The sequence below is a fragment of the Bacillus sp. FG16 genome, from assembly GCF_057809515.1.
This window is the reverse complement of the sequence record NZ_JBMDKC010000051.1, coordinates 1-41414: the sequence shown is the minus strand read 5'-3', so window position 1 is coordinate 41414 and position 41414 is coordinate 1. Positions and strand designations below refer to the sequence as shown.

At 35.5% G+C, this 41414-nt stretch carries 48 protein-coding genes; 36 read left to right on the top strand and 12 right to left on the bottom strand.

Going from position 1 to position 41414, the window contains the following annotated elements:
* The 7 genes from ACODS7_RS18760 to ACODS7_RS18730 form a co-directional block, all read left to right on the top strand.
* A partial coding sequence (locus ACODS7_RS18760) for a DUF871 domain-containing protein (RefSeq protein WP_488827284.1) occupies positions 1 to 756 on the top strand: 756 nt, incomplete at its 5' end.
* Between the two features lie 76 nt (positions 757 to 832).
* Positions 833 to 2773, top strand: coding sequence for a BglG family transcription antiterminator (locus ACODS7_RS18755; protein ID WP_029441685.1), 1941 nt, complete (start codon positions 833 to 835; stop codon positions 2771 to 2773).
* A 110-nt stretch (positions 2774 to 2883) separates the two neighbouring features.
* On the top strand, positions 2884 to 3204 hold the full coding sequence (locus ACODS7_RS18750) for a PTS lactose/cellobiose transporter subunit IIA (RefSeq protein WP_000774623.1): 321 nt from the start codon (positions 2884 to 2886) through the stop codon (positions 3202 to 3204).
* Position 3205: 1 nt separating this feature from the next.
* The gene (locus tag ACODS7_RS18745; RefSeq protein ID WP_243168750.1) at positions 3206 to 3511 is read left to right on the top strand and encodes a PTS sugar transporter subunit IIB; all 306 of its coding nucleotides are present in this window, start codon (positions 3206 to 3208) and stop codon (positions 3509 to 3511) included.
* An 83-nt stretch (positions 3512 to 3594) separates the two neighbouring features.
* Entirely contained in the window at positions 3595 to 4905 is a 1311-nt protein-coding gene (locus ACODS7_RS18740; RefSeq protein WP_001013060.1) for a PTS sugar transporter subunit IIC, read from the top strand.
* Positions 4881 to 5159: a hypothetical protein gene (locus tag ACODS7_RS18735; RefSeq protein ID WP_000900046.1), complete on the top strand. Its 279-nt coding sequence runs from the start codon at positions 4881 to 4883 to the stop codon at positions 5157 to 5159. Before ACODS7_RS18740 ends, ACODS7_RS18735 begins: the two co-directional genes overlap by 25 nt.
* Positions 5149 to 6234 (top strand): DUF871 domain-containing protein, encoded by a 1086-nt coding sequence (locus ACODS7_RS18730; protein WP_243168749.1) that lies wholly within the window; start codon positions 5149 to 5151, stop codon positions 6232 to 6234. Before ACODS7_RS18735 ends, ACODS7_RS18730 begins: the two co-directional genes overlap by 11 nt.
* A gap of 264 nt (positions 6235 to 6498) precedes the next feature.
* Here ACODS7_RS18730 and entC read toward each other — a convergent pair whose 3' ends face one another.
* The 4 genes from entC to ACODS7_RS18710 all read right to left on the bottom strand — a co-directional run bounded on the left by entC (position 6499) and on the right by ACODS7_RS18710 (position 11264).
* Complete coding sequence (gene entC / locus ACODS7_RS18725) at positions 6499 to 7854, bottom strand: cell wall-binding protein EntC (protein WP_488827280.1); 1356 nt, start codon at positions 7852 to 7854, stop codon at positions 6499 to 6501.
* Between the two features lie 457 nt (positions 7855 to 8311).
* On the bottom strand, positions 8312 to 9463 hold the full coding sequence (locus ACODS7_RS18720) for an ABC transporter permease (RefSeq protein ID WP_411326796.1): 1152 nt from the start codon (positions 9461 to 9463) through the stop codon (positions 8312 to 8314).
* A gap of 26 nt (positions 9464 to 9489) precedes the next feature.
* Complete coding sequence (locus ACODS7_RS18715) at positions 9490 to 10164, bottom strand: ABC transporter ATP-binding protein (RefSeq protein ID WP_000609100.1); 675 nt, start codon at positions 10162 to 10164, stop codon at positions 9490 to 9492.
* The gene (locus ACODS7_RS18710) at positions 10161 to 11264 is read right to left on the bottom strand and encodes an efflux RND transporter periplasmic adaptor subunit (protein ID WP_029441687.1); all 1104 of its coding nucleotides are present in this window, start codon (positions 11262 to 11264) and stop codon (positions 10161 to 10163) included. Before ACODS7_RS18710 ends, ACODS7_RS18715 begins: the two co-directional genes overlap by 4 nt.
* A 211-nt stretch (positions 11265 to 11475) precedes the next feature.
* Between ACODS7_RS18710 and ACODS7_RS18705 the strand changes: the two genes are divergently transcribed.
* The 4 genes from ACODS7_RS18705 to ACODS7_RS18690 all read left to right on the top strand — a co-directional run bounded on the left by ACODS7_RS18705 (position 11476) and on the right by ACODS7_RS18690 (position 16200).
* The gene (locus ACODS7_RS18705; protein ID WP_098138000.1) at positions 11476 to 12210 is read left to right on the top strand and encodes a YwaF family protein; all 735 of its coding nucleotides are present in this window, start codon (positions 11476 to 11478) and stop codon (positions 12208 to 12210) included.
* Positions 12211 to 12298: 88 nt separating this feature from the next.
* A complete protein-coding gene (locus ACODS7_RS18700) occupies positions 12299 to 13165 on the top strand; it encodes an ABC transporter permease subunit (protein WP_243168746.1) in 867 nt (288 codons plus the stop codon).
* A 1-nt stretch (position 13166) separates the two neighbouring features.
* Positions 13167 to 14171 (top strand): ABC transporter permease, encoded by a 1005-nt coding sequence (locus ACODS7_RS18695; RefSeq protein WP_243168745.1) that lies wholly within the window; start codon positions 13167 to 13169, stop codon positions 14169 to 14171.
* 106 nt (positions 14172 to 14277) lie between these two features.
* Positions 14278 to 16200, top strand: coding sequence for an FtsX-like permease family protein (locus ACODS7_RS18690; RefSeq protein WP_243168744.1), 1923 nt, complete (start codon positions 14278 to 14280; stop codon positions 16198 to 16200).
* A gap of 38 nt (positions 16201 to 16238) precedes the next feature.
* Here the strand turns inward: ACODS7_RS18690 and brnQ2 are convergent, their stop codons facing one another.
* The 4 genes from brnQ2 to ACODS7_RS18670 all read right to left on the bottom strand — a co-directional run bounded on the left by brnQ2 (position 16239) and on the right by ACODS7_RS18670 (position 18841).
* Complete coding sequence (brnQ2, locus tag ACODS7_RS18685) at positions 16239 to 17555, bottom strand: branched-chain amino acid transport system II carrier protein BrnQ2 (RefSeq protein WP_243168743.1); 1317 nt, start codon at positions 17553 to 17555, stop codon at positions 16239 to 16241.
* 217 nt (positions 17556 to 17772) lie between these two features.
* Positions 17773 to 18342, bottom strand: coding sequence for a spore coat protein CotJC (gene cotJC / locus ACODS7_RS18680; RefSeq protein ID WP_002170510.1), 570 nt, complete (start codon positions 18340 to 18342; stop codon positions 17773 to 17775).
* Positions 18343 to 18354: 12 nt separating this feature from the next.
* Positions 18355 to 18618, bottom strand: a complete 264-nt coding sequence (locus ACODS7_RS18675) for a spore coat protein CotJB (protein WP_016082743.1) — start codon at positions 18616 to 18618, stop codon at positions 18355 to 18357.
* Positions 18619 to 18622: 4 nt separating this feature from the next.
* A complete protein-coding gene (locus ACODS7_RS18670; RefSeq protein WP_029441692.1) occupies positions 18623 to 18841 on the bottom strand; it encodes a spore coat associated protein CotJA in 219 nt (72 codons plus the stop codon).
* A gap of 108 nt (positions 18842 to 18949) precedes the next feature.
* Here ACODS7_RS18670 and ACODS7_RS18665 point away from each other — a divergent pair, with 108 nt between their 5' ends.
* The 5 genes from ACODS7_RS18665 to ACODS7_RS18645 all read left to right on the top strand — a co-directional run bounded on the left by ACODS7_RS18665 (position 18950) and on the right by ACODS7_RS18645 (position 21332).
* Positions 18950 to 19324: a VOC family protein gene (locus ACODS7_RS18665; RefSeq protein ID WP_029441693.1), complete on the top strand. Its 375-nt coding sequence runs from the start codon at positions 18950 to 18952 to the stop codon at positions 19322 to 19324.
* Positions 19325 to 19601: 277 nt separating this feature from the next.
* On the top strand, positions 19602 to 19883 hold the full coding sequence (locus ACODS7_RS18660; RefSeq protein WP_000733844.1) for a YkvA family protein: 282 nt from the start codon (positions 19602 to 19604) through the stop codon (positions 19881 to 19883).
* Positions 19884 to 19894: 11 nt separating this feature from the next.
* Positions 19895 to 20500, top strand: a complete 606-nt coding sequence (locus ACODS7_RS18655; RefSeq protein ID WP_016082740.1) for a DedA family protein — start codon at positions 19895 to 19897, stop codon at positions 20498 to 20500.
* A gap of 98 nt (positions 20501 to 20598) precedes the next feature.
* Positions 20599 to 20967, top strand: a complete 369-nt coding sequence (locus tag ACODS7_RS18650) for a DUF3992 domain-containing protein (protein WP_001277542.1) — start codon at positions 20599 to 20601, stop codon at positions 20965 to 20967.
* Between the two features lie 20 nt (positions 20968 to 20987).
* Positions 20988 to 21332 (top strand): DUF3992 domain-containing protein, encoded by a 345-nt coding sequence (locus tag ACODS7_RS18645; RefSeq protein WP_000525819.1) that lies wholly within the window; start codon positions 20988 to 20990, stop codon positions 21330 to 21332.
* 55 nt (positions 21333 to 21387) lie between these two features.
* On the opposite strand, the gene ACODS7_RS18640 is transcribed toward ACODS7_RS18645, so the two are convergent.
* A complete protein-coding gene (locus tag ACODS7_RS18640; RefSeq protein WP_231577690.1) occupies positions 21388 to 21768 on the bottom strand; it encodes an S-Ena type endospore appendage in 381 nt (126 codons plus the stop codon).
* Here ACODS7_RS18640 and ACODS7_RS18635 point away from each other — a divergent pair.
* The 4 genes from ACODS7_RS18635 to ACODS7_RS18620 all read left to right on the top strand — a co-directional run bounded on the left by ACODS7_RS18635 (position 21656) and on the right by ACODS7_RS18620 (position 25091).
* Entirely contained in the window at positions 21656 to 21904 is a 249-nt protein-coding gene (locus ACODS7_RS18635; protein WP_003269593.1) for a hypothetical protein, read from the top strand. The genes ACODS7_RS18640 and ACODS7_RS18635 overlap by 113 nt on opposite strands.
* A gap of 261 nt (positions 21905 to 22165) precedes the next feature.
* Entirely contained in the window at positions 22166 to 24625 is a 2460-nt protein-coding gene (locus ACODS7_RS18630) for a LamG-like jellyroll fold domain-containing protein (protein WP_243168742.1), read from the top strand.
* 79 nt (positions 24626 to 24704) lie between these two features.
* Positions 24705 to 24908 (top strand): hypothetical protein, encoded by a 204-nt coding sequence (locus tag ACODS7_RS18625; RefSeq protein ID WP_000435797.1) that lies wholly within the window; start codon positions 24705 to 24707, stop codon positions 24906 to 24908.
* A gap of 12 nt (positions 24909 to 24920) precedes the next feature.
* Complete coding sequence (locus ACODS7_RS18620) at positions 24921 to 25091, top strand: hypothetical protein (protein WP_016082737.1); 171 nt, start codon at positions 24921 to 24923, stop codon at positions 25089 to 25091.
* Positions 25092 to 25119: 28 nt separating this feature from the next.
* Here ACODS7_RS18620 and bcaP read toward each other — a convergent pair whose 3' ends face one another.
* Positions 25120 to 26580, bottom strand: coding sequence for a branched-chain amino acid transporter BcaP (gene bcaP / locus ACODS7_RS18615; protein WP_172452147.1), 1461 nt, complete (start codon positions 26578 to 26580; stop codon positions 25120 to 25122).
* Positions 26581 to 26685: 105 nt separating this feature from the next.
* Between bcaP and ACODS7_RS18610 the strand changes: the two genes are divergently transcribed.
* From ACODS7_RS18610 to ACODS7_RS18570, 9 genes are all read left to right on the top strand, one after another.
* Entirely contained in the window at positions 26686 to 27909 is a 1224-nt protein-coding gene (locus tag ACODS7_RS18610; protein ID WP_050427771.1) for a cation:proton antiporter, read from the top strand.
* A gap of 124 nt (positions 27910 to 28033) precedes the next feature.
* Positions 28034 to 28348 (top strand): hypothetical protein, encoded by a 315-nt coding sequence (locus ACODS7_RS18605; RefSeq protein ID WP_000704960.1) that lies wholly within the window; start codon positions 28034 to 28036, stop codon positions 28346 to 28348.
* Positions 28349 to 28378: 30 nt separating this feature from the next.
* The gene (locus ACODS7_RS18600; protein WP_000648168.1) at positions 28379 to 29242 is read left to right on the top strand and encodes a MurR/RpiR family transcriptional regulator; all 864 of its coding nucleotides are present in this window, start codon (positions 28379 to 28381) and stop codon (positions 29240 to 29242) included.
* A 311-nt stretch (positions 29243 to 29553) separates the two neighbouring features.
* A complete protein-coding gene (murQ, locus tag ACODS7_RS18595; protein ID WP_000892345.1) occupies positions 29554 to 30438 on the top strand; it encodes an N-acetylmuramic acid 6-phosphate etherase in 885 nt (294 codons plus the stop codon).
* A gap of 24 nt (positions 30439 to 30462) precedes the next feature.
* The gene (locus ACODS7_RS18590; protein WP_000711299.1) at positions 30463 to 31827 is read left to right on the top strand and encodes a PTS transporter subunit EIIC; all 1365 of its coding nucleotides are present in this window, start codon (positions 30463 to 30465) and stop codon (positions 31825 to 31827) included.
* A 48-nt stretch (positions 31828 to 31875) separates the two neighbouring features.
* On the top strand, positions 31876 to 32949 hold the full coding sequence (locus ACODS7_RS18585; RefSeq protein ID WP_098137992.1) for a DUF871 domain-containing protein: 1074 nt from the start codon (positions 31876 to 31878) through the stop codon (positions 32947 to 32949).
* A gap of 152 nt (positions 32950 to 33101) precedes the next feature.
* Entirely contained in the window at positions 33102 to 33506 is a 405-nt protein-coding gene (locus ACODS7_RS18580) for a DoxX family protein (protein WP_029443244.1), read from the top strand.
* A gap of 154 nt (positions 33507 to 33660) precedes the next feature.
* Positions 33661 to 34062, top strand: coding sequence for a nuclear transport factor 2 family protein (locus tag ACODS7_RS18575; RefSeq protein ID WP_016082734.1), 402 nt, complete (start codon positions 33661 to 33663; stop codon positions 34060 to 34062).
* A complete protein-coding gene (locus ACODS7_RS18570; RefSeq protein WP_029443245.1) occupies positions 34062 to 34547 on the top strand; it encodes a PRK06770 family protein in 486 nt (161 codons plus the stop codon). Before ACODS7_RS18575 ends, ACODS7_RS18570 begins: the two co-directional genes overlap by 1 nt.
* 34 nt (positions 34548 to 34581) lie before the next feature.
* On the opposite strand, the gene ACODS7_RS18565 is transcribed toward ACODS7_RS18570, so the two are convergent.
* Positions 34582 to 35493 (bottom strand): DMT family transporter, encoded by a 912-nt coding sequence (locus tag ACODS7_RS18565; RefSeq protein WP_001146242.1) that lies wholly within the window; start codon positions 35491 to 35493, stop codon positions 34582 to 34584.
* 205 nt (positions 35494 to 35698) lie between these two features.
* On the opposite strand from ACODS7_RS18565, the gene ACODS7_RS18560 reads away from it, so the two are divergent.
* Complete coding sequence (locus ACODS7_RS18560; protein WP_000446097.1) at positions 35699 to 36193, top strand: Lrp/AsnC family transcriptional regulator; 495 nt, start codon at positions 35699 to 35701, stop codon at positions 36191 to 36193.
* 128 nt (positions 36194 to 36321) lie between these two features.
* Entirely contained in the window at positions 36322 to 36777 is a 456-nt protein-coding gene (locus ACODS7_RS18555; protein ID WP_050842641.1) for an N-acetyltransferase, read from the top strand.
* Between the two features lie 80 nt (positions 36778 to 36857).
* Here the strand turns inward: ACODS7_RS18555 and ACODS7_RS18550 are convergent, their stop codons facing one another.
* Complete coding sequence (locus ACODS7_RS18550) at positions 36858 to 37628, bottom strand: SDR family NAD(P)-dependent oxidoreductase (protein WP_243168741.1); 771 nt, start codon at positions 37626 to 37628, stop codon at positions 36858 to 36860.
* Positions 37629 to 37762: 134 nt separating this feature from the next.
* Between ACODS7_RS18550 and ACODS7_RS18545 the strand changes: the two genes are divergently transcribed.
* The 5 genes from ACODS7_RS18545 (at position 37763) to ACODS7_RS18525 (ending at position 41342) form a co-directional block, all read left to right on the top strand.
* Complete coding sequence (locus tag ACODS7_RS18545) at positions 37763 to 38122, top strand: MerR family transcriptional regulator (protein ID WP_043936790.1); 360 nt, start codon at positions 37763 to 37765, stop codon at positions 38120 to 38122.
* A gap of 413 nt (positions 38123 to 38535) precedes the next feature.
* Complete coding sequence (locus ACODS7_RS18540; protein ID WP_000796022.1) at positions 38536 to 38880, top strand: DMT family transporter; 345 nt, start codon at positions 38536 to 38538, stop codon at positions 38878 to 38880.
* A 2-nt stretch (positions 38881 to 38882) separates the two neighbouring features.
* Complete coding sequence (locus tag ACODS7_RS18535) at positions 38883 to 39197, top strand: DMT family transporter (protein WP_000539671.1); 315 nt, start codon at positions 38883 to 38885, stop codon at positions 39195 to 39197.
* Positions 39198 to 39348: 151 nt separating this feature from the next.
* Positions 39349 to 39927 (top strand): TetR/AcrR family transcriptional regulator, encoded by a 579-nt coding sequence (locus ACODS7_RS18530; protein ID WP_003269603.1) that lies wholly within the window; start codon positions 39349 to 39351, stop codon positions 39925 to 39927.
* Between the two features lie 212 nt (positions 39928 to 40139).
* A complete protein-coding gene (locus tag ACODS7_RS18525) occupies positions 40140 to 41342 on the top strand; it encodes an MFS transporter (RefSeq protein ID WP_243168740.1) in 1203 nt (400 codons plus the stop codon).
* The last annotated feature ends 72 nt before the right edge of the window (positions 41343 to 41414 follow it).

Genomic DNA, 41414 nt, shown 5'->3' with positions numbered 1-41414 from the left:
ATAAGCAGTATAGACACTTTTATCGATGTTAAAACATTAAACGGAACTTATATAGATAACATTATGAGTCATAGACCAAATCGTGAAAATTTAATTGGTTGTCATAATTTTTATCCGCATCGTTATTCAGGGTTATCATACGATCATTTCATTAAATGCTCGAAACAATTTAAAGATTACGGTATGAGAACGGCTGCTTTTATTTCATCATTTGATGCAACATACGGACCTTGGCCAGTAACAGAAGGGTTATGTACATTAGAGCAGCATCGTGAATTACCGATGACAACACAGGCGAAGCATTTATTTGCGACGGAATTAATTGATGATGTTATTATTGCAAACGCATATGCGTCAGAAGAAGAATTACAAGCACTAGGTGCATTAAATAAAGAGAAACAAACATTTGATATAGAACTATATGATACAACGACAGAATTAGAAAGAATTATCGTATTAGACGAACCACATTTTTATCGCGGAGATGTATCTGAATATATGATTCGTTCTACACAAAGTCGTGTGAAATATAAAAAAGAAGAGTTTAAACCTCATAATACGCGTGAAATTAAGCGTGGAGATCTATTAATTGATAATGAACAATATGGCCAGTATAAGGGCGAATTACAACTTGCATTAAAAGATATGGTGAATACAGGAAAAACAAATGTAGTTGGTCGAATTGTAGAAGAAGAGATTTTCTTACTAGACTATTTACAAGCATGGGATAAATTCGGATTCACATTAAAGAAATAGAGAGAATATAAAGGGGAAAAACTACTGATTTCAGCAGCTTTTCCCCCTTTATATATAAAGAGCGAGAGGAAGAGCTATGACAAAGGTGCATCAGCGATTAATTTCTATTTTAGAGGAGTTTTTAGAAGAGAAATCGATGTTAAATCGAGCTTTTTTAGCGGGCCGTTTACATGTATCGACGAAGACGATTCAAAAGGATATAAAATTATTAAATGATATATTGGAAGAAAACGGAGCGAAAATCGAATCGCAAAGAGGGACTGGGTACGAATTAGAAATTATACAAACGAAGAAATTTGAAGACTTTTGTGTGAGTCTATTTCAAAAACAGACGGAAAAGATTCCAACTTCTTATGAAGAAAGAATAGCGTACATTTTGCAGCGTGTTTTAACGACAGAGGGATATGTGAAGCTTTCAGAATTAGCGGAAGAGATTTATGTGAGCAAATCAACGGTCAATTTAATTATGAAAGATGTTACAGATATATGTAGTCGCTATAAATTACAAATTGAGAAGAGACCGTATTATGGTATACGTATTGTTGGAGAGGAATTTAATATTCGTTCTTGTTTATCACAATATGGTTTACCGCGTTATGACCATACTCCGTTTCATGAGCAATTTGAGCAGACGGAGACGTATTTATCGCTACCTCATATATCACTTATTCGTTCAATTATATTAAAGTATATTGAGGGTGGAACAATATATTTATCTGATATAGAAATTGATAATTTAGTCATTCATATTGCAATCGCATTAAAGCGTTGTCAAAGTCAACATTATATGAAAGGACTGCATGCGGAGCAATCAGAACTTATAATAAAGAAAGAATATACAATTGCGAAGCAGATTTTAGGAGATTTAGAGAAAGAGTTAAAATTTTTATTTCCAGAAGAAGAAGTATTATATGTGACGATGCATTTATTAAGTACTGCTGTTACAACGAGAGATCGCTATGAAAATGTAGAAGAGCTATTAGGAAAAGATATATATGCATTTATGCAACATATTCTTTTTAAAGTAGCGGAAGAACGGAATCTTATTTTTTATTATGATGAAGAATTATTATTTGGATTTGGTATTCATTTAAAAACGTTATTAAATCGTTTGAAGTATAAGTTAAATACGAGAAATCCTCTTTTGGCAGAAGTGAAAAAGAATTATCCGTATGCTTTTGAAATTGCGATTCTCGTTGGAGATATCATTGGTGAATATACGGGTGAATCGATCCCTGAAAGTGAAATTGGTTATATTGCAATTCACTTAGGCGGAGCGATGAGCCGTTTGCAGGAGCAGAATCAAAAGAAAAGATGCTTATTAGTTTGTGCGACTGGTCAAGGAAGTGCACAACTATTAAAATATAAAATTTTATCACAGTTTCGAGATAAATTAGAGATTGTAGGTATTACAGGCTATTATCAATTGAAAGTAGAAGATCTTTATAAAGAAAAAATAGATTGTATTATTAGTACGATTCATATACCGAGTGGCTTGCCTGTTCCAGTTATAAAAGTGAATTCAATATTTGATGATAAAGAGATTAAATCGATTGGTCAGCGGTTGTTTACGCATGTGAATAATAGTGTGCAGCAATATATTAAGGAAGATTTAATCTTTTTAAATCATAGTGCTTCTACGAAAGAGGATGTTATTCAGTTTTTATGTGAGAAAGCTGCTGAGAAACGCTATGTACCAGAAAACTTTTATGCTTCTGTTATGGAAAGAGAAAATACGTCTCCGACAGCGGTTGGGAATTCAGTTGCAATCCCACATCCGATGCAGTTATTAAGTGAGGAAACTTTTTTGATGTTTTGCACACTTGAAAAGGCTGTTGATTGGGGAGACAAAAAAGTACAAGTAATTATTTTATTTAGTGTAAAGCGCAATAATAATGAAGATTTGCAAAGGCTTTATGATTTTTTATATGATATTATGTCTAGTCAAAGTGCGATAGAGAAACTTACTCAGACCGAGGTAATTGAAGATTTTCAAGAGATTTTATTATCATTTTGAAAAAGTATATAAAAACTTCCGTTACATAACGGAAGTTTTTTATGTTTAATTGTATGCGTTTTCATAATAAGATAAAAATATAGAAAACATATAGCTTGGGGGAATTTAAAATGGCTGATATGCAAACTCCATTTGCATTAATTTTACATGGTGGCAATGCGAGAAGTGCGGCGCTTGAAGCAATCGCTTTTGCAAGACAAGGAGATTTCGAGAATGCGGGTGAAAAGATGAAACTTGCTAGTGAGGAAATTTCAGCAGCTCATCGTATTCAAACGGATTTAATTCAAGAAGAGGCAAGAGGAAATCATGCAGAAATCAGTTTACTGTTAGTGCACGCACAAGACCATTTAATGAATGCAATTACAGTGAAAGAACTAGCTGAAGAATTTATTACTCTTCATAAACGAGTGGAAGAGAAAGTGACAGTATAAGATGTATATTTTATTATGTTGTGCAGCAGGTATGTCAACGAGTATGTTCGTAAGAAAAATGCAAGAAGAGGCAAAGAAACAGGGGAAGAATTATAAAATTAAGGCGGTTGATTCAGAACTTGTGAAACTTGAAATAAAAGAAGCCGATGTCGTTTTAATCGGTCCACAAGTGAAATATTTATTTCCAGCTGTAGAGGTTCTTGCAAATTCATACAACATACCAGTTGCAATTATAGACCAACGAGATTATGGCATGTGTGATGGTTTGAAAGTGCTTAGGCAAGCAGAACAATTAGTTTTAGCATAATTATATCTTTTTAAATATAAACATTATAATGTTATAAAGTTTATTTCATTCTTTTATAGTAGAGAGAAAGAGGGGGGCTATTGATGAATGGGTTTATGAGTTTTATGGAACAAAAGATTATGCCAACAACGCAAAAGATTGCAGGACAACGACATTTATTAGCAATTCGAAACGGGGTTATTTCTACATTACCGTTAACGATCGTCGGGTCATTTTTCGTAATCTTTTTAAATTTACCAATTGATGCATATATGGAATGGATTGCACCGTTTCGCCATATTTTAGATATTCCATTCCGATTTACAGTAGGACTAATGGCATTATACGCAGCGTTTGGTGTAGGGGCTTCGCTCGCGAACTTTTATCAGCTCAATCAATTAAGTGCAGGGCTACTATCTGTACTCGCCTTTTTACTAGCATCAGTTGAACCAATTCAAATTACGAAAGCTGTACCAGGTGTTATTGATGCAGGTCGATATATTTCAGTAGGAACATTAAGTGCAACGTCTTTATTTGGTGCAATTGTTACAGCATTAATTGCAGTAGAAATTTATCACTTTATGATTAAGCATAATATCTCAATTAAATTACCAGACAGTGTACCACCAGCAGTTTCAAATTCGTTTGCAGCATTAATTCCAACATTAGTAGTTATTCTTTTATTCTGGGGCATTCGCTACGGTTTGAAATTTGATGTAAATACAACAATTACATACTTAATCGCACCATTAAAATCAGTACTAGTAGGAAATAACTTATTCGGTGGTTTATTAACAGTATTCTTAATCGTGTTCTTCTGGTCATTTGGTATACATGGACCAGCGATTTTAGGACCAATCATTCGTCCGATGTGGGATTCAGCAATTCTTGAAAATATGGAAGTGTTCACGGCTACAGGAAATGCACATCAATTACCAAACTTATTTACAGAGCAATTCATTCAATGGTTCGTATGGATTGGCGGATCAGGCTCAACGTTAGCTTTAGTAATTATGTTTATGTTCTCTAAATCTAAGTTCCTAAAAGAGTTAGGTAGATTATCATTCGTACCAGGTTTATTCAATATTAACGAGCCAATTATTTTCGGGGCTCCGATTGTAATGAACCCAATCTTAATTATTCCGTTCGTTATTACACCGTTAGTGACAACGACAGTATCATATTTCGCAGTTGTTTCAGGTATGATTCCACTCATGATGGCGAAACTGCCATTTACGATGTTAGCACCAATTGCAGCGGTGATTAGTACGGACTGGACAATTATGGCTGGTGTACTTGTACTTGTTAACTTTGTTATCTCATTCGTTATTTACTATCCATTCTTCAAGATGTATGAGAAACAACAATTAGCAGGAGAGGAGAAAACAGAATGCTCGGAGCAATTATCATCTTAATTACATTCGTGGTCGGACAGTGTATTGCCCATTATTCGAAATGGGTACAAAGTAAATCTTTATTAGTGTTACTACTAGTATCAGTTTTATTTATCGGTTGTTCAATGGGTGCATATGTAATGTTAGGTCTACACTCACCGTACGTAATTATTGTACCGACAATTTTATGTGCAACATGTTTATCTGCAAAATATAGATTTACGAGCATGGCATTAATACAACGTGTGAAGGAGATGCAAAAGCATGGAGCGTAAATTAGGAATTTCACTTTATCCAGAACATTCAACGAAAGAAAAAGATATGGCTTATATTTCCGCAGCGGCACGACACGGTTTTTCAAGAATATTTACTTGTTTGTTATCTGTGAATCGTCCGAAAGAAGAAATTGTAGCTGAATTTAAAGAGATTATTAATCATGCAAAAGATAACAATATGGAAGTTATTCTAGATGTAGCTCCAGCTGTGTTTGATCAGCTTGGTATTAGCTATAGTGATCTATCATTTTTCGCAGAGTTAGGTGCAGATGGTATTCGATTAGATGTAGGCTTTGACGGATTAACGGAAGCGAAAATGACGAATAATCCGTACGGTTTAAAAATTGAGTTAAATGTAAGTAACGATATTGCGTACTTAGAAAATATTCTTTCGCATCAAGCGAATAAATCAGCTTTAATTGGTTGTCATAATTTTTATCCGCAAAAATTCACTGGTCTTCCGTACGATTATTTCATTCGCTGTAGTGAACGCTTTAAAAAGCATGGTATTCGCAGTGCAGCATTTATTACGTCACATGCAGCTAACATCGGTCCATGGGATATTAATGACGGATTATGTACGCTAGAACAACATCGTAACCTACCGATAGAAGTACAAGCGAAACATTTATGGGCAACAGGGCTTATTGATGATGTGATTATCGGAAATGCTTATGCGAGTGAAGAAGAGTTAGAGAAACTAGGAAACTTAAATCGTTACATGTTACAGCTGAAAGTACAATTTGTAGACGAAGCGACTGAAGTAGAGAAGAGAGCCTCGCTGCAAGAATTACATGTAAGACGCGGCGACATAACAGAGTATATGGTACGTTCTACAGAAGTACGTAAAAAGTACAAAGAGTATGACTTCCCAGTGCGCGAAAGTGTACTACAGGAAAGAGGGCAAGTTGTAATTGGTAACAATTCATTTGGTAAGTATAAAGGTGAACTGCAAATCATTCTAAAAGAAATGCCGATAGATGAACGGAAAAATATTGTCGGTACAATTGCGGAAGAGGAGTTATTCTTACTAGATTATGTAGGAGCTTGGACGCAGTTTACTTGTGTGGAATAGAGAAGATAGGGGGCGTTCCAAATTTTGGACCGCCTTTTTAATATTAAAGTACTTTTAACGTCAAAATTTGTCGGTAAATCGATATCTCTTGTCGAATCGTTGATATATTATAAGTTACGATAGATATATTCGAAAAATCGTTGATATATTGTAGGTTACGATAGATATATTTGAAAAATCGTTGATATAATTTCATTTTTTTCAGTAGTTTAATAGAGTAAAAAAAGAGCCAGCCTCAACGATGAGACTGACTCTTTTTTATAACTAGTTTAATACTTTAACTGTAACTGTTTTACGTCCCCAGCTACTTGATGTGCCTTTATCTGGCATTAAAACGTCGATTTTATTTCCTTTAATAGCTCCACCAGTATCACCAGCGATTGCTACTCCGTAACCTTCAACCCATACTTTTGAACCTAATGGAATGACACTTGGATCAACTGCAATTAGTTTCATGTTTGGATTAGCTGTTAAGTTGTGACCCATAGCTGATTTTACTTGGTCGCCTGCTTTATAACCATTTTCAAGTGGATCTGCTGTGTAAGCTGTTGCTACAACACGTAACTCACGAGAAGATGATGGTGCACTTGTTTCAGTTTCTTTTGCAGCAGGTTGTTGTGTAGCTGGTTTTTGAGCTTTAGCTGCTTCTTTAGCTTTAGCCGCTTCACGAGCTTCAGCTGCTTCTTGAGCCTTAGCTGCTTCTTGAGCCTTAGCTGCTTCTTGAGCCTTAGCCGCTGCTTGAGCTTCAGCATCTGCTTGAGCTTTAGCTGCTTCACGAGCTTTCGCCGCTTCTTGAGCTTTAGCATCTGCTTGAGCTTCAGCATCTGCCTGAGCTTTAGCTGCTTCTTGAGCCTTAGCTGCTTCACGAGCTTTCGCCGCTTCTTGAGCTTTAACTTCTGCTTGAGCTTCAGCTGCTTCGCGAGCTTTAGTTGCTTCCACTGCTTTAGCTTTTGCTTGAGTTTCAGCTACTTCCTGAGCTTTAACTGCTTCACGAACTTTAGCTGTATCTTGAACTGTAGTTGTTTTTTCAGCTTTAACTACTGGTTGAACTTTAACTGGTGCTTTACCTGTTAAGTAAGGAACATGAACATAAGCTGTTTTTCCGTTATATTCAAATTGAATCCAATCATTTTGTACTTGGTGTGTTGTTTCGATTACATCATCTTTTTTCAACTTACCAAGAATCTCTGAATCTGTGTTTGCACTAGCACGTACGTTTAATACGTTTGCTGTTACGTAGTAAGTGTCTTTTGTATAGTCAGCGCTTATGAAAGCTTCTTTACCGCTATTCAATTGAACTTTTGACCAACCATTTTCTGTATGTAAAACATTTACTTTATATCCATCTAATAATTTTCCTACAACTTTTGATTCAGTAGTTGGGTTTTCTCGTACGTTTAGTACGTCAGTCGTTACGATAGTTTCTGCTTTAGCAGATGTTGTGAAAATCCCAAGACCAAAAACCGCTGCTGTTGCTATACCCATAAATTTTTTCATAATAGCCTCCATTGCATTTGTTTTCGTTGACCTCATTATAGCAACCATTATTTTCTTATTTGTGAAAAACATAAAATTACAAAGCTTTCGTAACGGGGCATTAATATTCTGTAACAATTCCATAAATATCCTGATAGCGCTTCCTTGTTGTTTTTTGGCGTATTAGGGCATATAAAACACAAAATGAGTAGTATTTCAATTACTATAACGTTAATAATATTACGGTAATTTTTCTTAAGTGTATCTATAGTGTTACAAAAGTAGTGTGTTTTACTGTTTAAATGAAAAAATAGTTATAGAATAATAATCTTTTTAGACGTGAAAAGATATAAATGAGGTGAAATTTAGTGAAATATCGATATAATTGTTACAAAATCAGTCGAAGCATGGAAAAAATTACGCCTTGATTTTCGTCTGTTACATAGTATTTTTGCAATAATAGGATTAGATAATAGCCTTAGTAGCTATAAATAATGAAGAGTATTAGAATGATTGTTGTAACGTGAAACATATATAATAGAAGAAACTCAATTTAATAGGTAAACAAAAAACGCAGGAGTGTAAACTCCTACGTTTTTGTTTATTCATATCGTAAACATTCAATTGGATCAAGTTTTGCAGCTTTGTTAGCTGGTAGTAGTCCGAATGCAATACCGATTAGCATTGAAATACCTACTGCAAGAAGTCCAAGTTCTTTTGAGACAACGAGTGGCCATCCAGCAAAGATTGAGACGATCCAAGCGAAGAAAATACCGAGCATGAATCCGATGAAACCACCAAGTCCTGTTAAAATACAAGATTCGATTAAGAATTGTGTTAATACTTTACCACGTGTTGCACCAAGTGCTTTACGAATACCAATCTCACGTGTACGTTCTGTTACAGATACGAGCATGATGTTCATTACACCGATACCACCAACAAGTAAGGAAATAGCAGCAATACCACCGAATACCATTTTCATCATACCGATTGATTCGTCTAGTTGCTTCGTAAATTCACCCATGTCTTGCGCTTCAAATTTATGCTCAAATTTAGGGGCCTTCATGTCGTTTAAAACGGAAACGGCTTCTTTTTCTACATTTTTACGTTCCGATGGAGAAACGAGTGTTAATTTTACAGTGTCATACTCAGTTACTCCAGAAATGACAGGGGCGTTTTCAAGTGATGTATAACCTTCTGACATAGCCATTCCAAACTCATTTTTCGTTTCGTACACACCGACTACTTTATATGGTTTTCCTTTTATATCTGTGTATAAATTTGATTCCCAACCATTAAATAATTTATTGAAAGCTTCTTCATTTAATATAACAGCAGGAATTGCTTGGTTTAATTCGCTGTCGTTTAATTCACGACCGTGAACTAATTTTATTTTTGAATCTGTCATAAAGGCGCCTGTTCCACCTTTTAAATCAAGAGAGACATCTTTTGAACCAGCAGATGCTTTTACTTTCATACTTACATCTGGATAAACATCTTTAACTCCAGGAACAGATTGAAGACGTTTCAGCATATCAGATGTAATTTTAGCGTTATCTGGTCCATAATCAGGGTTTTTGTAGTAAATCGTTACTTCATTATCTTTTCCTTGGCCTAACTCTTTTTTAAACTTTGCGTTTGTACCATCACCCATTGAAATGATAGTAATAATGGCGCTAATACCGATAATAATACCTAGCATCGTTAAGATAGAACGCATTTTATGAGCAAAGATAGAGGAAAGGGCCATGCGTATATTTTCACTCGTGTTCAAAATTAACCTCTCCAATCTTGGACGATATTTCCGTCACGAATTACAATTTGACGTGCTGCAGCTTCCCCGATTTCACGGTCATGGGTAATCATAATGATTGTTGAGCCTTGTTTGTTTAATTCGTAAAAGAGGTCCATAATTTGTGTACTTGTTTTCGTATCAAGTGCTCCCGTCGGTTCATCGGCTAAAATGAATTTCGGGTTATTTACGATTGCACGGGCAACAGCGACACGCTGCTTTTGTCCACCTGACAATTCGTTCGGCAGGTGAGTAGCGCGATCAGCTAAGCCTACTTTTGTTAAAGCAGCTAATGAACGCTCACGTCTTTCTTTTTTATCAACTCCAGCGTAAATAAGAGGTAGCTCTACATTTTGAAGTGCTGTAAGTCTCGGTAATAACATGAAATTTTGGAATACGAATCCGATTTCTTTATTACGTACGTGTGCAAGTTCTGTTTCAGACATGTTTGAAATGTTTTGGCCAGCTAGCTCGTACGTGCCTGTCGTTGGTTTATCTAGGCAACCGATAATGTTCATTAATGTTGATTTACCAGAACCAGAAGGTCCCATAATTGAAGTGAATTCTCCTTGATTTAGTGTTACGTCAATTCCGTGTAATATTTGAACGGACTCTGCACCATTTTGGAAGGATTTCGTGATGCCTTTTAAGTTAATCATTCAACGACAACCTCCATACCATCTTTTAAGTCTTTTTCAGGTTTAGAGATAATTTTTTCTCCTTTTTTCACTCCAGATACTTTTGCTTCGCTATCTGTCTCGAATTCAACAGTAACCGCTTGTTCTTTCGCTTTACCGTCTTTTACAACGAAGACAACATTTTTGTCACCTTTTTTCACGATGCTGCTTTTCGGAACAATTGTACCAGTTGCTTCGCCAGATTTACTTGTTACGTAAACGTGGAATCCGTTTTGTAGTTCGTCACTATTATCTAATGTGACAGTGAATTGATAGTTAGAAACAGTTTTATTTTCGTCCATACTCTTTAATGGTGTAGAACCGATTTCTGTTACTTTTCCTGTCCAAGTCTTACCAGCGACAGTTTTTGATGAAACAGTTACTTCTTGCCCAACCTTCATACTAGCAAGCTCATATTCAGAAAGTTGACCTTTTACTTTAAATTGACCAGCGTGACGAAGAGTAATTCCACTCATACCTGTTTTTTCGTCAGCAGTTTTTACGATATCATCAATTACGCCATCAGCAGGACTTGTTACAGAAAGAGTGTTTACTTTCTCTTTTGCTGCTTTAATCATTTCATCAGCTTTTTCAACTTCAAACTTTTTCATTTCAATTTGTGATTCTAATTGCCCAACTTCAGCTTCTGATGCTTTTAATGCTTCAGCAGGAAGGCCTGCATTTTTGTCTTTTTGTAATTTTTGTTTCGCTGCATCAATTTGTTTTTGGAACAACGTTACTTCTTTTTGTGCGATTTTCTTTTGCATTTCTGCTTCTGTTACACCTTGTTTAGCAGTAGGATCATTGTATTTAAACAGAAGTTGACCTTTTTTCACTTCATCGCCTTTTTTAACAGCTAATTCATATGTTCCTTTTGTTGGATCGAATGAAATAGTTTCAATTCCGTTTGGAATAATTTCGCCACCAAATTTTTGTGCGTTTTGGATTTGTTTTTCCGTAACTTTATAACCGCTATATGCCATTGCTACTTCTGAACTGCCTCCAGCAAATGCAAAGTATGATCCAGCTGCAATTCCGATTGCTACTACACTAGTAATTAACACTTTATTTTTCTTCTTCATCTATTTATCACCTTTTCGTTCGTTTTAGTATCTACATTAAGTATAAAAGAGGAGAAGAATCTGACAAATCGTTTTAGCTTACAATAACCTTACAGTTTTGTAAGGTATGAATATGTAAATGTAAGGTAGAGCTTGTCCCAGTGTAAGCAAATGAATTGACTCGTTGTTTCTTTCTTACAATAATATTGTATGAAGGAGAGGAGGAAGGAAGATGGAAGCTTATTTTAGTGCACATCCATTAAAACCGTTTATTCCCTACTCAAGGCAACATGCCATTATATTATTTATTATGTTGGTGGGAATCGTTTTTTTATATCAATACCAAGATGTATTACGTCAAAATGAGTGGAATATAACGGTTCGATATGCGATTGCATTTCTATTTATAGGGAGTGAAATTGGACTGCATATGTGGGAGTGGAAAGCAGGGATTTTTGAGCTAGCTACTTCATTACCGTTTGAGTTATGTACAATTAGTTTGTTGTTAGCGTCGATTATGATTGTAACGAAAAGTTATCGAATATATGAGGTTGTATTTTTTACGGGAATTATTGGTGCATCACAAGCCATTTTAACGCCAAATTTGCAATATGCTTTTCCGCATTTTCGTTTCATTGAATATTTCATCGCACATGTATTGCTCATTTGGGCACCGCTCTTTATGACTTGGGTAGAAGGGTATCGTCCTACATTACAATCTATTAAACGTACGATGATATTTTTAAACATATTGATTCCGATTGTTTCGTTTGTAAATTACAAAACAGGTGGTAATTATATGTTTTTAGCTCGTAAGCCAGAAACTGCTTCATTACTCGATATGTTAGGGCCGCATCCTTACTATATTATTTCATTAGAAATAGCTGCGCTTATTGGATGTTTTATTTTGTATATGCCATTTGTGAAAAGAGAAGGGCATGCGCATAAAGAATCACTAGGATCATAACCTAGTGATTTTTTTATATAAACATTTACAATTCAGAAAATTAAGAATAAAATTAGGGGGTAAATTATATAGAGAGAGAAGGGAAAACGTGGTCAAAAAAGTTTTTCTGAATGGGATGGAAGTGACGGTTCAATTTATTATTTCGATTTTGGGTATTATTTGTTTAGGGGCACTGCCGAAATTATTTTATGGATTTGAGCTGCATGCATCAAGGTACATACAGAGTTTAAAAGAAGTGTTTGTGAACTTAATGGATATTTCCAATTTGCAATATGTGAAAGGTAAATTTTTATTTCCGCAGCTGTTCGTCCATTATAAAGAAACAATTATTATATTTTTAGCTGCTTTTTTCATTTCATTATTTGTAGCATTTTGTATTGTTTATGTAATTATGAGTAGTTCACCGCGTATACAACATCGAATTAAATCATTTCTTATCTTCCTAGAATCCATTCCAGATATCCTTCTTATTTTAGTATCACAAATTTTAGTTGTATGGTTTTTTAAACAAACAGGTTTTTTACCTTTTCAAATTGCTTCAATTGGAGGCGAGTCGATTAGGGGGTTGCCAATATTGTGTTTGAGCATCCCGACTACGATTATGTTTGTAAAAATGGTCGTGCTTCGTTTTGAAAATGAACTAGAAAAAGATTATGTACTATTTGCTAAGGTGAAAGGGCTGGGGCGCTTTCATATTTTAAATCGTCATGTTTTACGAAATGTGTTGCTTAGTACACTTTTCTTTGCGAAAACAAATATCTTTTTTATGTTATCTAATTTATATATTATAGAATGGATTTTTAATACGGGTGGTATTTTTATGTTTTTGAAATCGTATGAGAGTATTAGGGTTGAGGTTTTCATCGTTAGTGTGCTGCTTATTTATATTCCGATTTTTATTGTGTTTAAATTGTTTCATTATCTCATTCCAGCTGCGATGAAGGAGAGACTATAATATGTGGACGTATATAAAACGCGATAAAAGATTTTGGATAAGCATTGGGTTTCTTCTCATATTAGTTCTTTTGAGCATCGGAAATACGATATGGAATGATGGGCATATTAGACAAGTTACATTGCAATATGATGCGGATGAAAATCCACAAGTACCACCGTTTTCACCTTCATTACAATTTTTACTTGGGACCGATCGGAAAGGGTATGACCTGTTACATTTAGTCATTGAAGGCGCAAAGTGGACGATTGGTATATCTATTTTAATTGCGGCACTTAGAATGGTAATAGGTGTGTTTTTTGGTGTCGTCCTCGGAACGTACATAAAAAGAGGATTTTCAAAAATCGAGGCTTTCTTTGATAGTTTTACAGTTATTCCAACAGTTATGATTGCGTACTTTTTTCTTCATTTTGCAAATGCATTTGGGAGTGGAGAGGAAACAACAACCTTCTTTGAAAGGGCTTCGTTTCAAGTTTTATTACTTGTAACGCTTGTGACGCCAGTTATTGCACTGTATGTTGCGAAGGAAGTACGTAAATTGAGAACCGAAGAATTTATTGAAGCTGCGCGCATATTGGGTGGATCGAGAAGGCACATTGTTATAAAGCATATTTTCCCGCATCTCTATATGACGTTTATACTTGTATTTTTTCAGCAGTTTACGCAAACTCTTACTATTTTACTGCACTTAGGATTACTGGAAATATTCTTTGGTGGAACAGTTCAGTTTTTAGGACCGATAGAAGAAATAGAATCTTACACGCATGAATGGTCAGGTTTAATTGGAGTCTATTTTAGATCATTAACAGTGAATCCGTGGATTCCGCTCGTTCCCATTACATGTTTTGGACTTACTATTTTTTCAGGAAATATGATTGTAAAAAGTATAGAAGAGGCGATGATGAAAGTAAGGTTAGGAGGAGAGATAAAGAAGGAAGTTGTAGAAGGGGAACAATCTGCTGTGCAATCAAAAGAAGAGTTATTTACTTTTAAGCATACGATGTGAAGAGCCTGGGAAACTAGGTTCTTTTATTTTGTTATATTACAATATCGTAAGAGAGATGTAATAAAAATCGATAGGGGAGAAATGCGAGAGCGGGTGAAGGTATACGATGGATTTTTTAGAAGTATCAAAACGTAGTATAAAACGAAATGTGAAAGATTATTTTCTATACTTTATTTCATTAGTAGGCAGCATTATTATTTATTTTACATTCGTATCGATTAAACGAAATGAAAGTGTAGTAGCTCTTTTGAAAGAGTCGGATAAGGTGGAAACGACATTTACGTTTGCACAAATATTGTTAATTATCTTTTTAACGATATTTATTTTTTATTGTAATAGCTTCTTTTTGCGAAAGAAGAAAAAAGAAATTGCGCTATACAGTTTACTAGGTATCCGTAAAGAAGAAATTGCTAAGTTACTCTTTTATGAAACATTATTAGTTGGTGCTGCGGCAAGTGTATTAGGTATCATTTCAGGTTTGTTTATAGCCAATATATGCGCGGGGCTTCTCGTGAAGTTAATGGGAAGTGCGTTTACTTTTACATTTACGATTTCATTTGTATCTATAGTAGAAGTTCTTATAACGATAGGCGCAATTTTCTTTATTGCATCATGGAAAAGTAAAAAGTTAATTTATGAGCATCGTTTAGTTGAATTATTGTACGGGGAAAATCAGAAAGAAGAGGCACCTACTTATTCAAGTAAGAAAGCGAAAAGTGCAATTGTATTACTTTTTATAGGGTATGTGGTGGCATTTTCAACTTTAATTTTTGGAGTAGTGATGTTACTTTTTACAGGGTTAGTCATTTTTGGATTAATTGTAAAAGGTACGTTTTTATTATTTGAGCAGTACACAGTGAAATCACTGCATAAAGTAAAAGAAGACAAGAAGAAATATTGGAATGGGACGAACATTTTATCAATTTCTTCATTGTACTTTAGAATAAAAGGAAATGTAAAGATGCTGGCGTTATTATCTTTATTAAGTGCGGTAACACTATGCACAATTGGTATGAGTTCTAGTATGTATTATGGAGCGAAGAAAACGGCGAAACTTATGAATCCAGTTAGTTATGAGTATGTAACGACTGGGAAGGAATTAGATAAGAAAGTCAGTGAAGAGATTCAAAAACATGAGTTAGGAATTAAAAATGAAACGTCTATAACTATGCTCTCTATGCAAGGAAATATAGATGGAGAACAAATGTTAACAGGATATTTAATAGGTAATGGTAATGTACAAATTATAAAAGTGACAGATTATAATAAATTAGCTTCTATGTTAGGTCATAAACAAGTTATTCTCGGTTCTGAAAAGGAAGTTGTTTTATTAGATCCGTATAAATCATATAACATCGAAAAAAATTCTCTTGAAGGAAATCATGTGTCCTTTGAAGGAATGAAGAGTGGTTTAACAATCGTTGATCACCGCGAAGAAACAGTTGTTAGTGCGAAACTTGCACCAGTGGGGCTTGTTGTTCAAGAGTCATTATTTAATAAGTTGCAGAAAGGAAAGGATGTTTCAACAGTTAGCGGATTTATCGTTGAAGGGAACGGCAGTAGAGAGCTAACGGAAAGAATAGGAGCTATTATTCCGAAAGAAGCGAAATTCCAATCATTTGAGAAGACGAATCAATCTGAATTGCAAGATGGTGCAGTATTATTATTTGCAAGTGTATTTTTAGGGATTGTCTTTATTCTTGCAACAGGCTGTATTTTATACTTTAAACAAATAACAGAAGCAATGGCAGAGCGACCGGCATACGGAATGTTAAAGAAAATCGGATTAACGAAGAAGGAAGCAAGGGAGTCTGTAAGAAAGCAAGTCGGTGCAATATTTTTAGCACCATTCATGCTTGCGATATGTCATACGTTCTTTGCGTTTTTAAGCTTGATGGGATTTGGAGGAATGTTTGAATATAGTCTTCCTCTGCTCGGTAGTATAGGGGTATATATCGTGATTTACTTTGGTTATTATATGTTAACGGTTCGTTCGTACACGAATACAGTATTTACTGATAGAAAATAAAAAGAAGCAAGCATGGATTTCATGCTTGCTTCTTTTCTTTATTTTGTAGAAACTTCACCTGCAGCTTCTGTTTGCGGAATAAAGTATCCAATTATACCACCGATTATTGCTGGAATGATCCAGCCAATTCCTAAGTTATAAAATGGAATGGTGTGCACGATATTAGCGATAAAACTTGGTATCATTTCCACATTATCAAGTGCATGAATACAGCTAATAATAAATGCTGCGATCATCGCTCCAATGTAGACAGAAGGTTTACGTTTCGTATATTTATCGATAAATGATACGAAAACTAAAATGATCGTAATTGGGTACAAAATAATTAATACAGGTAGTGTGATTTTAATTAATAAGCTTAATCCTAAGTTTGAAATAACGAAACTAAAGATACAAACGTATAGTACAAGCTTTTTGTATGAAACATTTGTTAGCACTGTTGTGAAATAATTTGCAAATGCACTTACAACACCAATTGCCGTCGTTAAACAAGCGAAGATAATGGCGATACTTAATAAAATATTACCGCTTGTCCCAAAGAATTGATACATAACAGTAGCTAATAGCTGACCACCGTTTTCGAATTGCCCTAAGTTTCCGTTTGAAGCTCCGATATAACCGAGTAAGAAGTAAACAATTGTTAAGAATAGAGCAGCAATGCTTCCGCAAATGATTGTATATTTTGCGATAGATTTCTTCTCTTGTATACCGTTTTGACGAATTGCATTTACAACAATTGTTGATAGTACGAGAGCGCCAATTGCATCTAACGTTAAAAATCCTTCAAGAAATCCTTTGAAAAACGGGATGTCTTTATAGTCACCGATAGGCTCTGCAAACGTTCCTGGTGAAAGAATCGCTTTTGTTGCCATAATTGCAATAATTACAAGTAAAATTGGTGTTAATATTTTACCGATATGATCTACTAGCTTGGATGGATTTAATGATAAGAAGTAAACGACTGTAAAGAAAATCGCACTAAAAACTAACATAGAATACCATTGATCTGGGAAAAGTGGTGCAATCCCGATTTCGTAAGATACAGATCCAGTTCGTGGAATAACAAATAGTGGGCCGATTGAAAGATAAATAATGATAGCGAATACTGCTGCGAATTTTGGATGAACACGGCTCGCTAAAGTGTTAAAACTACCACCAGCAAGGGCAACAGCAACGATAGCAAGTAAAGATAAACCGACGTCTGTAATAATAAATCCTGTAATGGAAACCCACATATTTTCTCCGGAAGAAAGACCAAGAAGGGGCGGGAAAATCATATTACCAGCACCGAAGAAAACTGCGAATAGTAATAAACTAATCGAAAGTATTTGCGCTGGTTTTAAAGTTGTATGCATATAAAGAAAATCCTCCTAATGAGTGTTTTTGTCGAAAATTCAAATAATTTGTCGAGTAACTGTTATTATTTTAAAGGTCTGATGACTAGAAAGCAATAGGGAATTTTGAAAATATTAAAAAATAATGCATTAAATCGAATAAATATACTATTTATATGTTTAATAGGAAGGATTTAACTTTTAACATAAAAAAACACATATCGCTAGGATATGTGTATTAAAAATATATTTTTCTATCGCGTTCTTCTTTTAAAATTTCAACTGCTTCTCGGAAGCGTTGTGAATGGACAATTTCTCGTTCGCGTAAAAAGCGTAAGCTGTCATTTATGTCGGGATCGTCTGATAAATCAATGAGCCATTGATAAGTTGCTCGTGCTTTTTCTTCAGCGGCAATATCTTCATATAAATCTGCGATAGGATCACCTTTTGCTTGAATATAAGTAGCAGTAAAAGGAACACCACCGGCATTATGATAAAACAAGGCGCTATCGTGATTAGCGTACTGTGCATCTAATCCAGCAGCTTTCATTTGTTCAGGTGTTGCATCTTTCGTTAATTTATAAATCATTGTAGCAATCATTTCTAGGTGTGCGAATTCTTCGGTGCCAATATCGGTCAGCAAGCCAACGACTTTGTCAGGAATCGTATACCGTTGATTTAAGTAGCGAAGGGCAGCTGCGAGTTCACCATCTGCACCTCCGTATTGTTCAACTAATAATTTTGCGAGTGCTGGATTACAGGTGCTTACTTTAACAGGGTATTGTAATTTTTTCTCATAAATCCACATAGTGTCTCTCCTTTATATTTGCCATGGCCAAGGCCCTTTGCTCCATTCCCATGGAGCGTTAGAATAACTATTTCCAAACTGTTGAAGTGGCCCGTATTTTCCTTCAATTTTTTGCTGTAATATTCTTCGTTTATAGGAGAAATCATTGAATTGATTTATAGCGGCGGTATCGTTAGGATGTGTATCTAAATAGAGGGTAAGTTCAACTAATACAAAGTCCAGTTCTTGTAGTTCTTCAATCCATTTGTAATATTCATCAGGCAATATTTGTGTCACGTTGTTAGTCACGTCCTTTTTTGTAAGGATTTTCATAATAATCATAAAAAGCAGGCCATAAAGTCCCTTTTCTTAAAGCTTCTTTTGGTGGGAATTGGGGTAAGTTAGGTGGCTGAAAGCCCATAAACAGGTGAGGGGGTGTTGAGTAATATTTTTTCCCAATTGGAGGGCAAGGATCGTTTGGTCCATGAAAAGGTATGTAGGATTTCATGTATTTGTCCATGTTACACGCCTCCTTTATTAATGAGATATTCATCACTACGTATTGTATTCATACATAATTGTAAATTATGACTCATATAGAAAACTAAAAGGGGCAGGAGGAGTGCGGATGGAAAGGATTACAACATGCATTGTATTAGAATCTAAAAACTTAAAGGAAACATTATATTTTTATGAAGGGATTCTAGGTTTCACACCGAGTAAGGAGAGACCACAATTACGTGTAACAGGTGTTTGGTATGATATTGGTTCAACGAGAATTTGTTTTGTTGTACACCGGGTACTGGGAGAGTATAGAGAGACTGTCACATCAACAGTAGAGGAACTATTTTTTAAAACTACAAATATCGATCAGATAAAGAAAAAATTGGAGTTTTATCATATATCATTTGTAGAGGAATGTGATGGTGAAGAAGTAAGAATAACTTTATATGATCCGGATCATGTTAAGATCCAACTTGTTTCAACAAAGAATATAGAATAGTGTCTTTTATAATGTAATAATCTGAATAGCATATGAAAAAAATATTGACAAGCTTAGGTAAATATTTTAATGTGATTGTATAAAATTGTGTATATAAAGGGGAGTAACTTATTACAGTAAAGTCGTCATTACAGGGAGAAACCCTCGGCTTTATTGGCAACGTTTCGTTGTTAGTGAGACCTTTACCAGCAATGGTAGAGGCCCCTTATTGTCTTTTTTAGGACCCTTACCACGTTTGGTAGGGTCCTTTTTGTATACAAAGAGAGGAGATATAAAAATGAAAAAACTTATTAGTAGATTAAGAGTTGTATTTCATGTTCGCCGATTTGTTCCATTCCTATTTGACTTTTTCACTTCAAAAGAGGTTTCAATAAAGAAGAAAATTTTATCTATTGCATTTTTAGTTGGTTATGTTGCGATGCCGCTCGATTTAATTCCAGACTTCTTACCGTTTATCGGTATTTTAGATGATATTGGAATTGTGTTATTTATTTTGAACCGAATTGTAAAAATGGCGCCAGTTCAATTACAAGAAAAGCATAACGTAAATGTAGGATAGGAGTTAAAAATATGGAGCAAATTATTTTAGATATAATCGAATTTTTAAAGCAGTTTTCTTATTTTGGAGTTGTGTTAGCATTAACGTTTGAATTTATTCCGGCAGAAGTAGTTTTGCCCATGGTTGGGTATTGGGTATACGAGGGTGATATGAATTTTTGGCTTGCTGTACTAGCCGGAACGCTTGGTGGAACGACAGGACCGTTAACGTTATACGCACTCGGTTATTACGGTGGCCGTCCTCTATTAATAAAATACGGGAAATACTTCTTCATTAAAGAAGAACAAATTCAAAAAGCAGATGATTTCTTCGAGAAATATGGACCGGTTGTAGCATTTGTTGGACGCTTTGTACCGGGAGTTAGAACGCTTATTTCTGTTCCATGTGGTATGGCGAAAATGAACATATGGAAATTCAGCATATATACATTTGTAGCAATGTTCCCGTTAACGACTTTGTATGTTTATTTTGGAATGAAATTAGGTCCGCATTGGGAAAAAGCAGCGGGTGTTGTTGGACAATACATGCTACCAATATTAGGAGGCGTTATTCTTATCGTGGCTAGTATCTTTGTCTATAAATATATGAAGAAAAGAAACAAAACGGAATCTATCTAGTCATTTGAATATTTTTTGAAAATAGATGAATAGTACAGGCAAAAGACTCTGAGGGACATACACATATAGGGAATATAAAAGAGAGAGGGGAAACAACTATGTCTTGTGAGTGCTCAGGGTCCGCATTAACTTGTTGTCCAGATAAAAATTATGTGCAAGATAAAGTGTGTAGTCCGTGGTCTGCTACTGTAGTTGCAACAGCAATTGATAACGTTCTCTATACAAATAATATTAACCAAAACGTAGTTGGTACTGGTTTTGTTAAATATGATGTTGGACCAGGCCCAATTACTGTAGAGGTACTTGATTCTGCTGGGGGTACAATTGATACACAAACATTAAACCCAGGAACGAGTATTGCTTTTACGTATCGCCGCTTTGATAGTATACAAGTTGTGTTACCTGCAACACCTGCTGGAACGTATCAGGGAGAATTTTGTATTACAACACGTTATCCACTTTCATAGCAGAATAGGAGAGGATCGAAATGGGAATGAGAAGTTCCAGTTTGTCTTGTTGTTCTAATAAAACACTTGTGCAAGACCAAGTATGTACAGACTGGTCTATTACAGGTGCTGGTACTCAAATTGTATATACAAATAATATCACGCAAGAAGTATATGGTTCAGGTTACGTGAAGTATGATGTAGGTGCCAACCCGATTACAGTTGATTTTTTAGTAGGTGCAACAGTAGTTGATACAATTACTGTACAACCACAAAGTAGTGGTACTTTCACTGTCCGATATTTTACTACTGTCCGAATTACTACGACAGGAACGACTGTTAATCAAGGCGAGTTTTGTATTACAGTACGTTATCCAATTTCATAAAAAAGCATACCGTAAATGGTATGCTTTTTTTTTAGAAAGTAATGAAATTGGTATTCTATAAGCAACATGTAAATTCGCAACAGTACTTGCCTTCTAAATATAGTGAAGGATTACTTGTTATATTGATAATACTGACCGAGTGTAAATCTTTTCCTGTGTACGATATTGTATTACCAGGAAACACAGTGAAAATATTGGTTACTGTTCCAACGATTTGAATTGTAATTGCTTCGGTGCTGCTAGTACTATTGTAAACCGAGACAGTACCTGATATAAGTAATATCCCATCACTTTGCCATAGTATCATTGATTGTGATGCATCTTTGGCAGATGGGATGGTGTTATTAGTTATGAGGAAATTCCCTGCAAATTCATTTGTTACTCGCTCGCAATTTGGATTTGGAGGAGGGGGCGGTGGACAAGGGTCTGGACAAATAATAGATAAAGGAGCGAAACAACCGATATTTTTTTTATTCTTCAATACAACCCCTCCTTTTAAGTTGTCTTTTACTACTATTAAATGTAAAAGCATGGCCGATGTGTTAAAAAAAGAAGGAAATATTAAAAATTAAGATTGTCTAATAGGCTTAAACCTTAACTTATCATTAGCGTTATAGAAAAGATTATATGTGAATAGTCATAGGAAAAGAATGATCAGACTCTTTTAGACAAAAGGTGGTTGTATACAATAGTACGAGGAATGTTGGACTTAATTTCTAATTAACTGTATATTTACAAAAATCTAATAAAATTCATTTGTTATTTAAACGACATTAACATGTATTAGATAAAATAGCCCTTGTAATGAATCAATTATTATGAGGAGGATTCACGTGGACAGAACTGCTTTAAGAAAAGTAAAAGGCCTTATTGGATTATTAATGGTTTTTGTATTAGCGTTCGTATCATTTCCGTGGAGTACATCAGTCAAGGCAGAAGAGAAAAAGCAAGAAAAGGCATCAAGTGAGAAGAAGATAGTTTTTCCAGTTGTAAGTGATGTGCATATTAAAAATAGTGGAACGGATGATACGTTTCGCTGGAAAAGAGCGATTGAACAGTTTAATACATTAGCACCGAAGCAAGATGCATTTGTTATTGTAGGTGATTTCACAGATACAGGATCAGTGCAGCAATATGATCGTTTCATGCAAGTGTATAATGAAAATGCAAATAAAGATGCAGTGCGAATGAATTCACTCGGTAACCATGATTATTGGAACGGTTTATCTGTAGAGGGTGCACAGAAGCGTTTCTTAGAAAAAACAGGTATGGAATCAATTTATTATCATAAAGTGGTAAAAGGTTATCACTTCCTTGTTATGTCTCCGGAGAATGGAACAACTCATGGGTATTATTCAGACAAGCAAATTAATTGGTTAAAAGAAGAAATGGCAAAAGCGCAAAAAGATGATCCAGAAAAACCGATTTTTGTATTTTTACATCAACACATTAAAGAGACAGTATACGGTAGTCATGAATGGGGAACACAAGATAGCGCAAAAATTAATGCCGTATTAAAAGAATACCCACAAGTTATTACGTTTTCAGGTCATTCACATTATCCATTAGATGATCCAAGATCGATACATCAAAAAGACTTTACATCAGTTGGTACATCTTCAGTAAGTTATATGGAAGTTGAAGGTGGTAAAGTACAAGGGAATATCCCGCCAGGAGCTAGTACGTTAAGCCAAGGTTTATTAGTAGAAGTAGATGATGAAGAAGTAACGATTAATCGCCGTGATTTCCATACAAATTCTTGGACAGGCGAGCCTTGGAAAATTAAATTACCAGCAAAGAAAGAAACATTTACACATGTAGAAGATCGTGATAAAGAAAAGCCTTACTTTGCTAAGGATGCAAAGCTTGCTGTATCAAATGTAACAGAAAATGCGGCAACAGTAACATTCCCGCAAGCATTGGACAACCTTCTTGTTCACTCTTACCGTGTACAGGCTAGAGATAAGCAAACGGGTGAAATAAAAAATAAATTGTTAGCATTCTCAGAGTTTTATCGTGATCCAGTGCCAAAAGACCTTACATTTACACTTGCAGGATTAGATGGCGGGAAAACATATACACTTGAAGTCGTTGCAATCGATTCATTTGGCAATGAAACCGTACAGCCGTTAACTGCGGAAATTACTACGAAAAAAGATAATATTGACCCGAATGTGAAAGTACCAAAAGCTGATGTTTTCGATGTAAACTTTGCAGATGGTACATTTAAAGACAATTCACCATTTGGTACAAAAGGTGATGTGAAGGGAAATGTGACTATTGAATATGATAAAGCATTGAAAAAGAATGTGATGAAGTTAAACGGAAAATCTAATACATTTGGATACCTTTCATTTTCAGCAGCACAAAAAGAGAAAGTAGCAAATACATTTACGCTAGAAACGGTATTTTCAATGAATCAAATCCGTGGCCAAGGTATTTTGCAAAATACAGAGAGCGGCGGAATTGGATTTGAGTCTACAGGAAGTGGATATGTTGAATTATGGGCTCACATTGGTGGCAGCTATAAACGTGTTGGAGTTCAATTAGAAGCGAACAAAACGTATCATTTAACAGGAACGTATAACGGAAGTGAAGTGGCAATTTACGTAGATGGTAAAAAAGTAAATAGTCAGCCAGCTACTGGGAAAGTGTATCATCCAAACGTACCATTTGCATTTGGAGCGGATCCTGATAGTAACGGAAATGGTGGTATTCCGTTAAATGGACAAATCGCGCTTGCGAAATTATATAGTAAAGCGTTAAGTTCTTCAGAAGTATTAGCGGCGTACAATGAGTTCTCTAACCGTACGAAGTTAGAGCAAGTAAATGCGTTATTTGAAGAGCTTGGAAAAGTAAAAGAAGTGTTAGCTGGAACGTATGGATTTGGAGATAAGCCAGGTCAATATTCAAAGGAAGCATTTCAAGAATTAGAGAAAAGCTATAATAATGCAAAACAAGTGTTTGAAAATGTAGGGAGTACGGGAGAGCAAATCGTTCAAACATATAGCGAATTAAAAACAGCTAATGTAACATTTGTACAATCTAAAGTAGTAGAACAACCGAAAACACCGAAAGAAAAATTACAAATCAATATTGAATCTGCAAAAGTAGTAGTGAAAAAAGCTCAAGATGCAAATGTAACGGACGGTTCAGTGAAATCACTGAGTCAAAAAATTACAGTGGCCGAAGCTGTAGTGAAAGATGTAAAAGTAAAAGATGCACAGGTAGAAACGATGAATCGTACATTAGAGCATGCGATTTCACTCGTTGAAAAAAGTATGAACAAATAAGAGAGAGGAAAAGAAGCTTATCATGATAGGCTTCTTTTTTGTTATACTAAAAGTAGTATAGAATGAAGGAGCGAATAATTTGGAACAGAAAAAGCTAAAAAGAATTCTTGAATATGTATGGATCGCGGTTGTGCTCCTTGTAGGATATTATTTCTTAAAAGAGAAAAGTATTTGGGTTTTATTTTTAATGACTTTCTTATTAGCAGGACTAGGAACGTTATTTATTAACTTTTTCTTTGATAGTTTGAATGCCTGGAAGAATAAAAAGAAGGGAACGAAGTAAAGGAGGGAATATATGCAAAAGTGGAAGCTCATATATCAGGTGATTATTTTCCTATTGCTTGTAGGTATTGGAATGGTTAAATACGCAACGCCAATAGGAAATTGGGCATGGTTTACAGCTTGCATCGGCATATTTTTCATTTTACAATCGTTAACGAAAAAATATAATAGTACAGAAAAATAGCTCGCCGCTAAAACGGCGAGCTATTTTGTTATGCTTTTTTCTTTTCATCATTCGTTTTTTCGGTAGCTAAGTGACTATGTTTTCTAGAGTAGAAGAAATAGAAGCATAAGCCGACTATAAGCCAAACTGCAAAGCTAATCCATGTTGTTTTAGACAAATTGATCATTAAATATAAGCAGCAAAGAATCGCGACAACTGGTAATACAGGTACGAAAGGTGTACGGAATCCGCGTTTTAAGTCAGGATGTGTTTTTCGTAAAATAAGTACTGCGCAGCAAACGAATGTAAAGGCTGTTAACGTACCGATGTTTACTAAATTCGCTAGCAAATGTAAATCTAAAAGTCCTGCTAATAAAGCGGCAACAACGCCAGTAATCCACGTGTTTAATAAAGGGATTTTTACTCTTTTATTTACACGTGATAACGCTTTTGGAAGTAGACCGTCACGGCTCATCGCATACGAAACGCGAACTTGTCCATACATAACGACTAAAAGGACGGTTGTCATTCCAGTCATCGCTCCAACAGCGAGTAGTCCTGCAATTGTGTCCTCACCAACGAAATGCAATGCAAATGCAACTGGATCAGAAACGTCTAATTGCGTATAAGGAACCATACCTGTTAAAACGAAAGATACGATCATATATAAAACAGTACAAATAAGAAGAGAACCGATAATACCAATTGGTAAGTCACGCTGCGGTTTTTTCGTTTCTTCTGCAGCGGTTGCGATTGCATCAAAACCTAAAAAGGCGAAGAATACAGTGGCAGCTCCGGTAATAATACCGTCGTATCCGAATGGAATGAACGGTGTCCAGTTTTCAGGCTTTACATATTTTGCGCCTGCTACGATAAAGGCAATGATAACAGCTAGTTTAATAAGAACCATAATATTATTAATGCGTGCACTTTCACGTATACCAAAACTTAAAAGGCCGGTAATAAGAAGTAAAATGCAGACAGCTGGTAAATCGATGAGACCACCTTTTCCTACGCCGGGGGCCGAGGCGATTATGGCGGGCAGGTGTATATTGAACCCTTGTAGTAATGATTGCAAATAACCAGACCAACCGACAGCTACTGCCGCGACTGCAAGTAAATATTCGAGCATTAAACACCATCCGACGATGAAGGCGACGACTTCTCCGACTGTCATATATGCGTAAGTATACACACTTCCTGAGACAGGAATAGAAGAAGCAAATTCAGCATAACAAAAGGCTACACAAGCACAAGTAAATGCAGCAATAAGGAATGATAGCATAATACCAGGACCAGAATGTTTTGCTGCAACAATACCTGTTAATACAAAGATCCCTGTCCCAATTACGGCGCCGATTCCTAAGAACGTTAAATCGAGTGCTGTTAATGTTCTCTCGAGTTGCTTTGGTGATTCAGTACTAAGCGCTTTTTTTCGTAATAATGACTTCACTTTGGACTCTCCCTCCATTTTTTCATTTCCATAACGGCGGCTATAGTATGAGCCCATGAGAAAAGAGTAAGTAAGGAAGTGGAGGTGCAGTTATGGTATGTAGTTTTTTAAAATTGCTGGATTAATCTTAATATAATTCAGAATATTTTGTCAAATAAAAATATGACAAATAAAATGCGGATCAATAGGGGAAACTACTTGCAGAAATGGACGGGGGTTAACGACCCACTGATTAAAGTTAAAGTAGGAGCAGATGCTATGTTATTTTATTTTGAACTTGTCGTCATTTTACTTTGTACGAAATTAGCTGGTGACATTAGTGTGAGACTTGGTCAGCCTTCTGTACTTGGTAAGTTAATTGTCGGTATTATTATCGGTCCAGCTGTACTCGGTATTATTAATAGTTCTGAACTAATTGATGAACTGAGTGAGATTGGTGTTTTGTTACTTATGTTTATGGCGGGACTTGAAACAGATTTAGAAGAGTTAAATCGGAATTTGAAATCGTCATTTGCAGTAGCGGCTGGTGGAATTATTTTTCCTTTCATCGGTGGTTATGTAACAGGATTGCTGTTTGGATTAATGCAGTCCCATGCCATTTTTTTAGGATTATTACTTTGCGCAACATCGGTTAGTATTACGGTGCAGACGCTACGTGATTTAGGAAAAATGAATACGAGAGAAAGTACAACAATTTTAGGTGCTGCTGTATTTGATGATGTCATTGTCGTTATTTTATTGGCATTTGTAATGAGTTTTTTAGGAACACAAGATGTAAATATAACACTTGTCATTGCAAAGAAAATTATTTTCTTTGTAAGTATTGTTTTTATTGCTTGGAAAGTCGTTCCTTGGATTATGAAAATGCTTGTCCCGCTTCGTGTAACAGAAGCGTTAATTAGCGCGGCTCTTATTATTTGCTTCTCTTTTTCTTATTACAGTGAAATGATGGGAATTGCAGGCATTATTGGAGCATTTGCAGCAGGAATTGCTATTTCTCAAACAGAGTATAAGCATGAAGTGGAACATAAAATTGAACCGATTGCTTATGCAATATTTGTTCCAGTATTCTTCGTAAGTATCGGAATGGAAATTACATTTCAAGGCATTGGAAGCCAGCTTTGGTTCATTATTATTATGACCCTCATTGCGATTTTCACAAAGTTAATTGGATCAGGTTTAGGAGCGAGATTGACAGGTTTTAATCTCCAATCTTCTATTAGTATTGGCGCGGGGATGGTATCACGTGGTGAAGTAGCACTTATCATCGCAGCAAATGGACTTACGGCGAATTTATTAGCGAAAGAAAATTTCACAGCGATTGTTATTGTTGTTATATTGACGACGATTATTACACCGCCACTTTTGAAGAAATATTTTGTATAGAGAGGAAGGGCTTATCTGATGCAGGTAAGCTCTTTTTTTATTCCAAAAAGCAATGGTCATATAGCATGAAGGGTTTGTAATTATGGTAAAATCTATGTATGTGATATGACAAGGAGAGGGAAGTGTGAAGATTACGAAGGAGAAGGTTATCGGTGTAATCGTACTTATTGCAGTATGTATACCATTTACTGCATGGAAAGAATCAAAAGTGAAAGATTTTCCGGTTTCTATTTTTTCGGAAGAAGCAGATGGTGAGTACGGTCAGAAGCTGAAATATACTGCTTTTTTACCTGATGTTGCGATTTGGATGAACGGTTGGAAAGAGAAGTGGACAGAAGGAGAAAGAACTGTTTATCAAAAAGGGAATCGCATTGTAAATGTGTTTCATCCTCCTGGCGATGATGGTTTTTACCTTCTTGAAGCAAGAGAAAATAAGTGAACGCCAACCGTAAGAAGTGGAGGTTAAATAGTGAAAGCTTCAACATTACTATTTAAAATTGAAAGTAATATGGATCAATTTTCACCAGCTGAAAAGAAGGTTGCCATGTACATAATGGAGAATGCAGAGATTGTTCCGAACTTAACGACGAAAGAAGTGTCAACGAATGCAGGCGCAAGTGAGGCGAGTGTCGTTCGTTTTTGTAAGTCGATTGGGATCGGAAGTTTTAAAGCATTTAAGATAGCACTCGTTCGTGAATTAACGATTGCTGATTATAATATTAACGATTTTTCAGTGATGAATACGGAAGATGGACCGTACGATTTGTTTAATAAAGTCACTTATGTGAATAAAGCTGCAATTGAGGCGAGCGTTACTGCGATAGATAAGAAGGAACTTGAGAAAGCTGCAGATCGTATTGTCAATGCGGGCAAAATTATATTTTACGGCGTAGGTGGATCAGCTACGCCAGCAATGGATGGGGCGTATAAATTTACACGGCTTGGATTTACAGCGATGATGCTATCTGATTTTCATATGATGTTGCCGCTTGTGACGAATTTAAAAGAAGGCGATATATTTGTTGCGATTTCAACATCTGGTCGAACGAGAGATGTGCTTGAAATGGCGCAGTATGCAAAGAGACAAGGTGCAACTGTTATTGGAATTACGAAGCTAGATCAATCATCCCCCTTATATAAAGAAGCGGACATTCGTCTTTGTATGCCAGATGTAGAACAAGATCATCGTATTGCAAGTATTGCGTCGAGAATGACGCAACTGAATATGATTGATGCTTTATATGTGATTACTTTCAACCGAATTGGCAATAAAGTATTGGATCAATTTATGGAGACGCGAGAAGAAGCGTTGCGGTTACGGAAGTTAAAGTAGAAGAAAAGATGAGGAGACTCATCTTTTTTTATCCCGCTATTTGCCGGGCAGTAAGACCCCCACTTCAAAATTCAGCGGAAGCAAAGAAAGTTAGGTGGGGGATCAACTGCCCGTAAAAGCCCGATTGGTGCGGGCTAATAATCAGTGGGGATGAACAAAACCCCCACTGATTAAAGTTTCACTTTATTATCTTTGACAAAAATATGTCATGTTGTGAAATTTTATTTCATAAAATAAGAAAGAGTTATTGATTTTTAGTTTCTTGAAGTTATAATAAAAGTGTGAAATATAATTTCAAAGAGGGTGGAAATATGTTAGAAAATTTATCGACAGAACATCGTAATGAGAAAACAATGAATCTGGATGAAATGAGCATAAAAGAAGTGTTGCAAAGTATGAATGAAGAAGATCGAACTGTTGCGTTAGCAGTTGAAAAAGAGATAGAACAAATTGAAAAGGTTGTACAGACTGTTATTAAATCTTTTGAAGAAGAGGGACGCTTAATTTACATTGGTGCTGGTACGAGTGGTCGTTTAGGTATTCTAGATGCAGTGGAATGTCCGCCGACATTTGGCACGGATGATAAAATGGTGCAAGGATTTATAGCAGGTGGATTGAAAGCGTTTACCAAGGCGGTGGAAGGTGCCGAAGATCGCGAAGAGTTAGCAGAAGAAGATTTAAAAAGTATTGGATTAAATGAGAAAGATACAGTGATTGGAATTGCTGCAAGTGGTAGAACTCCTTACGTAATTGGCGGCTTGAAATACGCACAGAGCGTAGGAGCGAGTACAGCAAGTATTTCTTGTAATAAAAATGCTGAAATAAGTAAATATGCAAAGTTAAATGTGGAAGTAGAGACAGGTGCAGAAATATTAACAGGATCAACGCGTTTAAAAGCTGGTACAGCACAAAAATTAGTGCTGAATATGATTTCAACAGCTTCGATGATTGGTGTAGGAAAAGTATATAAAAACTTAATGGTAGATGTTCAATCCACAAATGAAAAGTTAGTAGAACGGTCAAAACGAATTATTGTGGAAGCAACAGGCGCTAGTTATGAAGTAGCGGCAGAGTATTATGAAAAGGCAGAACGTAACGTAAAAGCTGCCATTGTTATGGTGTTGTTGCAGTGTGAGTATGGGGAAGCACTGGAGAAACTAAAATACGCAAAAGGGTTTGTGAAGAAAGCACTATAAAATAATAGGGAGGGGGATTCTATTATGAAGAAAGAAGAGAGAATGGCCAAGGAAATTTCGGAGCAACTTGGGGGAATAAAAAACATTCGTAGTATTGCTCATTGTATGACGAGACTACGTTTAACGCTTCATGATGAAAGTAAAGTAAACATGGACCTTTTGAAAAAAGTTGAAGGTGTTATGGGTGTTATAGAAGATGAGACGCTTCAAGTTGTCGTTGGCCCAGGAACAGTAAATAAAGTAGCAGCTAAAATGGAAGGTTTGACAGGACTACGAATTGGTGAGGTAGCAGATCATCACCTTGAAGATATTGGGCAAGAGATGAAGTCAGAGATTAAGAAGAAAAATAATACCCCAGTGAAAAACTTTTTACGAAAAATAGGAAGTATTTTTATTCCGTTAATTCCGGGGCTTGTTGCGTCAGGAATTATAAACGGGGTTGCTAACTTTGCGAAAAACGCTGGTGCTGATCCAAATGCAACATGGTTACAAATGTTACTACTCATTGGCGGCGGTATCTTTACATTCTTAGGAATTTTAGTCGGCTGGAATACAGCGAAAGAGTTTGGCGGGACACCGGTTCTTGGGGCAATTGCTGGTATTTTAATTTTTAACCCGGCGATGGCAAACGTAAAATTGTTTGGTGAAGCATTAGTGCCCGGACGGGGCGGATTGTTTGCAGTTATTTTTGCAGCATGGCTTATGGTTGTAGTGGAAAGACAAGTTCGAAAAGCAGTGCCAAATGCAGTTGATATTATCGTGACACCACTCATTACTGTATTAGTTGTAAGTATCGTAACGATGTTAGCCATTCAGCCATTAGCAGGTTTCTTATCAGATGGTATTACGAGCGGAATTAATGCTATTTTAAATATTGGCGGAGCATTTGCTGGCGCAGTACTTGCGGGAACATTTTTACCTCTCGTTATGGTCGGATTACATCACGGTTTAACACCAATTCATATGGAATTTATTAATCAAACACACGTAACACCTTTATTACCGGTACTCGCAATGGCTGGTGCTGGCCAAGTGGGCGCAGCGATTGCAATTTATGTAAAAACAAAAAATAAACGACTTCGTAATGTGATTAAAGGTGGATTGCCAGTTGGCTTTTTAGGAATTGGTGAGCCGTTATTATACGGGGTTACATTACCACTTGGGAAACCGTTTATTACTGCTTGTTTAGGAGCGGCTGTCGGTGGTGCATTCCAAGCAGTTATGCAAACGGCTTCACTTGGAATTGGCGTATCAGGGCTATCTTTAATTCCGTTAATTGCTGACAATAAATATTTACTATATTTCTTAGGTTTAGTAATTGCATATGCTTTCGGATTTATCTTCACGTACTTCTTCGGATTTAAAGAAGAAATGGCAGAAAACATATAGAGAAAGGGATTCCTTTCTCTTTTTCTATTAATAGAAAGGGAGATTTATATGATCGGAGTTTCCATTTATCTTTCAAAAGAACGAGTAGAGAAACAAGAAGAGTGGCTAAAAGTAGCGAAGGAAAATGGATTTACATCTATTTTTACATCACTGCACATTCCAGAAGATGATCCAAATACGTATAAAGAGTTAATTCAAATATTAGGGAAACAAGCTCTTGCACATGAAATGGAGTTAATGGTTGATGTTTCTCCAAAATCGTTACACCATTTAGGGCTAACATATGAAAATGTGGAAGAGCTATTGGACTGGGGCATTACCGGTTTAAGAATGGATTACGGCATTGCGCCAAAAGAAATTGCAAGCGTATCTCATAAGATGAAAGTAGCTTTAAATGCGAGTACGATTACAAAGTCATTTTGGAAAGAGTTACTTACAGAACATATACGAGTAGAGAATGTAGAAGCGTGGCATAATTTTTACCCACGTCCAGAGACAGGACTAGCAAGGTCCTTCTTACAAAAGCAAAATCAATATTTACAGGAGTGCGGAATAAAAACGATGGCATTTATTCCAGGAGATGCGGAAAAACGTGGTCCGTTATATGAAGGTTTACCGACGTTAGAGAAACACCGCAATATGCGCCCGCTTGAAGCGTATTTAGAACTGGTTCAAGATTGTGGCGTCGATAAAGTGTTGATTGGGGATATAAGCGCAGGTTCGGAAAGCATGGAAGAAGTAGCTAGTGCGGGTAGAGGGATTATTCCATTGCGTTACAAATCATTTATAACTGATAAAGAAGTATTAAAAGTGGTGGAGCAAGTGCATACAAATAGACTAGATCCGGCTCGTGATGTTATTCGATCTGTAGAATCAAGGGAAGGAAATAGAGTGGTGTTACAGCCGATGCATACAATTGTAAGAAAGAAGGGCAGTATTACAATTGATAATGAATTGTACGGTAGATATGCAGGGGAGATGCAAGTTGCCACACATGATTTACCTGTAGATGAGAAAGTGAATGTTGTTGGAATGGTTGTGGAAGAGGACGTTTCTTTACTGCCTTATATTGGCGCTGGAAAAATGTTTCAACTTTTTTTATGCGATAGAATAAAAGCTTGAATTAGCGCTATTTTGTAGGAAAACATTATCCGTAAAAGGGATAATGTTTTTTGTTTTCTTTAAAAAAGTATTTGACGAATGAAATAAAATACCGTATTGTTTTGACTTGTGAATAAAAGTTCACCATAACAAAACAAAAAGGAGAGTTCAAAATGAATCAATATATTGGGAATTTAATTATTCGTATCGTGTTAGGAGTTACGTTCTTTGCACATGGTTTAGCAAAGTTTCAATCAGGTATCGATAATGTAGCAGGATGGTTTACAAGCATCGGTTTACCAGGTGGCCTTGCATACGGCGTAGCAGCTGTAGAATTAGTTGGTGGTATATTATTAATTATCGGTTTAGGTGTACGATATGTAGGATTGTTATTCGCTCTTATTTTAGCTGGAGCTATCGTAAAGGTAAATGGAGCAGCAGGTTTATTAGGAGATGGAAAGAATCCAGGATATGAATTAGATCTTGCATTATTATCAATGGGTGCGTATTTATTCGTAGTAAAAGCAGAAGGATATGTAGATCGTTTCTTAAAAGAGAAAGTAATGAAAACGAAGTAAATTTTATTTATAAATTGTTGACTTGAAGAATTATTGTAACTATAATGATTACAACTAATGAATTACGAATGAAACAATTTAAATATTTTTTTACACAAGATGTAACTACATTGGTTACGTCTTGTGTAAAAATAAATAAACGGGAGGAAGTAATATGCCTAAATCAAATTTAGAAATTATTCAAAGCACGTATGAAGGATCAGCTTCTTCGAATGCAAAGCATTTAGCAGAGGCCCTCTCTGAAAAAGTGGAATGGACAGAGGCAGAAGGTTTCCCGTATGGCGGAACATATAAAGGCGTAGAAGCTATAATGGAAAATGTATTTAGCCGTTTAGGATCAGAATGGGATGATTATAAAGCAAGTGTAAATACATATCATGAAGTAAACGGAAAAGATGTAATTATTGCTGAAGGTATGTATTCTGGAGTTTATAAAGAAACAGGAAAATCATTTGAAGCAGAATTTGTTCATGTATGGCAGCTTGAGAACGGAAAAATCGTGAAGTTTAAGCAGTATGTAGATAGTCATATTGTTAGGGAAGCGATGAAGAGCTAATGCTTTCTAAATGGATTGTAGGTATATGTATTACCATTATGGTAATCATCTCTTCTATAGTTGGCGGAAAGAAATTGCTTGCATATGTGGAAAAAGAAAATACAAATATTCAAACCGAGCGAGCGGCAAACGAAAAAGAGAAAAAAGCTGCAGAAGAAGCTCCGCAAATTAGTGAAGGTGAAATTATTTCTACTATGCATAAAATGGTCCACCAAAAGGTAAAATCCTCTGAAAAATGGGGATTTGTAGAGATGACAAAAAAGGAAATTTCTAATATAAAAAGAGATATTGAAAATAGTACAGGTTTTCAATATAAAATGAAGTTATTTTCTATTATAAATAGATGGGAAAAAGGAGATTTTTCTCAAACTGTTGAGGAGCATAACTTTTTATGGAGCCTTCAAGGTGGAGATACTGGCAAGGCGACGGAACGTTTATCGCCAGAAGAGGAAAAGCAGTATATAAAAGAAATGAAGAGAAAATAAAAACATCGCCAACCCAGATGACGATGTTTTTTCATTAAGAATGTTTTCGCATTAAAGGTCTAACAGGCTGAACGGCAACAGTTTTAAAATGAGAAAATAAATAACATCCTGTTACAACGACAATTGTTCCTAAAATTTGTATCCACGTTAATTCTTCTCCGAGGAATATGAATGCTAAAATGGCTGTGAAAATTGGATTGAAGTTTAGAAAAATACCTGATGTAGTTGCGCCTAATTTTTGTACGCCAATATTCCAAAATACCATACAAAGAACTGTCGAAATAAGCCCAGTATATAAAAGTGATGTGATGAAAGAAGTATTTATATTTGAAACAGTGAAGCTACCTATGTTAAACGGTAGTAATAAAATAACGCCGAAAATACCAGAGTACAACGTTGCCATAAGTGGTGTAGTTGTTTTTGTTGCCCATTTACTACAAACAGAATAGATTCCCCAAATACAAACTGCTGCAATCATCCATAAATCGCCACTATTAAAATGTAGTGAAAATAAAAGCGAGAAATCACCTTTTAATAGGACGAGGATAACCCCGAAGAATGAAAGAATCATGGATAGGATTTGAAGTGTATTTACTTTTTCTTTTAGAAATAATACTGAAAATAATGCGATTGAAATTGCATTCAATGTAGAGATAAGACCTACATTCGTAGCGGATGTTTTTTCTAATGCTAAAAATTGAAAGATGTTAAAAAGAGCGACCCCTGAAATTCCCATCAATATTAACGGAAGTATTGCGGTACGTGGTGGAAGGATTTTCTTTTCTTTAAACCATACCATTGGTAATAAACAAACAATTGCAATCATCCATCTTAAATTTGTCAGTGTCATCGGCGATGCATGATCAACGAGTGATTTTCCAACGACAAAATTTCCTCCCCATAATAAGCTCGTTAGTAATAGTAAAAAGACGTAAAAATAAGGCATGCTAAAATCCCCTTTTTTGTAATCAATACGAATTGTAAATAATTTTAGCATTTTTCTTTATTGTGTAATATATTCTTTTGTATAATGGTTAAAACTCGATAAAATATTTATCTATGAATGATATTTACGGAATGATATTCAGTTTTGGGTAAATTATAAGGTATTTTTTCGAATAATCATCGGTAAGAAAAAAGGGGGAATTGTAATGGAGTCGTCTGTTATTAAAGTGTTGGATGATTTGGATGTACAAATTTTAGATATATTGCAGAAGGAGTCACAAGTAAGTAATGCAGAGCTGGCACGTCGCGTTAATTTATCACCGGCTGCGATGCATGCAAGAATAAAAAGGTTAGATGGGGAAGGTTTCATCGATAAGCAAGTTGCGATTTTAAATCAAGAAAAGCTTGGATTTGATTTATTATGCTTTATTTTTATGAGTACGAATATTCATCAATTTGACAAGTTGGAAGTGTTGGAGAAAGAATTAGAATCGATGCCAGAAGTGTTAGAATGTCACTGTTTAACAGGAGAGTACGATTATTTATTAAAGGTTGCAAATCGTGATCGTAAAGAACTAGAGCAGTTTATTAGAAAGCTGAATAAGCTTGGTATTACAAGGATACAGACAAGTTTAGCACTTCGTGAAATTAAATATTCGACGGTATTGCCGATACGAAATGAGGAACCGAGCATCGATTAGATTGCTTGGTTTTTTGTTTGTATAAATTGATTGACGAGGAGAAAAGAGAGATGTATTATTATATAAAAATATGAATTAAAATTCATTTTGAGTTATAAATATTAATATCGAGGGCAAGGGGATGTAATATGAAAATCTGTAATGCGGTGACGAGTGATGTGAAAGAAATTTATAGTCTTATTGAGGTTTATGCAAAAGAGGGAGTTGTTTTACCACGTTCTCTTTTGTCTCTTTATCAATATTTGCAATGTTTATATGTTATGAAAGAAGACGAGAGAATTGTTGGAGTTGCTGGATTACATGTATTAGGGGAAGATCTTGCAGAAATACGATCGTTAGTAGTTTCGCATACATATGCAGGGAAAGGGATAGGGCGTATGCTCGTAAATCATGTAATGGAGGAAGCTACGAAAATAAATGTAAGAAGAGTAATTTCCTTAACATATGAAACAGTATTTTTTCAAAAGTGTGGATTTGCTTTTGTAAATAAAGAAACGTTGCCAGAGAAAGTATGGATTGATTGTAGACATTGCCCAAAGGTGGATTATTGTGATGAAGTGGCGATGGTGCGGTATGTTGGATGAAAAATTTATAGGGAAAAAGTTCCCACTATTATTTACATATATAGTGGGAATATATATTTCCATAAGAAATGGACAGGTTATTAAGAATTTGAATTCTTTTGTCTCACGGCAAAATTATAAAGTGGATCTTTAAGTTCATAGTTATACGTTAAACCGTCGACAATTCCTACAACTTTATCATTATCATAAAGATCGAGCATAAATTGTGCCATTTGTTTTGCAGTGTGGAATTTTGGTACAACATTATCGTATTGGAATTCATCAATATCAAATGAACGTTTCGCAAATTCTGTTTCAGTTGCAGCAGGAGCTAAAACTTTTGCTTGCAGTTTTGCGCCTTGTTCTTTCAGTTCGTGAGACAGCCCTTCTGTAAAGACACTTACATAGAATTTCGTAGCGCAATACGTAATAGCATCAGCAACAATTGTGTATCCGCCGCCCGATGAAACGTTAATAAGCTGTGTTCCATCAACCATTGAATAATCTCGAACGAAAAGAGAAGAGAGTATTGTTAGTGCTTCTATATTGACATGCAACATCGTCTCTATTTTATTTAAATTTTGTTCAGCAATTGAGGCGAAATTACCAAAACCTGCGTTGTTAATCCACGTTTCAATTTGAAAAGCTTGTAGGCTTTCATAAAGTTTATAAACATCTTCAGTCACAGATAAATCAGTTTTTCGAATGACAACATCCAACTCAGGATGCATTTCGTTAATTTTCAATTTTAATCCGTTTAATTCTTCTTGTCTTCGAGCTACAAGTACTAAATTTTTTCCGCGAGATGCAAATGCTAAAGCTGTTTCATAACCAATTCCAGAACTTGCGCCAGTAATAACCGTGTATTTCATATAACATCCCCCTAAATTCAAATTCATTTATGGTTAGATTGTATTTGTTAGAGTATACTCTAAGTCAAATGTTTTTTATAAATTTGATTCGGTCATAAAATATATGAGGGTAAGCATATGGAGGGAGTTTGAGTATGTACACAATTAGCGAGGTAGCAAAGTTATTAGGAGTGAGCACATATACACTACGCTATTATGAAAAGGAAAATATATTAATTGCAAATCGTGATACAAATGGAAATCGACTTTACGAAGAGTCACATATAAAGTGGTTGCAGTTTGTAATGAAATTAAAACAAACGCAAATGCCAATAGCGAAAATAAGAGAATACGCTAGACTATATACAGAAGGGGAGCATACAACAGAAGCTCGTTTACAGCTCCTAGAAGATCATAGGAAATCTATTCAGATTCAAAGAGAAAACTTAGAGGTTACAGAGAAGATGCTTGAGAATAAAATTAGTGCATACAAAAACTTATTGGAAAATAAATAGATGGTTGTTATGTGATGAAAAATGGATTTGATCTATGAGTATTTCATCATAGTGTACGGACAAATAAAAAAGAGCAGCTAGCAAAAGCTAACTGCTCCATTCAAGGGATCTCTCCAAGGGGGAGTGGAGAAAATATTATGTTACTAGCAGTATTAACAGATTATTGAGAAATATACAAATCGGATGAAAGAAATTTTAAAAAAACTTTCGGCATTGACAGTTTTTAAAATGTTCATGTACAATATATATGAATGACATTCAGTCATTTTTTATGTGACAGGATGTAGTTAGTTTAAAAATGGAACAAATACAATGGTAAATGAGGATGATAGTTGTTTTTATATAGTATTGATGAAAAAGTATATTTTTTTAAAACAAAAATGACTGATAGTCAGTCATAAGAGGTGAGAGGTATGAAAAATAGAGCTTGGTTATATGTCATATTAACATGTATCTTTGAAATTTTTTGGGTGTTTGGTTTTAATACGGCTAATACTTGGTGGCATTGGATTATTATTTTAGGAGTTATCGCTGTTGATTTTCACTTCCTTTCTAAAGCGTGTGAACATCTTGCAACAGGGACTGTATATGCTGTTTTCGCCGGAGCTGGTACGGTAGGTACTTTCTTGATGGATGTATTTCTTTTCGGAGGAAGTTTCAGTGTAGGGAAGTTATTCTTTATCGTGATGGTTGTAGCTGGCGTTATCGGTTTAAAGCTTGCTGATAATAAAGAAGAAACTGTGGAAGGAGCTGCTTAAAGATGGGTTGGTTTTTCGTATTTTGTGCTGCAATTAGTGAAATAGTCGGTGTGATAGGACTTAAAATGTATAGTAAAGATAAAACATTAGCCAATGGTGCGATTTATATAGGCGGGTTTGCTACATCCTTCGCATTTTTGTATACTTCCTTCTTATTTTTACAAGTAAGTGTCGCGTATGCGGTTTGGATTGGTATAGGAACAGCAGGTGCAGTTTTGTTAAACATGTTCTTGTTTGGTGAGTCGAAAAGCAAAGCGCGTATTATTAGTGTGTTTCTTATTGTATGTGGAGTGACAGGATTAAAGGCACTTTCTTAAAGATATATTGTATTTTTATCTCCTAATTGTTTATTAGGAGATTTTATTATAAAAAAATGACTTCCTCTTAGAGTTCACTATCATTGACAGTACAATCAATTATCTTATAAAATGAGTGACAGTCATTCAATATGCGTGTGAAAGGGTTTAGATGATGAATAAAAAAGAGAAAATTGTCTATGCAGCTATTGAAGTGTTTCAGGAAAAGGGCGTCGAAAAAACGAAGATTTCTGATATCGTGAAATTAGCTGGCATTGCGCAAGGAACTTTCTATTTATATTTTCCTTCTAAGCTATCTGTTATGCCTGCAATAGCAGAAGTGATGGTTGAAAAGATGATACTTGCAGTGAAAGAGAAAGTACAAAAAGATGTACCTTTTTCAAATAAAGTGGCACAAGTAATCGATGCGGTGTTTCACTTTATAGAGGAATACCGTGAAATACAAGCTTTAATGTATGCGGGTCTTGCATCTACAGAACATATAAAAGAGTGGGAAGCTGTGTATGAGCCTCTTTATATGTGGTTAAGTGAATTTTTAAGTGAGGCGAAAGAAGCTGGTGAAATTCGTGATTCGGTTCACGCAGAACGAACAGCGAAGTTATTTATCGCTCTTGTTGAATCAGCAGCGGAACAAGTTTATTTATATGATCATAAAGATGATGAGCAAGTCGAGCTACAAAAGGCAGAAGTACTAGATTTTTTAACACATGCACTACATATAAAGAAGTAGTAAGATGAACCTGTCTGAAAAGGTAGGTTCATTTTTGAGGAAAACTGAATGATAGTCATTCACCTAATGCTTATGTATGTGTGGAAGGATAGAGTGAAATTCTAATGAGTGGAGGCATCTTCACTCATTACTAGCCCGCAAAGAGCAGGATAAAGAAAAAGCTTCTTGGGCATTATTTTTTGAGAGGAACTTACGGGAAGAGGTGTTAAAAAGTGAAGAAACAGATAAAAGAACAAAAGATGGTATTGGTCATTCTTTTGAGTAATATATTTATCGCTTTTCTAGGGATTGGATTAATCATTCCGGTTATGCCGTCCTTTATGAATGATATGAGTTTAACAGGGAAGACGATGGGATATCTCGTTGCAGTATTTGCAATGGCACAGCTCATTACTTCACCTATTACAGGCCGATGGGTTGATCTTTACGGTAGGAAGAAAATGATAATCATTGGATTATTTATTTTTGGTGTTTCAGAGCTTCTTTTTGGATTGGGAAAAGATGTATGGATGCTTTATGTAGCAAGGGTGTTAGGTGGAATTAGTGCTGCGTTTATTATGCCTGGTGTTACGGCATATGTTGCGGATATTACATCTATTCAGGAACGTCCAAAGGCGATGGGATACTTATCTGCAGCGATTAGTACTGGATTCATTATAGGGCCTGGAATCGGCGGATTTATTGCAGAATACGGTATACGTGTGCCGTTTTTCGTTGCAGCAGCGATTGCCTTTATAGCATGTGTGATTTCGATATTTATTTTAAAAGAACCGTTAACGAAAGAAGAACTTGCAGAGATTTCTTCTAATACGAAGGAATCAAGTTTTATTGGTGATTTAAAGAAATCATTACATCCAATGTATGCAATTGCATTTATTATCGTATTTGTACTCGCATTCGGATTATCAGCGTATGAAACAGTGTTTAGCTTGTTCTCTGATCATAAATTTGGTTTCTCGCCGAAAGATATTGCAGCAATTATTACAATTAGTTCAATCTTTGGGGTAGTTGTGCAAGTATTTATGTTTGGCAAATTGGTAGACATGTTCGGTGAGAAAGTGTTAATTCAAATATGTTTAATTGTAGGTGCAGTATTAGCATTCGTCTCAACTGTAGTCTTTAATTATTGGATTGTACTTCTCGTTACTTGCTTCATTTTCTTAGCATTTGATTTACTTCGTCCAGCTTTAACGACATTTTTATCAAAAGCAGCTGGAAAAGAGCAAGGATTCGTCGCTGGTATGAACTCAACTTATACGAGTTTAGGTAATATCGCAGGACCAGCGATGGGTGGAATATTATTTGATATGAATATTCATTATCCATATGCATTTTCAGGCGTTGTTTTAATAGTTGGTCTCGGCATTACATTTATGTGGAGAGAGAAACAGTTGGCTGAAAGTTTTGCTAAGTAATAAAACCCCTTACGACGTGAAGTGAACCCTGAAAACGGGACACCTATCAAAACACCTAAACCACTTGTTCCC

Bases quoted from the DNA above. Each gene is read 5' to 3' on its own strand.
- entC (WP_488827280.1), bottom strand. From the start codon at position 7,854: ATGGAATTGTTACAGAATATTAATGCCCCGTTACGAAAGCTTTGTAAT.
- ACODS7_RS18550 (WP_243168741.1), bottom strand. From the start codon at position 37,628: ATGAAATACACGGTTATTACTGGCGCAAGTTCTGGAATTGGTTATGAA.
- ACODS7_RS18660 (WP_000733844.1), top strand. From the start codon at position 19,602: ATGAAAAAACTTATTAGTAGATTAAGAGTTGTATTTCATGTTCGCCGA.
- ACODS7_RS18745 (WP_243168750.1), top strand. From the start codon at position 3,206: ATGTATATTTTATTATGTTGTGCAGCAGGTATGTCAACGAGTATGTTC.
- ACODS7_RS18655 (WP_016082740.1), top strand. From the start codon at position 19,895: ATGGAGCAAATTATTTTAGATATAATCGAATTTTTAAAGCAGTTTTCT.
- ACODS7_RS18580 (WP_029443244.1), top strand. From the start codon at position 33,102: ATGAATCAATATATTGGGAATTTAATTATTCGTATCGTGTTAGGAGTT.
- ACODS7_RS18755 (WP_029441685.1), top strand. From the start codon at position 833: ATGACAAAGGTGCATCAGCGATTAATTTCTATTTTAGAGGAGTTTTTA.
- ACODS7_RS18645 (WP_000525819.1), top strand. From the start codon at position 20,988: ATGGGAATGAGAAGTTCCAGTTTGTCTTGTTGTTCTAATAAAACACTT.
- ACODS7_RS18690 (WP_243168744.1), top strand. From the start codon at position 14,278: ATGGATTTTTTAGAAGTATCAAAACGTAGTATAAAACGAAATGTGAAA.
- murQ (WP_000892345.1), top strand. From the start codon at position 29,554: ATGTTAGAAAATTTATCGACAGAACATCGTAATGAGAAAACAATGAAT.
- ACODS7_RS18560 (WP_000446097.1), top strand. From the start codon at position 35,699: ATGGAGTCGTCTGTTATTAAAGTGTTGGATGATTTGGATGTACAAATT.
- ACODS7_RS18570 (WP_029443245.1), top strand. From the start codon at position 34,062: ATGCTTTCTAAATGGATTGTAGGTATATGTATTACCATTATGGTAATC.
- ACODS7_RS18695 (WP_243168745.1), top strand. From the start codon at position 13,167: ATGTGGACGTATATAAAACGCGATAAAAGATTTTGGATAAGCATTGGG.
- ACODS7_RS18710 (WP_029441687.1), bottom strand. From the start codon at position 11,264: ATGAAGAAGAAAAATAAAGTGTTAATTACTAGTGTAGTAGCAATCGGA.
- ACODS7_RS18665 (WP_029441693.1), top strand. From the start codon at position 18,950: ATGGAAAGGATTACAACATGCATTGTATTAGAATCTAAAAACTTAAAG.
- ACODS7_RS18610 (WP_050427771.1), top strand. From the start codon at position 26,686: ATGACAAATAAAATGCGGATCAATAGGGGAAACTACTTGCAGAAATGG.
- ACODS7_RS18575 (WP_016082734.1), top strand. From the start codon at position 33,661: ATGCCTAAATCAAATTTAGAAATTATTCAAAGCACGTATGAAGGATCA.
- ACODS7_RS18740 (WP_001013060.1), top strand. From the start codon at position 3,595: ATGAATGGGTTTATGAGTTTTATGGAACAAAAGATTATGCCAACAACG.
- brnQ2 (WP_243168743.1), bottom strand. From the start codon at position 17,555: ATGCATACAACTTTAAAACCAGCGCAAATACTTTCGATTAGTTTATTA.
- ACODS7_RS18715 (WP_000609100.1), bottom strand. From the start codon at position 10,164: ATGATTAACTTAAAAGGCATCACGAAATCCTTCCAAAATGGTGCAGAG.
- ACODS7_RS18555 (WP_050842641.1), top strand. From the start codon at position 36,322: ATGAAAATCTGTAATGCGGTGACGAGTGATGTGAAAGAAATTTATAGT.
- ACODS7_RS18650 (WP_001277542.1), top strand. From the start codon at position 20,599: ATGTCTTGTGAGTGCTCAGGGTCCGCATTAACTTGTTGTCCAGATAAA.
- ACODS7_RS18720 (WP_411326796.1), bottom strand. From the start codon at position 9,463: ATGGCCCTTTCCTCTATCTTTGCTCATAAAATGCGTTCTATCTTAACG.
- ACODS7_RS18535 (WP_000539671.1), top strand. From the start codon at position 38,883: ATGGGTTGGTTTTTCGTATTTTGTGCTGCAATTAGTGAAATAGTCGGT.
- ACODS7_RS18705 (WP_098138000.1), top strand. From the start codon at position 11,476: ATGGAAGCTTATTTTAGTGCACATCCATTAAAACCGTTTATTCCCTAC.
- ACODS7_RS18585 (WP_098137992.1), top strand. From the start codon at position 31,876: ATGATCGGAGTTTCCATTTATCTTTCAAAAGAACGAGTAGAGAAACAA.
- ACODS7_RS18620 (WP_016082737.1), top strand. From the start codon at position 24,921: ATGCAAAAGTGGAAGCTCATATATCAGGTGATTATTTTCCTATTGCTT.
- ACODS7_RS18565 (WP_001146242.1), bottom strand. From the start codon at position 35,493: ATGCCTTATTTTTACGTCTTTTTACTATTACTAACGAGCTTATTATGG.
- ACODS7_RS18590 (WP_000711299.1), top strand. From the start codon at position 30,463: ATGAAGAAAGAAGAGAGAATGGCCAAGGAAATTTCGGAGCAACTTGGG.
- ACODS7_RS18540 (WP_000796022.1), top strand. From the start codon at position 38,536: ATGAAAAATAGAGCTTGGTTATATGTCATATTAACATGTATCTTTGAA.
- bcaP (WP_172452147.1), bottom strand. From the start codon at position 26,580: ATGGGCTCATACTATAGCCGCCGTTATGGAAATGAAAAAATGGAGGGA.
- cotJC (WP_002170510.1), bottom strand. From the start codon at position 18,342: ATGTGGATTTATGAGAAAAAATTACAATACCCTGTTAAAGTAAGCACC.
- ACODS7_RS18530 (WP_003269603.1), top strand. From the start codon at position 39,349: ATGATGAATAAAAAAGAGAAAATTGTCTATGCAGCTATTGAAGTGTTT.
- ACODS7_RS18750 (WP_000774623.1), top strand. From the start codon at position 2,884: ATGGCTGATATGCAAACTCCATTTGCATTAATTTTACATGGTGGCAAT.
- ACODS7_RS18670 (WP_029441692.1), bottom strand. From the start codon at position 18,841: ATGGACAAATACATGAAATCCTACATACCTTTTCATGGACCAAACGAT.
- ACODS7_RS18730 (WP_243168749.1), top strand. From the start codon at position 5,149: ATGGAGCGTAAATTAGGAATTTCACTTTATCCAGAACATTCAACGAAA.
- ACODS7_RS18735 (WP_000900046.1), top strand. From the start codon at position 4,881: ATGCTCGGAGCAATTATCATCTTAATTACATTCGTGGTCGGACAGTGT.
- ACODS7_RS18545 (WP_043936790.1), top strand. From the start codon at position 37,763: ATGTACACAATTAGCGAGGTAGCAAAGTTATTAGGAGTGAGCACATAT.